At 46.3% G+C, this 57671-nt stretch carries 41 protein-coding genes (2 of these 41 running past the window's edge); 20 read left to right on the top strand and 21 right to left on the bottom strand.

Annotated elements, in window-relative coordinates; genetic code table 11:
• On the top strand, positions 1 to 1862 hold the 3' portion of the coding sequence (locus D1Z90_RS07420) for a 3-hydroxyacyl-CoA dehydrogenase NAD-binding domain-containing protein (protein ID WP_119910121.1). 319 nt of this gene lie to the left of the window's left edge; only the last 1862 of its 2181 coding nucleotides appear in the window; the start codon falls outside the window, past its left edge; it ends in the stop codon at positions 1860 to 1862.
• A 113-nt stretch (positions 1863 to 1975) separates the two neighbouring features.
• Positions 1976 to 2122 carry a TIGR02808 family protein gene (locus tag D1Z90_RS07425; RefSeq protein ID WP_119910122.1) on the top strand — a complete coding sequence of 49 codons (147 nt, stop codon included), beginning with the start codon at positions 1976 to 1978 and terminating at the stop codon, positions 2120 to 2122.
• Between the two features lie 115 nt (positions 2123 to 2237).
• Here D1Z90_RS07425 and D1Z90_RS07430 read toward each other — a convergent pair whose 3' ends face one another.
• The gene (locus tag D1Z90_RS07430) at positions 2238 to 2528 is read right to left on the bottom strand and encodes a putative quinol monooxygenase (RefSeq protein WP_119910123.1); all 291 of its coding nucleotides are present in this window, start codon (positions 2526 to 2528) and stop codon (positions 2238 to 2240) included.
• A gap of 88 nt (positions 2529 to 2616) precedes the next feature.
• Between D1Z90_RS07430 and D1Z90_RS21270 the strand changes: the two genes are divergently transcribed.
• The gene (locus D1Z90_RS21270; RefSeq protein WP_158587075.1) at positions 2617 to 2760 is read left to right on the top strand and encodes a hypothetical protein; all 144 of its coding nucleotides are present in this window, start codon (positions 2617 to 2619) and stop codon (positions 2758 to 2760) included.
• Between the two features lie 71 nt (positions 2761 to 2831).
• On the top strand, positions 2832 to 3485 hold the full coding sequence (locus tag D1Z90_RS07435) for an SDR family NAD(P)-dependent oxidoreductase (protein WP_119910124.1): 654 nt from the start codon (positions 2832 to 2834) through the stop codon (positions 3483 to 3485).
• On the opposite strand, the gene D1Z90_RS07440 is transcribed toward D1Z90_RS07435, so the two are convergent.
• Positions 3482 to 6253 carry an insulinase family protein gene (locus tag D1Z90_RS07440; protein ID WP_119910125.1) on the bottom strand — a complete coding sequence of 924 codons (2772 nt, stop codon included), beginning with the start codon at positions 6251 to 6253 and terminating at the stop codon, positions 3482 to 3484. The two genes, D1Z90_RS07435 and D1Z90_RS07440, sit on opposite strands and share 4 nt — an antisense overlap.
• Positions 6254 to 6454: 201 nt before the next feature.
• On the opposite strand from D1Z90_RS07440, the gene sixA reads away from it, so the two are divergent.
• From sixA to D1Z90_RS07460, 4 genes are all read left to right on the top strand, one after another.
• The gene (gene sixA / locus D1Z90_RS07445) at positions 6455 to 6922 is read left to right on the top strand and encodes a phosphohistidine phosphatase SixA (RefSeq protein WP_119910126.1); all 468 of its coding nucleotides are present in this window, start codon (positions 6455 to 6457) and stop codon (positions 6920 to 6922) included.
• Positions 6923 to 7144: 222 nt separating this feature from the next.
• Entirely contained in the window at positions 7145 to 7555 is a 411-nt protein-coding gene (locus D1Z90_RS07450) for a hypothetical protein (RefSeq protein WP_119910127.1), read from the top strand.
• Between the two features lie 543 nt (positions 7556 to 8098).
• Complete coding sequence (locus D1Z90_RS07455) at positions 8099 to 8824, top strand: hypothetical protein (protein WP_119910128.1); 726 nt, start codon at positions 8099 to 8101, stop codon at positions 8822 to 8824.
• Between the two features lie 115 nt (positions 8825 to 8939).
• Complete coding sequence (locus D1Z90_RS07460) at positions 8940 to 9149, top strand: DUF1107 family protein (protein ID WP_119910129.1); 210 nt, start codon at positions 8940 to 8942, stop codon at positions 9147 to 9149.
• Positions 9150 to 9179: 30 nt separating this feature from the next.
• Here D1Z90_RS07460 and smrB read toward each other — a convergent pair whose 3' ends face one another.
• The gene (smrB, locus tag D1Z90_RS07465) at positions 9180 to 9713 is read right to left on the bottom strand and encodes an endonuclease SmrB (protein ID WP_119910187.1); all 534 of its coding nucleotides are present in this window, start codon (positions 9711 to 9713) and stop codon (positions 9180 to 9182) included.
• Between the two features lie 63 nt (positions 9714 to 9776).
• Here smrB and prmB point away from each other — a divergent pair, with 63 nt between their 5' ends.
• The 4 genes from prmB (at position 9777) to D1Z90_RS07485 (ending at position 15581) form a co-directional block, all read left to right on the top strand.
• Positions 9777 to 10700, top strand: a complete 924-nt coding sequence (prmB, locus tag D1Z90_RS07470; RefSeq protein WP_438941741.1) for a 50S ribosomal protein L3 N(5)-glutamine methyltransferase — start codon at positions 9777 to 9779, stop codon at positions 10698 to 10700.
• Positions 10701 to 10718: 18 nt separating this feature from the next.
• Positions 10719 to 11804 (top strand): chorismate synthase, encoded by a 1086-nt coding sequence (gene aroC, locus D1Z90_RS07475; RefSeq protein ID WP_119910131.1) that lies wholly within the window; start codon positions 10719 to 10721, stop codon positions 11802 to 11804.
• Positions 11805 to 11963: 159 nt separating this feature from the next.
• On the top strand, positions 11964 to 15014 hold the full coding sequence (gene ydiJ / locus D1Z90_RS07480; RefSeq protein WP_119910132.1) for a D-2-hydroxyglutarate dehydrogenase YdiJ: 3051 nt from the start codon (positions 11964 to 11966) through the stop codon (positions 15012 to 15014).
• A 150-nt stretch (positions 15015 to 15164) separates the two neighbouring features.
• Positions 15165 to 15581, top strand: coding sequence for a hotdog fold thioesterase (locus tag D1Z90_RS07485; RefSeq protein WP_119910133.1), 417 nt, complete (start codon positions 15165 to 15167; stop codon positions 15579 to 15581).
• A gap of 19 nt (positions 15582 to 15600) precedes the next feature.
• Here the strand turns inward: D1Z90_RS07485 and D1Z90_RS07490 are convergent, their stop codons facing one another.
• Both D1Z90_RS07490 and D1Z90_RS07495 read right to left on the bottom strand, forming a co-directional pair.
• Positions 15601 to 16389: a hypothetical protein gene (locus D1Z90_RS07490; RefSeq protein ID WP_198419071.1), complete on the bottom strand. Its 789-nt coding sequence runs from the start codon at positions 16387 to 16389 to the stop codon at positions 15601 to 15603.
• A gap of 137 nt (positions 16390 to 16526) precedes the next feature.
• A complete protein-coding gene (locus tag D1Z90_RS07495) occupies positions 16527 to 16694 on the bottom strand; it encodes a YqaE/Pmp3 family membrane protein (RefSeq protein WP_119910134.1) in 168 nt (55 codons plus the stop codon).
• Positions 16695 to 16871: 177 nt separating this feature from the next.
• Between D1Z90_RS07495 and D1Z90_RS07500 the strand changes: the two genes are divergently transcribed.
• Positions 16872 to 17255 carry a tautomerase family protein gene (locus D1Z90_RS07500; RefSeq protein WP_119910135.1) on the top strand — a complete coding sequence of 128 codons (384 nt, stop codon included), beginning with the start codon at positions 16872 to 16874 and terminating at the stop codon, positions 17253 to 17255.
• Between the two features lie 69 nt (positions 17256 to 17324).
• On the opposite strand, the gene D1Z90_RS07505 is transcribed toward D1Z90_RS07500, so the two are convergent.
• On the bottom strand, positions 17325 to 18245 hold the full coding sequence (locus D1Z90_RS07505) for a manganese-dependent inorganic pyrophosphatase (RefSeq protein ID WP_119910136.1): 921 nt from the start codon (positions 18243 to 18245) through the stop codon (positions 17325 to 17327).
• 149 nt (positions 18246 to 18394) lie between these two features.
• On the opposite strand from D1Z90_RS07505, the gene D1Z90_RS07510 reads away from it, so the two are divergent.
• The 5 genes from D1Z90_RS07510 to D1Z90_RS07530 all read left to right on the top strand — a co-directional run bounded on the left by D1Z90_RS07510 (position 18395) and on the right by D1Z90_RS07530 (position 23116).
• A complete protein-coding gene (locus D1Z90_RS07510) occupies positions 18395 to 18775 on the top strand; it encodes an STAS/SEC14 domain-containing protein (protein ID WP_147378740.1) in 381 nt (126 codons plus the stop codon).
• 147 nt (positions 18776 to 18922) lie between these two features.
• Positions 18923 to 21829: an FAD-binding and (Fe-S)-binding domain-containing protein gene (locus D1Z90_RS07515; RefSeq protein ID WP_232525217.1), complete on the top strand. Its 2907-nt coding sequence runs from the start codon at positions 18923 to 18925 to the stop codon at positions 21827 to 21829.
• Entirely contained in the window at positions 21807 to 22163 is a 357-nt protein-coding gene (locus D1Z90_RS07520; RefSeq protein WP_119910138.1) for a DUF2956 domain-containing protein, read from the top strand. Before D1Z90_RS07515 ends, D1Z90_RS07520 begins: the two co-directional genes overlap by 23 nt.
• 57 nt (positions 22164 to 22220) lie before the next feature.
• A complete protein-coding gene (locus D1Z90_RS21500) occupies positions 22221 to 22613 on the top strand; it encodes a putative hemolysin (RefSeq protein WP_198419072.1) in 393 nt (130 codons plus the stop codon).
• Positions 22614 to 22708: 95 nt separating this feature from the next.
• Positions 22709 to 23116 carry a putative hemolysin gene (locus tag D1Z90_RS07530; RefSeq protein ID WP_119910140.1) on the top strand — a complete coding sequence of 136 codons (408 nt, stop codon included), beginning with the start codon at positions 22709 to 22711 and terminating at the stop codon, positions 23114 to 23116.
• Positions 23117 to 23190: 74 nt separating this feature from the next.
• Here D1Z90_RS07530 and D1Z90_RS07535 read toward each other — a convergent pair whose 3' ends face one another.
• On the bottom strand, positions 23191 to 23451 hold the full coding sequence (locus D1Z90_RS07535; protein ID WP_119910141.1) for a DUF5062 family protein: 261 nt from the start codon (positions 23449 to 23451) through the stop codon (positions 23191 to 23193).
• 282 nt (positions 23452 to 23733) lie between these two features.
• On the opposite strand from D1Z90_RS07535, the gene D1Z90_RS07540 reads away from it, so the two are divergent.
• Positions 23734 to 24012 carry a hypothetical protein gene (locus tag D1Z90_RS07540; protein ID WP_119910142.1) on the top strand — a complete coding sequence of 93 codons (279 nt, stop codon included), beginning with the start codon at positions 23734 to 23736 and terminating at the stop codon, positions 24010 to 24012.
• Between the two features lie 62 nt (positions 24013 to 24074).
• On the opposite strand, the gene D1Z90_RS07545 is transcribed toward D1Z90_RS07540, so the two are convergent.
• Positions 24075 to 25757, bottom strand: coding sequence for an NAD-dependent malic enzyme (locus D1Z90_RS07545; RefSeq protein WP_119910143.1), 1683 nt, complete (start codon positions 25755 to 25757; stop codon positions 24075 to 24077).
• A 311-nt stretch (positions 25758 to 26068) separates the two neighbouring features.
• Between D1Z90_RS07545 and D1Z90_RS07550 the strand changes: the two genes are divergently transcribed.
• On the top strand, positions 26069 to 27229 hold the full coding sequence (locus D1Z90_RS07550; protein ID WP_119910144.1) for a DUF3179 domain-containing (seleno)protein: 1161 nt from the start codon (positions 26069 to 26071) through the stop codon (positions 27227 to 27229).
• 61 nt (positions 27230 to 27290) lie between these two features.
• Here D1Z90_RS07550 and D1Z90_RS07555 read toward each other — a convergent pair whose 3' ends face one another.
• From D1Z90_RS07555 to cspD, 13 genes are all read right to left on the bottom strand, one after another.
• Positions 27291 to 28229 carry a LysR family transcriptional regulator gene (locus tag D1Z90_RS07555; protein ID WP_119910145.1) on the bottom strand — a complete coding sequence of 313 codons (939 nt, stop codon included), beginning with the start codon at positions 28227 to 28229 and terminating at the stop codon, positions 27291 to 27293.
• Between the two features lie 48 nt (positions 28230 to 28277).
• A complete protein-coding gene (locus D1Z90_RS07560) occupies positions 28278 to 29045 on the bottom strand; it encodes a thioesterase II family protein (RefSeq protein ID WP_119910146.1) in 768 nt (255 codons plus the stop codon).
• 30 nt (positions 29046 to 29075) lie between these two features.
• Positions 29076 to 30395: an MFS transporter gene (locus D1Z90_RS07565; protein WP_119910147.1), complete on the bottom strand. Its 1320-nt coding sequence runs from the start codon at positions 30393 to 30395 to the stop codon at positions 29076 to 29078.
• A 43-nt stretch (positions 30396 to 30438) separates the two neighbouring features.
• Positions 30439 to 32103, bottom strand: a complete 1665-nt coding sequence (locus tag D1Z90_RS07570) for a carbohydrate-binding protein (RefSeq protein WP_158587076.1) — start codon at positions 32101 to 32103, stop codon at positions 30439 to 30441.
• Between the two features lie 140 nt (positions 32104 to 32243).
• Complete coding sequence (locus tag D1Z90_RS07575; RefSeq protein WP_119910149.1) at positions 32244 to 41369, bottom strand: non-ribosomal peptide synthetase; 9126 nt, start codon at positions 41367 to 41369, stop codon at positions 32244 to 32246.
• A 114-nt stretch (positions 41370 to 41483) separates the two neighbouring features.
• A complete protein-coding gene (locus tag D1Z90_RS07580) occupies positions 41484 to 51074 on the bottom strand; it encodes a non-ribosomal peptide synthetase/type I polyketide synthase (RefSeq protein WP_119910150.1) in 9591 nt (3196 codons plus the stop codon).
• 785 nt (positions 51075 to 51859) lie between these two features.
• A complete protein-coding gene (locus D1Z90_RS07585; RefSeq protein WP_158587077.1) occupies positions 51860 to 52984 on the bottom strand; it encodes a cupin domain-containing protein in 1125 nt (374 codons plus the stop codon).
• 82 nt (positions 52985 to 53066) lie between these two features.
• On the bottom strand, positions 53067 to 54434 hold the full coding sequence (purB, locus tag D1Z90_RS07590) for an adenylosuccinate lyase (protein WP_119910152.1): 1368 nt from the start codon (positions 54432 to 54434) through the stop codon (positions 53067 to 53069).
• 63 nt (positions 54435 to 54497) lie between these two features.
• Entirely contained in the window at positions 54498 to 55121 is a 624-nt protein-coding gene (hflD, locus tag D1Z90_RS07595) for a high frequency lysogenization protein HflD (protein ID WP_119910153.1), read from the bottom strand.
• 3 nt (positions 55122 to 55124) lie between these two features.
• Positions 55125 to 56234: a tRNA 2-thiouridine(34) synthase MnmA gene (mnmA, locus tag D1Z90_RS07600; RefSeq protein ID WP_119910154.1), complete on the bottom strand. Its 1110-nt coding sequence runs from the start codon at positions 56232 to 56234 to the stop codon at positions 55125 to 55127.
• A 103-nt stretch (positions 56235 to 56337) separates the two neighbouring features.
• Positions 56338 to 56796, bottom strand: coding sequence for an NUDIX hydrolase (locus D1Z90_RS07605; protein ID WP_119910155.1), 459 nt, complete (start codon positions 56794 to 56796; stop codon positions 56338 to 56340).
• A gap of 1 nt (position 56797) precedes the next feature.
• Positions 56798 to 57412, bottom strand: coding sequence for a pseudouridine synthase (locus tag D1Z90_RS07610; protein ID WP_119910156.1), 615 nt, complete (start codon positions 57410 to 57412; stop codon positions 56798 to 56800).
• Between the two features lie 196 nt (positions 57413 to 57608).
• On the bottom strand, positions 57609 to 57671 hold the final stretch of the coding sequence (gene cspD, locus D1Z90_RS07615) for a cold shock domain-containing protein CspD (protein ID WP_119910157.1). It continues 150 nt past the right edge of the window; only the last 63 of its 213 coding nucleotides appear in the window; the start codon falls outside the window, past its right edge; the stop codon is at positions 57609 to 57611.

The following is a 57671-nucleotide window of genomic DNA, read 5'->3' on the forward strand; positions in this document are numbered from 1 at the left end:
AACAAGCCTTTGAGTTAGCGCGCCAAGGACAACACTTGTTTGAGCGCTTGAGCAAACTGCGATTTCCGGTTGTCGCCGCCATTGATGGTGTGTGCTTGGGCGGAGGTTACGAGTTGGCTTTGGCGTGCACTGCGCGCGTGACCAGTGACAGTAGTCACACTAAGATAGGCCTACCTGAAGTACAGCTTGGCTTACTGCCTGGCAGTGGTGGTACGCAAAGGCTGCCACGACTTATTGGCTGCGCCCAGGCGTTGCAAGTTATTATGACGGGAAAGCAATATCGCCCCGCGCAAGCCCTGCGCCTGGGCATGGTGGACAAAGTTGTTCCCGCGGAGGCGCTTCTCAAGGCTGCCATGACAATGGTGAATCAAAAACTGACGCGGTCAGCGCCATCGTTTATTCAAAATAATGCCCTCGCCAGATCATTTATCTTTCGTCAAGCGAACGCGCAAGGGATGAAACAGAGTCAGGGCCATTACCCGGCCGTGCCAGCCATTATTGCAGCTTGTCGCAGCGCTTATCTACGCCGTTCAAAAGCGGTGCCATCGCCTGGAGAGATAATAGAGGCAGAACATTTTGCGCAGTTAGTCATGAGCCCCGAGTCGCAAGCTCTTAGGCGGCTTTTTTTGGCTCAAACTGCCATCAAACAAGGGGGCAAACCGGCCGCCAGCAAGGTAGACCAAGTGCTCGTATTAGGAGCGGGGTTAATGGGGGCGGGAATCGCGTTAGTGAGCGCAAATCAAGGCCGCTGGGACGTTAATATTAACGACTTGTCTGAGGCTGCGATAGCGCAAGCTATGGCATATAGTTACCGTTATTTTGAGCAAAAACAGCGCCGAGGTTATATTTCTCAAGGAGAGCTTAATCAGTCCATGGCACGCTTTAGCGGCGCCTTGAGCCTGACTCATTTAGGCAAAGTGGACGTGGTGTTTGAAGCCATTTATGAGGATCTAGCGGCCAAACAACAGGCTCTCAAGCAAGTTGAACATTTATTAGTGAAAGGGGCGGTTTTTGCCAGTAATACGTCCTCGATCCCTATTGCTGAAATTGCCAAAGGCAGTCAGTATCCGGCGCAAGTCATAGGGCTGCATTATTTCAGCCCAGTAGAAAAAATGCCTTTGGTAGAAGTGATACCTCATCAAGGAACGAGCAAAGCCACTTTACAACAGACACTAACATTGGCGCATCAACAGGGTAAAACGGCCATAGTCGTCAAAGACAGTGCGGGCTTTTACGTGAACCGAATTCTAGCCCCTTACATTAATGAAGCCATGAAGTTATTGATGTCTGGTGAATCAGTGCAAAAGGTTGACCAAGCATTAACGCAGTTTGGTTTCCCGGTCGGGCCGTTCAAGTTATTGGATGAAGTTGGGCTGGATATTGCGGCCCATATCGCCCCGATTTTACAGCAGCACTTAGGCTCACGCTTTACGCCAGCTAACGGCTTTGACATTTTACTCGAACAGGGGCGCCTCGGTAAAAAAGTGCAGCGTGGCTTTTACATGTATCAGGGCAGAAACAAGGACCGGCATACCGATGCCAGAGTCATGGCAGAACTGAAAGTGAAATACGCCAACCTTGTCAGTGAGTCAGACATTGTTTGGCGTTGCGTCATTCTGATGTTGTTGGAGGTCTTAAGGTGTCTCGATGAAGCCGTTGTTGAGTCAGACCAAGCTGCCGATATAGGCGCGGTTTTTGGCATCGGATTTCCGCCATATTGGGGCGGCCCTATTCAAATGGCTCGGACATTAGGGGCTAAACAGATCGAGCAAAAATGCCGCGATTTAAGCCAGCGTTTTGGCGAGCGATTCACGTTAGAGGAACGCTTACAAGACGTATTGCACAGCGTTATAGAGGCATAAATGCAGCGAAGCTTTAATCGTGCTACCTCTAAATAGGTGTTTTGCGACAATGTTGATAAATAGCAATTTTTGCCAAAAGGTTAGGGCTATAATGGCTAAAAAAGGAGTCTTTTATGAGTACGTTAGAATCAGTTATTTGGCACGTTTTGGGCTATTCAGCGATGCCTTTTATTTTTTTGATGGGCTTTTTAGGGGTATGTGTTGCCTCGATTTATATCCTCAAGGTTTGCGGTGCTAAGCCTGTTGAAGCGCAAAAATAATCGTTAGAAGGCAGCATGCCTCGCATGCTGCCTTTTCTATCTTGCCTGTTTAGCCTACTACTATGCTTTTACTGTTCAACCTTCAGTTTTAGCTAACAAGCTTGTCGTTGATTCCTTACGCAATGTTTGACATTTCATGGACGGTAAAGGCCGCCACCTTGCCTTCTGTTTCACTCATGTAGTCTTTTAAGTGTTGATTCTCCATATGGTCGCGCCACAGTTCACGGCTTTGCCAATTTTCATAAAACACAAAATGGGCTGGGTTTTCGTTGTCTTGATGTAAGTCGTAGTTAACACAGCCCACCTCTGAGCGGGTGATATCAATTAGTTTAATTAAAGCGGCTTTGACTGTGTCAATATGATCTTGGTGTGCATGGATATGGGCAATTATGGTCAGAGTGGGCATCAATTCTCCAGATAATATAATTAATCGCAGGTTAGTCATTATAGTCAACTGAAAGCCCGGTCAGCATTTATATATGTAGGGGAATGCCATGATATTTACTATCCCACCCTCTGCTTATACTAATCTAGATTTTGCCTTTACCAATGCAGATGATGGGTTTGCGATTGACGCGACTGAAGACGTCATAAACCGAGGCAGGGGACAAGGGTATAACCTAGCCGTAATGCAGTAGAATTACTGAATATTTTCACTGCCCTTAAGGTTATGCTAGCTATGTTCAAGCATTTTTTAGTACTTAATTAAATGAATAATATAAAGCATAAAACCGTACTGGTGGTCGGCGGCGCAAATGGAGGTGGCCGTTCGTTCGTAGAATTTGCCGCTGCGCAAGGCGCAAAACACATTGTTATTTGGGACTTGGACGAAACCGGTATGCAGCATTTGGTGCAGCAAACCGCTCGGACTGACTGCCAATTGCATACGTTTCGTGTGGACGTTAATAATCCACATTTTGTCGAGGCTGCCCTAGAGTACGTGTTCGGTAAAGTCGGAGGGGTTGATGTTTTGGTCAACAACGTTAGACCCAGCACCGAGTTCTTAAACTGTAAAGGGCTAGGTAAAAAAATGTCTAGTGCATTGGTTGCGCCAATGAATATTACGCGTGCTGTGATCGATAATATGGCGCATTTGCAGCAAGCTTCCATTATCAACATTGTGTCGGGACGAAATACGTCTTGCCCCCATGCTGATGATAATTATTGTCACAGCTTATGCCCTTTGCAATTGTGGTCACAAGAATTAAGCGCTGAGATGCAGCAATCATTACCACATATTAAAGTACAGACCTTGTTGAAGTTTCATTTTGATGCGAGCTTGGAAAAATCAGCTATACGTACTTTTTGGCATCAGTTGTCGGCTCAAATTAAAGCTGTGTCGGTAAACCCTGCGCGGGTTTAGTTAATAAACTTCTTGGCGCTGCTTCTAAAACTGTCCGCTTCTTCGATGGCTTTACCTATGGTCAAGGGTGCATGGCTCTCGTGTGCCTGACCTTGGCTGCAGACAATGAGACGATCAGAAAAACGCGACTTTAGGCTCACAACAAAGCGTATTAGATCTGCTCGAGACAGCTTATCTATTGCGTCGGCAACTTGTTCACGCTGGCTAAACTGCCAATCTTTATTGCCTATGCTCACCCAATAACGTTGGCTTCGCGCTTTAAGATTAGTGTCAGGCTCGCGCATTTTAGCGATCAAACCTTGTCGGCTCATGTCCCATTGCGCTTGCGATAATTCCATTAATACTAAGTGAAAGCTATCAATGAATTCATTGATGCAATTTAGCAAATGTTCGGGGCTTGCGACTGGGCTTTGTACGTAGAAAATGATCCCCGGATGGCGGTTTAATGGCAGGTTACCACTGCCAACAACATACCCTAATTGTTGTTGGGTTCTGAGTTCATGGAAAAACCCAGAAGACATAATATGATTGGCTAACGTATACAATGCGATGGACAATGAAGCGGTGTCGCTAGACTGGTAATACACTATCATGGCGGAATCGTTATGGTCGCAGTGCACTTGCCTTACCAGGCTGCCTTGACCAGATATATCGACCAGGCGGCGCTGGGTTTCAGCGCCGGGAGCGGCGTTTGGCGCCAGCTCTTTTTGCAAATAAGTTGATAACTCTTCCACTTCACCTTGCAACCAATCTCCGTGTGCCAGGACTTCAACGTGCACCTGTTGATAAAGCGCTTCAATAAAGCCTGGCATTTCATCCAGGGATACGTCTTCTAGTGCGGCCGCTAGATCCACTGCTGGTGGGTTAGCCGGTTGCAGCAAAGAGGTCAATTGGCTGAACAGTTGAGAAATGGGTTTACCTTTCTTTTGATTATGCCAATTGCGAATCAACTGCTGTTTGATAATCGCGAAGCGTTGAGGGTCGACTTTACCAAATTTTCGGGCACTGAGAATCAGCTGTAAAAGCAGTGGTAGTTTAGCCGTAAAACCGCTCAAATGAAGAGTAAATCCGCCTTGATGGGCGTATATACGATAGCCTAAGCCTGCAATTTCAGCGGGGTAAGTTAATTCAGATAAATGGTCTAAAAACAGCTCTACGGCAATACGGGTGAGGGCGATATTTCGCACATTTTTCACTGCATGCTCACAATCCACCGCGATGTATAAGCTGCCTTTAGGCACGTTGAACTGTTCATCTTTTTTGTACCATACCCGATATCCTGGCTTGTCAGTTAACAAGGTCGGAATATTGGGGCCTGGCGCTTGCGGGCGCGGCGCAATATTGTGGGCAATAAAGGGGTTGGCAGGGGGCAAGGCGAGGGCAAGCGGCGTTTGCGCTTTTTGCCAGCGACTTAACCGAGTGGTATCAATCACTTCAACCCGGTAAGGCGTGTGATACCAACGCGCTGTGCGATCCGTGTCTTGGCCTTGGGCGCTGATCAGCATTCTTAGGTTGTCAGGCCTAAAGTAGTCCAGCATATTCCGGATCAACGTTTCGTCGTAATTGGCCATCACGTAATCGCCGTAAATGACGTCTTGGGCTGGATAATGATGCATGTTAATGGCCAGGTGCGAAACGAGATCAATGGCGCGGCCAACTTCCTGAAATTGAAAGGCTTGCTCGACAATGGCATGTTTTTCTTGGTAGCGCCAACGGTCAATACCTTGTCCTTTAATCAGCGCGATATAGCCAAAAAGGGCTTCGATAATGTCATCAACATGGCTTAAGCCTTCGTCCGTCAGGCTAAATGACACGCTGAAATCTTTGAAGTTAGAACCGCTGATCCCGCCCCCTGCGCTCAGAGTGTTGATCCAACCTTGTTGTTTGAGCACGGAAAATAAGCTCTTCGGGTATTCATTGCCCAGTAGGTGACTGAGGTAAGTCAGTGGCTTGGTTTGGTAATACTGCGAGATATCCGGTAACGCAAAAGACACAAACAGTTTTTTGGTGTCTTTAACAGGGTTAACTTTGATTTCTAACGTGAGCTCTTTGGGGGTGTACAGAGGGGCTTTGATCTTCCACTTTGGCAATTGGCGATCTATCACGGCACCGAACATTGCTCGGCACAATTGTTCCAGTTGGTCTAATGAAGTGGGAGCAAGTAACACTAAACTCATGCGAGAGCTGCAGTATTCTTGCTCATAAAATGCCAGTAGTTCATCACGGGCCTTACGGCCATCAAAGTCAGCAAGGGTTTGCAAATTACCGACCGAAAATTTGGCAAATGGGTGCGCTGGGTTAGTGGTTTCTTTATTTACTTGATATTGACGACGCACATCGTCTTTGAGTTTAAGCTGGTATTCTGACTCGATGGCTTGACGCTCTTTATCCACCTGTTCTTCGGTAAATAAAGGCGCAATAAAAAACTGCGCAAAGCGATCCAGTGCTGGTTCAAAATATTCCGCTTCAATATCGAAAAAGAAATTGGTGAACTCGGTGCCTGTCCAAGCATTGTGATGACCGCCATGGCGACTTATAAAGTCTTGGTAATCGCCACTTTGAGGATATTTTTCGGTGCCCAGAAACAGCATATGTTCCAGGAAATGAGACATGCCTTCACGATCGTCCGGATCGTGAAAGTGGCCGACATTGACGGCCATCGCAGCTGCCGCAGTGGCCGCTGCACTGTCGTGAACTAGTAACACCTTGAGACCATTCGCTAAGGTGAGGTGACGATATGCTTTGCTATCATTCGGGCTTTTATGCACGGCGTACTCCGGGGGTAGTATCGGGCAGGCGAGGTCAAGCCTGAATGCACCCAAAAGTGTAATTTTGTGTGAGACAACAATCCATTATTAACAGGATATCAGAGAGTTGCAAATGATTATGATAAATTTGAACGCTGCCACTTTTAACTCAAAGCCATCACACGTAAACTACCTACTTTAGTATTTGTTTAGGCTATGCTCATGCAAGTGTATATTATGCGCCACGGTCAAGCTGAAATGTTAGCCAAAACTGACGCTCAACGCCCGTTAACTGCAACCGGCAAACATGAATCTGAAGCCATGGCCCACTGGCTTGCGCCGCAACTCAGTCACCTGGAAGTAATAGGACACAGTCCGTACTTAAGAGCCGAGCAGACCTTTGCGGCTATTTCTCCTTTGTTACCCACAGCAGATAAAACCGTTGAGCTGCAACACTTGATCCCCTCAGGTAACGTACACAAAGTGACCAATTTTATCTATGAGATGCAACAGCAAGGTGTCAAAAGCCTAATGTTGGTTTCACATTTACCCTTGGTCGGTTATTTGGTTGCCGAGTTATGTCCCAGCGCGGGCGCCCCTATTTTTGCCACCTCTGGTATAGCATGCGTCAATATTGATGATGATTTACAAGGTGAACTGCAGTTTTTATCGGCCCCACACGACTTGTAATTGCTCCATCGATTTCTCAGGGATCCTGATGAGTAAGGTAACACCTTGAAGTTATTGACTATCCCGTGTTGCCTTCATGACATTTTCTGTAATTGTCAGGCGTCAACTTTCAGAGTCAGTGATGGATCTAGATCAAAAGTATCTCAATAAATGCGTTCAAAAGCTTTGTACATCAACTAATGTAAGCGCTTGTTATTGAAATATTACATTAAAAGGTTATTCATGAAGTTTCATCCCATCGCTATTCTTTGTGTAGCTTTGTCTTCGGCCACTATGGCCAATCCTGCCCAAGACACGTTTTTTAAAAAAGCAGAAAACGAAAGAAAATATCAAGCCGCTTTAACAGAAGGAAAGATTAGCACCTCTCGAGACAAGTTGGTTAAAGTGTGTCAAAGCGTTAAGCAAAATAAACAACCTGACCTTGACTGCAAATGTTATTCTGAGCAAGTTGCAAAGCTGTCTGACAGAGACATTTTTTACGAGTCCGTAGTGGCTTTTGAAGATTATATGAAAACGGTCGCGAAAATTAAACAAGCATTGAGCAAAGATGATACCGCGGAAATTGAAAGGCTTAAAAAAGCGCAGTCGGAAAAAGACACGCTAACGAAGCGCTTAAGTCAAGCCTGCGGGTAAATAGCCTCGAACCTAATACATCAATATTGGCAGCTTGATGGCAGTTGAATGCTGTCAAGCTAGTGCATTTATATGTTAAAGGTTTCGGCAAGTCATTCCTTGTTACTCCTTTATGGAAGGTTTTTATTTTGAAGCGATTATTACATTGCTGCCTTTTGTTAGCTTGACACTCTTTGGCGGTGTTGTCTTTACAAACACGCAGGCCTTACCTGCCTTCACAACACTTTAATGATGAGAGTCGCTAAGCTTTTTCATCAACAAGGTAAATCGACCCGCTTATTGGCGCAAGGCAAACGTTTGTAATGGCTTTGCTTCGCCACTTATACCACTTGTGCCTTAGCATTCTAAAGCCTCTGTCTCGACGAGATCGCTTAACTTAACAATGATATTTTTATCGTCCTCTTTGTCCGTATTTTTTACACTTAGTCAATGAAAATCTGTAACCTGAAAAAAAATAATAGACTTTTCATGCACATAAAATTCCGGCTTAGAACTTGCTTTGTTTTCTTTGTTATTTTTAACATGGAAATCAAGGGGGTATCGATGCGTTTGCTTCAATCCTTGGCGTTGTTAGCTTGTTATCTTTTCGTTGCACCGATTAATGCTGCTGTGGTTGTTTTTGATGATGAACTGGCGTGGAAAAATGCCCTTAGTCCCGGTTTTGAATTTATCACTGAGGACTTTAAAAGTAGCATAGAAGAAACTGATGACACTATTTCTATGGCCCATTTTGATTTAGTGTACTCCCCTGCTAGTACAAGTATTAACCCTGCTAGTACAAGTATTAACCCTGCTAGAACAAGTATTAACCCTGCTAGAACAAGTAAGAATAAAGTTGCGTCAGAGGTGTTACTGATGGACTTCAGTTATGACGGTGTGGCGTATATTGAGGTGTTGTTTGATCAGTGGGTAAATGGTTTTATCGCGTACTTCACCGGAGCGACCAATGGTGACCAAATTACGGTGGAAGTCAATAGCATGACGTTGAGCCTTGCCGACACTCTTGGGGGCGGTCCGTCGAGTATCGGCGGCACCGGCTTTTATGGCGTGCTAGATACCGATCAGCGCTTTAATTCTATTCGATTCTCGACGCTGCAGACAACCGAGTTTGGCGAGTTCGCGAATCTTGACGACTTTACTATGGCTGTTGCCAGTTCTGGTGGAGTAGTCAGTATTGATGAGCCAGCCAGCTGGCCGTTATTTCTGAGTGTGATTGTACTGTTGGCTTTTTGGAGACAAGGGGACTTGGTCGACAGGCGCAAGCTTTGAGTACTAAGGCCAAGCAAGCTTAACCCTGATTTAATGTTATTGACTGCTTAGTTAAATAAAAATGTCATAAAGCGTCTTTATGCTGCCTGTGTTGATTTTAGCCAGGTAGGCCAGTATGCGAACATTTAAAGATTACAACGCCGTTAAAATTGCTAAATACGTCAAGTCATATTTTACTGGGCAGCTGTTTATTCAAGGGGAAGGGCGATTTGAATTCGCCCAAGGAAAGGTTATTTTTTCAGCTACCGCCCCGCATCATTATAAGCGCGTTGCGTCGCAAGTGAACCGAGAAATAAAAGCATTAAAAAGCCTCGCGGTGGCGTAAAATGACCAGAGATTCTTCGCGCTAGTCAGCTTAGCGACGTAAATGTTGCTCATCAATCTCGATTAATACTAAGAGTGCACCTTGGCCACCGTATTCGAGTGGCGCCTGATGGAAAGCGACCACGTCTGGGTGCTGTGCCAGCCACATAGGCGTCTTCTTTTTCAAAATATGCTTACCGATACCGTGCATTACGCAGCAAGTCTGGTAGTGGCGCTTTTTACACTCGTGGATTAATCCCGCTAACTCGCGCTTGGCTTGTTGTTGGGTAAGCCCATGCAGATCCAGAAAAATTTCGGGAGGGTAATCACCACGGCGTAGCTTCTTCAACTCAAACTTATCGGCGCCTTCGGCGATAAATCGCATCGGGCCATGTTCATCAAAGTGAGGCTCAAACTCGTCAGAAAAATACTCTTGTTCGAGTTCATGCTGTTTTATTTCCTGACGCTCAATTTTTTCCTTGATCCTAGGTTTGTCTGGTCTTATGGTATCCTGTTTGATTTCACGGGCACCTGAAATGGCCTCTTTAAATAGAGAAAAGTCGTCAGTATCGTCTTTGTGAGCCATAATATCGCCCTTTTTCATCGAAGTTTCATGCAAACCGGGATTTTAACCGAGTTGAGGTATAATTTGGACAATAATTTACGCGCTGAGGCAGTCGCGGATTTAATCACTATCGGCGATCTGATTCGTTGGAGTGCAACGCAATTTAGCCAGCATGGCGTTTTTTTTGGTCATGGCACGGACAACCCTTGGGATGAAGCGGTGCAATTAATTTTGCCCAGTTTGCATTTACCGGTCGAAATGGGCGGTGACATTCGCCACAGTCGTTTGACCACAAGTGAGCGTCAACACTTGGTAGATTTAGTGGCAAGGCGAATCGATGAGCGGATCCCAACTCCTTACTTGACCCATAAAGCGTGGTTTGCAGGATTGGAGTTTTATGTTGATGAGCGCGTTTTAGTGCCGCGCTCACCTTACGCTGAATTGATCCAGCAAGGCTTTATGCCGTGGCTGACACAAGCGCCGCAAAGGGTGCTTGACCTGTGTACTGGCAGCGGTTGTATCGCCATAGCGTGTGCTTATGCTTTCCCAGAAGCGGAAGTAGACGCCGTTGATATCTCGACGGATGCGCTGGATGTAGCCCAAGTCAATATTCAGGATCATGGCCTTGAACAGCAAGTTTTCCCGATAGAGTCTGATTTATTCAGTGGGGTTAAAGGCCAAAAATATGATTTAATTGTGTCTAATCCACCTTACGTGGACCAAGAAGACATGGACAGTTTACCGGATGAGTTTCGTCACGAACCAGAGCTTGGTTTGGCTGCGGGCTTTGATGGCCTAGATTTAGTGCGCCAGATGTTGGCGCAAGCCGCTGATATGTTGACAGACAACGGCGTATTATTTGTTGAAGTGGGGAATTCCCAAGTACACCTTGAGCAAGCGTACCCAGAAGTACCTTTCACCTGGATTGAATTTGAACAGGGTGGTCATGGTGTATTTATGTTGAACCAAGCGCAGTTACAGCAATTTCAACACGTGTTTTCCTCTTAACGATAGGATAAAAGAAAAATGGCAGGGAACAGTTTCGGACAACTTTTTCGAATTTCGACGTTTGGTGAGAGCCACGGTGTCGCTTTAGGTTGTGTGGTGGACGGTGTACCACCTGGGTTAGAAATATCAGAAGCCGACTTACAAGCGGACCTAGACCGTCGTAAGCCGGGCACTTCGCGTTATACCACGCAGCGCCGTGAACCCGATCAAGTACGCATTTTGTCAGGCGTATTTGAAGGTAAAACGACAGGTTGTAGCATAGGTTTGTTAATTGAGAATACCGACCAACGCTCTAAAGATTATTCGGCAATCTCTAACTTGTTTCGCCCAGGTCATGCCGATTACACGTATCATCAAAAGTTTGGTCATCGTGATTACCGCGGCGGCGGTCGCTCTAGCGCCCGCGAGACAGCGATGCGTGTGGCTGCGGGCGCCATTGCTAAAAAGTACTTGGCAGAGAAATTTGGCATCAAAGTACGAGCTTACATGAGCCAATTGGCTGACATTAAAGCGGAAACCATTGATTGGGAACAAGTTGAGCAAAACCCGTTCTTTTTCCCTGATGCGTCTAAACTTGATGCCCTTGACCAGTACATGCGTGACCTGAAAAAGCAAGGTGACTCAATCGGTGCCAAAATTACCGTAGTGGCAGAGCAAGTGCCTGTGGGTCTAGGCGAGCCGGTGTTTGACCGTATTGATGCTGACATTGCGCATGCGCTGATGAGCATTAACGCCGTGAAAGGCGTTGAAATTGGTGATGGTTTTGATGTGGTCAATCAAAAAGGCACAGAGCATCGCGATGAACTGACTCCTGACGGTTTTACTTCAAATCATGCGGGCGGTGTATTAGGCGGTATTTCTACCGGTCAAGACATCATTGCCCATATTGCGCTTAAGCCAACGTCGAGTATTACCATCCCGGGTAAAACCATTACTGTTGACGGCGAGGCCACTGAGATGATCACTAAAGGTCGCCACGATCCTTGTGTGGGCATTCGTGCGGTACCGATTGCGGAAGCCATGATGGCGATTACTATCATGGATCACTTATTACGTCATCGCGCACAAAATATCGATGTAGTGACGCAAACGCCAAAAATTTAAGCTTGGCGTCAAAGTCCCGTGTTTACAAGCCACCAATAAGGTGGCTTTTTTTGTTTTAGTGCAACTAAATTTGATTTTATAGGGCGGTATTTATGCAGCAATGTTTGATATAATCGCGCCATTATAATTTAAAGCGTTCTACAGGGACTTGTGAGCAATATGATCCCCAATCTTAGTATTCAAGAAAATATTCATCCTGACGTTGTTGCGTATTTAAAAGAGCTTGGCAACAGTACTTACAGCGGTGACATTGAAACCACCTATGCCAGTAGACTTGCGGTGGCGACAGATAACTCTGTGTATCAAAGTTTGCCACAAGCCGTATTACTGCCAAAGACGCAGCAAGACTTAATCACTTTGTGCCGTTTTGCCAGTAAACCAAAATATCAAAGCGTTAAATTTTCCCCACGGGGCGGCGGCACGGGTACCAATGGCCAGTCATTAACCCAGCATGTGGTGGTCGACTTATCACGCCACATGAACAAAATTTTGGAAGTGAACGCCAAAGAAGGTTGGGTTAGGGTGCAAACCGGCGTGGTCAAAGACCAGCTCAATGATGCCCTTCGTCCTCATGGTTTTTTCTTTTCACCTGATTTGTCGACCAGTAACCGCGCCACTGTCGGTGGTATGATTAATACCGACGCATCAGGCCAGGGCTCGTTAAAATACGGCAAAACCAGTGATCATGTATTGGCTTTGACCTCGGTATTAGTGAACGGCGATCTACTAAAAACTAAGCCCGTAAGTCTAGCCAAAGCGTTGCAGTTTGCAGAAGAAGAAACCGCTACCGGCCAGATCTATCGCCAAGTGTTAGGCACATGCCAACAAATGGAACAGGAAATCGAACAGCGTTTTCCTAAGTTAAACCGCTTTTTAACCGGTTATGACTTAAAACACGTGTTTGATAAGCAACAGGAAAAAGTCGATGTAAGTCGTATCTTGTGTGGCTCTGAGGGGTCATTGGCTTTTATCACTGAAGCTAAACTTAATATTACCCCGATCCCGACATACCGTGCCTTAATCAACGTGAAATACGACAGCTTTGAGTCTGCCTTGCGTAACGCGCCATTTCTTGTTGAAGCGCAAGCGCTTAGCGTTGAAACGGTTGACTCTCGGGTGCTCAATTTAGCCAAACAAGACATTGTTTGGCATAGCGTGTCAGATTTAATCAAAGACGTGCCTGACAAAGTAATGGACGGCCTCAATATTGTTGAATACGCCGAGCAAGACGAAACCAAACAAAATGAGAAAATAGCCCGCTTAACTCAGTTATTAGACGCCAAGATAGCCCAAGGCGAAAGCGGCTTAATTGGCTATCAAATTACCACTGACTTAGCGGCGATTAACCGCATTTATGGCATGCGTAAAAAAGCGGTTGGACTATTGGGCGCCGCGAAAGGCCGGGCTAAGCCGGTAGCGTTTGCTGAAGACACGTGTGTGCCACCAGAGAATCTGGCTGATTTCATCATCGAATTTCGCGCCCTGTTAGATAATAAAGGCCTGAACTACGGTATGTTTGGCCATGTTGACGCAGGGGTCTTACACGTGCGTCCTGCTTTGGATATGTGTGACCCAGAGCAAGAAGTCTTAATGCGTGAAATTTCAGACAAGGTCGTTGCCTTAACCGCCAAATACAAAGGCTTAATGTGGGGGGAACACGGTAAAGGTTTCCGCTCGGAGTATGGCCCAGAGTTCTTTGGCAAAACCCTGTTCAATGAACTACGTAAAATCAAAGGTGTATTTGATCCTTTAAATCGAGTCAATCCGGGGAAAATTTGTACCCCGTTTGACTCCCAAGATAGCTTGGTTAGCGTTGATGCCACCAAACGCGGTTTTTACGACCGTCAGATTCCGGTGCAAGTTCGCGACAGTTTTACTGAGGCGGTAGATTGTAACGGTAATGGCCTGTGTTTTAACTATGACACTACGTCTCCTATGTGTCCTTCAAGTAAGATCACCAAAGACCGTCGTCATTCGCCGAAAGGCCGAGCTGGTTTGATGCGGGAATGGTTGAGGCAGTTAGTTAATAACGACGTTGACATTATTGCCCTTGAAAAAGACCTCATGGCGGGCAAGAACGACATTAGCTTAGTGAAACGTTTTGCTAACAGTTGGTCTAAAAAGCGGGGCGAGTACGACTTTTCGGCCGAAGTGATGGAAGCCATGGAAGGCTGTTTAGCCTGTAAAGCGTGTAGCAGCCAGTGTCCGATTAAAGTGGATGTACCGACTTTCCGTTCGCGTTTTATGTTTTTGTATTACAGTCGCTACCAACGTGCGGTGAAAGATTACATGGTGGGATATTCAGAGAGTTACACCCCACTGATGGCGAAAGCGCCAGGCATGTTTAATGTATTTTTGAAACAAGATTGGGTGCAAAAGTTAACCACTAAAGCCATTGGCATGGTTGATATACCGGTATTAAGCCAGCCAACATTAGCCCGTTCGTTAAAAGGCCACACTGCGACCAAATTTAACATGCAGGCCTTGGCTGAATTGCCAAAAGCAGAGCGTGATAAACATGTCCTAATCGTGCAAGACCCATTTACCAGTTATTACGATGCGGACGTGGTTCGCGATCTTGTGTTATTGATTGAGCGAATGGGTTTCCATCCTGTATTGTTGCCGTTTAAGCCAAACGGCAAGCCGCAACACATCAAAGGTTTTTTGCGTCAATTTGCAAAAACGGCGCAGACGGCGTCTGATTTCTTGAACCAAGTGGCGCAGTTAAAGATCCCTATGATAGGCACAGATCCTGCGTTGGTATTGTGTTACCGCGACGAGTACAAGAAAGTACTGGGAGACAAGCGTGGTCAGTTTGAAGTGAAGCTGTTTCAAGAGTGGCTTACCCCCAGACTGCACCAGGTACACATCAAAGCGACCACGAACAAAGATTTCTATTTATTTGGCCATTGTACGGAAAAAACCAATGTGCCTAGTTCAAGCAACGACTGGAAAGAAATCTTTAATGCCTTTGGTTGTACCTTGTCTGAGGTGAGCGTTGGCTGTTGTGGTATGGCAGGTACTTATGGCCACGACGCGAAACAATTAGATAACTCTAAAGGTATTTATGGTTTAAGTTGGCAGCAAGCCATTGCCAAACATGACAAGTCTCAATGTTTGGCAACGGGTTACTCTTGTCGTAGCCAGGTTAAGCGCTTTGAAGGTGAGAAACTCATGCACCCGGTGCAAGCGTTGCTAACCCTTAAGTAATCCCATTTAGTGCCATTCAAGGCCATTGCTTACCAAGGTAGGCAATGGCCTTTTTTTTTGTTAGCGTAGTGCTAATCAAGGCTTATTTATTTGGCTGACCCCGCTGGTGACTGAATGCGCCATTAGCTTTTAACAGGAGTCTTCAAGGTTATGTGGCAAACACCGCCTAATTTGGCTGAGTTAAACCAAGTGTGTGATAACACCTTGGTATCCCACTTGGGGATTTGCTTTACCGCATTTACTCAAGACTCATTGACTGCAACCATGCCTGTTGCAGCTATCACCTCGCAACCTTTTGGCTTGCTCCATGGCGGAGCCTCTGCAGTACTTGCAGAAACCTTAGGTAGCGTAGCTGGCAACCTGATGGTGCCAGAAGGACGTATTTGCGTGGGCCAAGACATCCATGCTAGCCATTTACGCAGTGTCTCAAAAGGCGAAGTGACAGGGGTGGCCAGTGCTATTCATATTGGTGGCCGCAGTCATGTTTGGGCTATTGATATTTATAATGAGCAGCAGCAATTGATTTGCAGTTCGCGGCTAACTTTAGCGGTGATCAAGCGGTCTTAAGTATTTGAAAACAAGCATTTTAGAAATCTCGCCAATTTAAGTAATAGCTGTATTCAATTCGCTGCTGAGTATCCAGGGTATGGTTGAATACGCTGCTTGGTTTAGCTTGACACTGGCTCTCGATGAACTCAGGCTCGGTCCAGCCTGTCATTCCTCCCAGATATTCGCGCACGTAGCCCCAATTGCCGCAAGACAAAATACTGTCAAACTGTTGCTCGCGCTGACACACTACGCAGGTTTCGAACATGACAATCATGTCCTCTCCCTCAGTGCCGTAAAAATCAGAGACGTAAGGGGTGTCATAGATTGCTACGGTTGATGCGCGCTTGACCGGTTTTGACCAAGGCTTGTCGCGGCTGTCTTTGGGGGTGAAGTGGTCGCCATAGCCGTGCTCAAGGGGCGCATTATCGTAAAAGGGTTCGTGAAAGTCGGGAGGCACGTCTACCTGCACTGCTTGCTCATTAGCAAGGTGGCGAATGTTAGTGCTTCTGATTTGTAAAATACGGTATTTATCACAACGAGCGAGGTTTTGCTGTTGCACACTGCCTTTTTGATTACTAAAAAAATGAATTTCTAAGCCTACACCGGTGGCGTTATCTTTCGGTATGTATGAGGCATTTTCTCGCCCTGAATGGTACCAAGGTTTAGAGAAGTCGAGCCTGCCAATGTCATGGCCTTGAAAAGTGACAGGGCAAGAGCGCGCTACAATGAGCGGGTTTGACCTTACATCGATAGTCACCAGCAATAAGCCGCCGTAACAAAGGGAAAGTACCCATAGTTTGCCAAGGTTTTGCACATTTGCCAGCATGAAACCACTCCACCAAGCGTGAATAACCTCAGTATAGTCAATAATGTGTCATCAATTTTTCATGTCAAAGTGGTAGGGAGGCGGGGAGCGGAGAAGATTGCTTATGAGCAGGCTCATAAGCAATGCAAATAGGTGATTTAGCCGTCTTTAAAACACACCCAAAGAGAGTGAACGATGGCTGGAAAAAACATTAAGAAACAAAGAATAATATTGATAATGAGGTGCTTGCCAGCGCCCGCTTTAAAGAAAACTGCAAGAGGTGGCAGAAGTAGTGACAAAATGATTAAAACAATTTTGTTGTCCATGATAGTCCTTTAAAAGATGATGAATAATCAAAGCTAGGTTAGCTGAAACTCTTTGCTCAGTCTGTAGTCATGGCGTTTTAATATGAATTATGAGAGTTAGCTTGAGAAAAATAACTCCAGCTTGTGTTTTGTTGTTATTGTTGCTGTTCTATTGACCGAAAACGGATAAGGAATTCTATGGTAATTATTTATGGCCAACGGCATGCTTTAACCCCCATTAAAGGCCTACTCTCAGATACTATTCATCATGTGATGCAGCAGGTTTTAGGGCTACCAGAGGGTAAACGCGCGCACCGGTTTATTAGCCTTGATAGCGATGATTTCTATTACCCCAGTGATCGCTCTGAGCGTTACACCGTGATTGAAGTTAATATGATGCAAGGGCGCTCTGTGGCAACAAAAAAGCGATTGATTAAGACTTTGTTTGAGTTAATAGAGCAAGAGGTGGGAATTGCGCCGATCGATGTTGAAATCACGCTACAAGAGCAACCAGAGCATTGCTGGGGCTTTCGCGGTATGACGGGCGATGAGGCTAAGTTAAACTACAGCATTAAGGTGTAGCAGGTCGGGTATCTATGAAAAAAGCCGAATCAGAATTCGGCTTTTATCATCATTGTTGCGTGTTAAAGCTTACGCAAATGCGTCTTGCAGTGGCGGTACGACTTGTTTTTTACGACTTAGCACGCCGTCTAACCATACCTTGCCGTCCGTTGGCGCTTTACCGTAAGCGCGCTCAATCAGGGTATCATCTTCACTGATTACCAAGACTTCTGAACCTTCTTTCATGATGTCAGTCAACAATAACATCATGGTGTGGCGCTCGCCTTCGTTTTTCATTGCTGCAATATCTGCGGCAAGCTCGGCCTTTATGTCATCAAATACAGCAAGGTCAATGACTTCTAGTTGGCCAATGCCGACTTTATTTCCGTTCATGTTAAAGTCTTTAAAGTCGCGCATCACAAGGTCACGAACAGGTGTGCCTTCTACAGCTGACTTCACTTTAAACATTTCCATGCCAAGGGCTTTGTAGTCTTCAATACCGGCAATTTCAGCCAGCGCTTCCACACATTTGATGTCGGCAGTAGTGCATGTTGGTGACTTAAAAATGACCGTATCACTTAAAATTGCACACATCATAATGCCGGCGATGTCTTTTGGAATTTCTACGTTATGGAAATCGTACATCATTTTGATGATGGTATTGCTACAGCCGACCGGCCTGATCCAACATTCTAGTGGTGTAGATGTCGTGAGATCACCCAGTTTGTGGTGGTCCACTATGCCCACTATGGTTGCTTGAGCAATATCATCAGGTGCTTGAGTGAGCTCTGAATGGTCCACAATGTATACATTTTCACCGGCGTAGCTTTCTTTAAATTCTGGTGCTTCGAAACCAAACTTGTCTAAGATAAAAGCGGTTTCTGGTGAAAGCTCTCCTAAACGGGAGGCAATTGCTGGCTCATCGATTTGGTTTTTTAAATAAGCTAGGGCAATTGCACCACAAATTGAATCAGAATCTGGGATCTTATGGCCCACCACATACATTGTCATTTTTGCTTCTCTCCTATAATTTTGCATAATTTTAACAAAGTTTAGCGCCAGAGGTGAAGCCTAATTTGGGCTCCAGGCAAGGGTTAAGGCTGATTAAGTTAGCGCTTTACTGTGGCAATGACGTGAAATCAGAGATAAGGCAGTGGCTTTTGACGATAGTTATCAGCGAGATTCAGCAACAGCAGCTCACTTTCCTCCATATTAAGGTTGAGGGTTGGTTGCGCGCTCGTGATTATGTGGCCGTAGGCGACTTACTTAATCATTGGCCGTATCGGTGCAATCAGCCTGCGCTAGCGATCGTTGATTGCCGTGGATTGACGGGGTGGCATTGGCGAGCGCTTTACTACGACTTGATCTTTTCTCTGCGTTATCGCCATTGTTTTGCGGGTTTTGTCGTACTGGGCAATCGGCGCTGGCAGCATTGGGGTTGTGGTGTATCGGCCATGATAATGGGCATGCCTATTCACTATTGTAATAGTGCTGCAAAGGCTTATCGTTTGATACACAGTTTAGCAAGTGGCCGAGATTGATCGACATAGCTGTTGTTGATGAAAAACTGCAACGACTAAAACTCAGATTTACCACACGGTATTTTTTATTTAAAGCCTTAACATTCTGTTATCCGCCTGATTTTGTGGTTCACGGCGACTTTTCAATTCCAGCAAAAGGACACTCCCGTGCCAGCACCTAAGTATCTTGATTTTATTGCCAAGTGCCTGCAGTTTTTACCTGCCGAGCGCGTTATTACCGAAGCAATGCACCGTTTCGCAGCCGGAACCGACGCCAGTTGCTATCGCTTAGTTCCTGAAGTCGTGTTGATCCTAGATAAAGAGGACGAATTACAGCAGGTATTGGCCCTTTGTCGAGACGCTAAGTTAGCCGTGACGTTTCGGGCCGCGGGCACCAGCTTATCAGGGCAAGCAATCAGTAACTCGGTACTGATTAAGTTAAGTTCTGCGTGGCGAGGTCATGAAATACTGGCAAATGGCGACAAGATTCGTTGTCAACCCGGCCTTATAGGCGCTCAAGTCAACCGAATTTTAGCCCCATATCAACGTAAAATAGGCCCAGATCCGGCGTCGATAAATACTTGTAAGATTGGCGGCATCGCTGCCAATAACTCCAGTGGCATGTGTTGTGGAACGGCGCAAAACTCTTACGCAACAGTGGCGGATATGCGCCTAGTACTGGCAGATGGCAGTGTGCTGGATACGGCATCACAAGACAGCATTGCTTGGTTTAAGTCTCATCACCGGCGATTACTCGACCAATTGGAAAGTCTAGCGTGCTCTACTCAGCAAGACAAAGACTTACGTGAGTTAATTAAGCATAAATACCGGCTCAAAAACACCACAGGATATAGCTTGAATGCGCTGACAGATTATCAAGACGGCATCGATATTCTTAAGCATCTAATGATAGGCTCGGAAGGGACCTTAGGTTTTATTTCTGACATTACCTATCACACGATAGCGCAAGCGCCTTTTAAAGCGAGCAGTTTGGTGGTGTTTGCAGATATTCGAACTAGCTGCCAAGCTGTGGCGCGCCTAGCCAATACTGAAGTAGCTGCCGTAGAGTTGATGGACTTCGCGAGTCTTCGCTCGGTTGCTTCGCAACCTGTGATAGCCAAGCACCTTGCTGCTATGCCAGAAGGGGCGGCGGCTTTGCTGCTCGAAGTTCATGGTGAAACTGAAGCGCAATTGAAGCAAGAGATGGCTTATATTAATGAGCAATTAGCGCCGTTTTCATTGGTTTGTGATATGGGGTTTAGCCAGGATGAGCGCCATTGTCAGCAGCTGTGGGATATTCGAAAAGGCTTATTCCCTGCAGTGGGTGCAGTGCGAGAAAAGGGAACCACGGTTATCATCGAAGACATTGCGGTAGCGGTTGAAAACCTGGCCGAGGCAACTTTATCGTTGCAGCAACTTTTGGCGCAATACGGTTACCAAGAAGCAATTATTTTTGGCCACGCTTTGGACGGTAACTTACATTTTGTATTTACCCAAGACTTTGGATCCCCGACGCAATTGCAGCGATATCAACTGCTAATGACTGACGTGGTGAAACTGGTGACAGTTGAACATCAAGGGTCGTTAAAAGCAGAGCATGGCACCGGTCGCAACATGGCACCGTTTGTAGAGCAGGAGTGGGGCCAACAAGCGCTTGCAATCATGTGGCAAATTAAACATTGGCTGGATCCTTTGGGTATCTTGAACCCGGATGTGGTATTGAGCCAGGACCCTAATATCCACTTGAAAAACCTAAAACTGATGCCCGCTGCGGCGGCGGAGGTAGACACTTGTATCGAGTGTGGTTTCTGTGAGCCGGCCTGTCCGTCCAAAGATTACAGTTTAACACCAAGGCAGCGGATCAGCGTTTATCGCCATGGCCAAACGTTAGCCGCAAGGGACGCAGAGCCTCAGCAGTTAGCTCAATGGCAACAAGCGTTCCAACACAGCGGAATTGACTCTTGCGCAGCGACAGGCATGTGCGCGCAGCAATGTCCTGTCGGCATTAATACCGGTGAACTTATACTTTCGCTGCGCCGGGCGCAGCTTAAACCGTGGCAACAAAAGTTGGCCTTGTGGAGCAGTGAACATATGGCAGGCATCACTGCATTGGCGCGCTCAAGCCTTGCCAGTCATGATAAAATGAAGCAATGGCTAGGCGCTAAAAATATCGCCCGGCTCAACCAAACTGGCCATCACCTTGCGCCTCAATTGATCCCAATTTTGCCTGCCACCTTACCAAAATCGCAACTTACGAAGCCCCAGTCACTGCTCAGCAAAGCAGTCAACGAGCCCCAACCTGAGCCTGCTTTCGTGTATTTGCCAAGCTGCCTCAATCGAACGTGCGCAGCAAATGGCAGTGGTGACAGTAGCCAACATACAGACACACACGATGGGCAAGACTTGATGTCTACGTTAACTGCTTTAATGACTAAGGCCGGTTTTAGGATTGTCATACCTGGGCAGGTAAATAGCCTGTGCTGTGGCCTCGCTTTTCACAGTAAAGGCGCGCAGCAAGCCCATCAAGTGAGCTTAGAGCAAACGACGACCGCTTTATTGCAAGCCAGTGAACAAGGGAAATGGCCGATTGTGATGGATGCTAGCCCTTGTGCTCAGCATCTTACAAAGTACCAACAAGCAGGCCTCACCATATTGGATGCAGCTGCATTTTGTGAACTCTACTTACCACAGCGGCTTGACTTTCATCCAATACCTGAACCCGTGATGTTGCACGTCACTTGCAGCAGCCAAAATATGGGCCAAGCGAACTTGCTACGCCAGTTATTGGCCCGCTGCGCGGAAGAAGTGATTGAGCCTGCGCAAATCAGTTGTTGCGGCTTCGCGGGCGATCGTGGCATTTGCGTGCCGGGTTTGAACCAAGCTGCCTTGGCTGATTTAGCTCAGCAAGTACCTAAGGGGTGCCAACGAGGCTACAGTAATAGTCGCAGCTGCGAGATAGGCCTGTCGTTACACAGTGGCATTGAGTATCAATCTGTGGTTTATTTGGTGAATCAAGTTACTACAGTAAAAAATACAAGAGCAGAACGCATTTATGGCCAAAAAACACCCGAATAAAAAGCAAAAAGTGTCTGATGAAGTGGTTACCGAGGCGATGCAAGTAGCAAAAGCAACTCAAAAACCTGGGCAGACCAAAGAGCAAACCAAGCTGATAGCGCAAGGGATCCAAAAAGGCATTGAAGAATATAAAAAGCGCCACAAAGAAAAAGCCAGGGAGTTAGACAAACAAAAGCGTAAATTACAGCAACAAAACACGGCATCAAAAGCTGCGGCGCCTGTGGCCAATGCAAAGCCAGAAACAGTGGCGAAGCCTAGTGCAAGCGCGGCTTTACCTTGGGCGTTATTAGGATTGAGTTGGACCGGTTTTTTACTATATATATTAATGATGTAAAGCAAGCTGTTTAAACTTGTCTATAGTCATATGAGGCATCTAAACAGGAGTGATTCCATGAAACAGCTTTTATCATTAAGCGCCGCAACGCTGCTTATCATAACCGTTAGCGCATGTTCTTCAGACACGCCAACTGAAACCGTTGGCATGAGTAATCCAGCCGCGCAATTTTGTGTTGACCAAGGTGGTAATATTGAGTACGAGCAGTCTGAAACAGGCGAAATGGGTATTTGTCATACTGTTAACGGTGAAGAGATAGAGCAGTGGGCGTATTATCGTCAAGCCAATCACCCCGTTGGTATGGCGAATCCTGCAGCAGTGTTTTGCATAGAGCAAGGTGGAGAATTGGTGAATGAGGACGATGGTACCGGTGTAGTCAACTTTTGCCAATTGCCGGATGGCAGTAAGCAAGAGCAGTGGGATTATTACCGCGCACAACACGCAATGTAATACATGGGTATCCGACTAAGGTATTAATAATATTGTTTTTTACAGATTGAAAAAGCGTCTATAGTTAATTTGACCATTTAATAAGGAGAACCTGAATGGCTAATAAACTACTTAAATCTGTTGCATTTTGTGCGTTATCTACATTGAGTTTTGGGGCCCTTGCGGGCATGGGCGATCCGGCTTCTAAGTTTTGTGAAGCACAAGGCGGAAAAATAGAGCACAAGCAATCTGAAACCGGTGATATGGGCATTTGTCATACTTCAGATGGACAACAAATAGAGGCTTGGACCTACTATCGCCATAACCACGTTGATTCAGCAAAGGCAGATAAGAAAGACGCAAAGAAAGCGAAGACAGGTATGAGTAATCCTGCGGCCTCTTTCTGTGAAGAGAAAGGCGGAAAAGTGGAGCACAAACAATCCCAGTCTGGTGACATGGGCATTTGTCATACTTCAACAGGCGAGCAAGTTGAAGTATGGACTTACTACCGTCATCATCACTAGGCGACGAGTCTTGATGTCTTAGAGCTTAGTTTAAGTGGCGTAGTAAGTGGTCACGCCACCTTTTACCTTCCATTTTATTGTAATAACTCGTGGTCGTCAGGCAACATTTTAGTGATCCACAAAATGAGCTTGTGTTTCATGTTTGGGCCATCTTCATGATGCGTCGCTAACGGCGTGATTTGTTTGTCTTGCACCAGTAGACGATAGACAACTTCCACTTTATCTTTTGATGAGGTTCCTTGATCTAGGCTCGAATAGCCTCTTTGTTTAGCATATTTTAAGCCTATCTCTAACGCTTTTTTTAATAACTGCGACTCGTTTTTCATTTTCTTCATGGCGCGGCTTACCTCTTATCTTATTGTTTTATCTCGTTATCAATAAGACTACAGGGAAAACAGGTGTTTTGCTTGTTTTGCTTGAATTTACCTTGGCGTGTTATCAAATTGTGACGGATATGAGGTGTTAATATTGCGCTGATTTGTTTTTTTTGTAGCGGTTTAAGCTAAAAAATAAATAAAACATCACTTTTAATGTGATTTGTGTCATATTTTTAGGGGGTGTTATACAATGCCGCGAATTTTGATTACGCCTATGTTGTTAGAAGGATGCTACTTATTATGAATCGCGTATTACTCAGTATGTTACTTTTGTTGCCGGCAACGGCTTGGTCTTCAGAAGTCAGTGATGAGCTGCTTAAACAACTCGATTGTTATGCACTGTCCGAAAGCAGCAGTAAAAAGAGTTTATATAAAAGCCAAGCGCGTCGCGTAGCCCGTGATTTAGCCATCGATAAAGAGCATTTAAAAGCGTTAATCAGCAACGCCGAAGAAAACATGGCCGGCATGAGCCGAGCAGACCGTCAATCGGTCTACAGTTACCGGTGTGAAGCCAGGTAAGCATTTTCTTAATACAAAAAAGCCCGCATTGTTGCGGGCTTTTTTGTGTCATGGCGGTTCGATCAAAATGACGTGCGTCGATAGGTACGATATTTAGGCGTCCAGAAGTTATCTTGCAGCGCTTTATCGATTACTTCATCAGCGATAGGTAATGCAACTTCATCAGCAATTGCTTGTTTTGCCACGGCTTTGGCGATAGCTTTACTGATAGCTTTGATTTGGCCTAACGGTGGCAACAGCGCTCCTAACGGTTTGTTATAGCCCATGGATGCATCAGCCAGTGCTTGACTGGCAGCCATGAGCATATTATCGGTAATATACTTCGCAGATACGGCTAATACTCCTAGGCCAATGCCAGGGAAGATATAACTATTGTTACACTGAGATATTTCGAAGTTGCGGGTTTGGTAGTGCACGTTGGCAAAAGGTGAGCCGGTGGCGACAATGGCTTTTCCTTGGCTCCAGTGAATTATGTCATGGGGCGTTGCTTCCACCCGAGAGGTTGGATTGGATAGCGGCAATACAATGGGTTGCGCGGTATTCTTACACATGGCTTCCACTACTTGTTGCGTGAACAAGCCAGGTTGACCGCTGACGCCAATTAGCACCGTAATTTTACCATGCTCAACCACGTCTTCCAGGCCATAATGATTTGCCTCTGGCCAGCTTTCCAGTTGCTTCGATGCTTGAACTAGGGGTTGTTGGAAGCTCTGTAAATTAGGCATCTGGTCCGTTAATAGTCCATACCTGTCAACCATAAATACGCGTTCTCGGGCTGCTTGCTCCGTTAAGCCTTCGCGTTGCATCTGCTTAATAATATGCTCGGCAATGCCGCAGCCGGCAGAGCCTGCGCCTAAAAATGCGATGCGTTGCTGACTTAACTTTTCTCCTTTATTTTGGCTGGCTGCGATCAAGGTGCCAACAGAGACTGCGGCTGTGCCTTGGATATCATCGTTAAAGCAGCACAACTGTTGACGGTATTGTTGCAATAGCGGAGTAGCATTAGTTTGAGCAAAGTCTTCAAATTGCAACAAGACTTCTGGCCAACGGCGTTTTACCGCCTGCATAAATTGATCAACAAATTCGTTATATTGCTCACCAGTAATGCGTGGATGACGCCAGCCCATGTACATAGGATCTGCCAATAACTGGCTATTATTGGTGCCTGCGTCTAACAGTATTGGCAGGGTATACGCGGGGCTAATACCACCACACGCGGTATAAAGAGACAGCTTACCAATAGGAATACCCATGCCACCGATACCTTGGTCACCTAAGCCAAGAATGCGCTCTCCGTCGGTGACCACTATCACTTTTACATTTTGTTTGGTTGCATTTTCGAGCATGTCATCAATCTTATCCCGTTCAGGGTATGAGATGAATAGGCCCCGTTTACGGCGATAAATTTTAGAAAATTGTTCACACGCTGCGCCCACTGTTGGGGTGTAAATAAGCGGCATGATTTCTTCTAAGTGATTGTCGATTAAACGATGAAACAAGGTTTCATTCGTATCTTGAATATTTCTTAAATAGATGTGTTTATCTAAGTCAGATTGAAACGATGACAACTGTTGGTATGCACGTTTCGCTTGTTCTTCGATCGTCTCGATATTATGGGGCAGCAAACCGGTTAAATTAAAACTGTCACGCTCTTGTTGGGAAAAGGCGCTGCCTTTATTTAGTAATGGGGTTTCAAGTAACGCCGGGCCGGCGAATGGAATATACAAGGGTCGTTGAAACGGCATAAGTTCTCTTTGGTGATTACGATAACAAAAGGGCTGGGCCCTATGATTAATGTCTCAGCTTATTGTGACTGCTTTGTGACCAAATAAAAATCAGTGAGATCATGATTTTGGTTTTATTTCTGCAGATCTTAACCTGTTATGGCCTACTTTAGCACGGTCAGATAAATGCAAGCTGAACAAGCGGAGCAAGAAGCCTATGTTTAAGTGTCAACGATATATCATCTTGGTTATATCTGCTACTCGGTTTGCTTAATTGCTCAGCGGGTAGGCTTTGTTAGGATAAAGCCATCTTAACGACGCGGAGAAAAACGATGAACGGTATAACTCAACAACAATCTAGGTGGTTTTTATTGGTCGCTTTTGTTACCGCTGCATTCTCAATATTTAGCGCGGTACTGATGACCGAGCCGGGTCAAAGTCTTAACTTACCAAGGCAGTGGGTCGTAGCATACTACCAATACCGATGGTTATTCATTGGCGTCAATTTAGCGCTTTTGGGATACCTGTGGTACTTACACCAACAGTTTGGGATTTGGAGCAAAGTAAGAATGCTCCTAGCTTCCACGGGAGTAGTGACATGTATTATCGCGGCTAACTTTTTATTGGCACTCTTTTTCCCTTCTTATCAGTACGACGCTAATTATGTATCAGTGAGTCAAGCGGATAAGGTTTTGCAGCACGATGACACCATTTATGCCGTGGAGATTAATGGTGAGGTAAGGGGATACCCAAGAGAGCACCTTGAAATCCCGCACATTGCAGGCGACACCATAGGTGGAACAGACGTAGTGATGACTTTTTGTGCCCTGAGCAACCTGCCGGTGGTGATTGAGCAAGACATAGGCCACGGTCAATCTGATTTGGGTATCTTGATTCAAACCCATAACAACTTGGTGATGGTAGACAGGCGCTCTGGTGAATTGGTTCAGCAAATTAATATGCAATCTGAGTTTGATGAGACGCATATTAAGGTGCACCCAAACACCATGATGACATGGGAAAACTTTAAAGATATCTACCCTGAAGGTGAAGTATTTATTTATGAGTTTGAACGCAAGGTTGACACCCTGCTACTGGCTATTTTTGATAAGCCAATGCAACGTCAATTTAGCGAAGAGCACGGCCCTATTTTTCCTACTTTAGATATGCAAGACGATAGAGTCGGTTTTAAGGAGCAAGTATGGGGATTGGAGCTGGGCCAGGAGCAAATCGCTTTTACTCGTGAGTTTGCACAACAAAACCCACGTTATGAATTTGAAATGAACCAGCAGCCTATGATGATGGTGTACGATGAGCAACGAGATATTTTAAACGTGTTTTCATTGCTTAAAGGTGGCGAAACGGTTTCAGTCGAAAGTGTTGATGTTCAAGGCTACTCAGATCAAGGAAGGTTAGAGCAAGTGCCGATGCACAATGGCGTATTCTGGATGATATGGTCGCACTGGTACCCAGACACTGAGCTGATGGGATAATCAACAAAGCATAATCAAAAAGCGCAGCTTATGCTGCGCTTTTTTCGTTGGTCTTTAGCCGTTACGGTTTTGCTCTTTGCGTGTTACCCAGTTGTTTAAACACTTGCTTGATTTCTCGCTCGAGCCAGAGGAATTTCGCTGATTTAAAGTAGTTATTATTAAAGTTGAGTGAATACTCTATGGTCATCGGCTGTTGCTTGTGCTCAAATCGAACAAATTTAAATGCGCTTTGATCTAGGCCGACAAAGGCGCTTTCTGGCGCAATGCAAATAGTATCGGGTTGCTCATTCAGGTATTGCAAAATGGTACTTAACTGCTGGCTTCTGAATTTAGGATTGAGTTGAATATTATTTTCAAAAAGATTCTGCATTTTCATATATTGGGCGTTATATTCTGGCACAATCAGGCCAGCCAAAGGATAATTCAGCAATTCATTGACACTGATGCTACCTAACTCGCCAAGCGGGTGGCAGTGATGATAAATGCCACCTATGTGGCTGGTGGCTATGTGCACTTGGCGTAATTCTTTCGATACTTCAATAGGGTAAAAGCTGATTCCAGCGTCGACTTCACCGGTTAATAACTGACCATCAGTTGCTGGGCTATAACTATGAAGCTCAAGGGCTAACTCGGGGGCTTTGGCCATGATCGCCGCGCAAATGGCATAGCCGTGGCTATCTAATAAGTAGCCGTTAATGGCTAAGCGAAATTTTCCCGTTAGCTGGTCAGGGCAAAAGTGCTCGCCTTGTAGAGTGGTCTCAAGTAAGGCCAAGATTTTAGGTAGCTGCTGAGCCAAGGTTTGGGCTTTGTCAGTCAGTTTTAAGCCGCGAGCTTGGCGCACAAATAAAGGATCATCAAAGCTTTCGCGAATTTTCGCCAAGGAGCGACTGACTGCGGGCTGACTCACGCCAAGGCGCTCAGCAGCCTTGGCAGTGTTTTTCTCTTGCAACAAGACGCGCAAAGTTTTTAACAGATTTAAATCAAATTCGTTTAGATTCATACAAGGTAACCTTAGCTAACGTCCTGTTTAATCTTAAACATTTTTAATTTAACTCGCCAATGAATTACTTAGCTGAGGGTATGCTTGCAATAGATCGTTGAGATATTGCGCGACCAGGTGTCTGTGGCTGTCAATGAAAAAATGTCCGCCACTAAATTGATAGAGTTGCATCGGCGCTTTGAAATGGGCTTGCCACTGAGTCAGTTGATCATAGGGTACGCTCGCATCGCCTTCCCCCCCAAGTACGACTAATGCAGCAGTAAATGATTCTAATTGCTGGGCTTGATGATTTTCAACCATGGTAAAGTCGGCTCTTAGCATCGGAGTGAAAAGTGCCATCAGCTCGTTATCTTGGGCGACTTCTGGCGGGGTGCCACCGATGCGTTTAATTTTTTCAATGAACTCAGTTTCTGGCAATAGGTGGATGGGATTGTGGGTATTTTTAAGGTGTGGCCCACGACTGCCTGATGCGATAAATAGCTCGGGAGTAGGGTAACCGTGTTGTTGCAGTAAGCGGTAAAGTTCGAACGCTACTCGGCTGCCAAAACTGTGGCCAAAAAATGCGAATGGCTTATCCAATAATGGCTTTATGTCGCGGGCTAAATCTTTGACCAATTTGGTCATATTTGTATAACTAGGCTCATGGTGCCTGATGCCGCGACCCGGCAGTTGTAACGCCACCATTTCAATGTGTTCTGGTAGTTGACTGGCCAGCTTGGTGAAAGTGGCCGTACTGCCCCCGGCATAGGGAAAACAAATGAGTCGCATCTCTGCGTGGGGTCTGCGTTGTGGAAATGTAAACCAAGCTTTGTTCATGCTTCGCTCCTTGAAAATAGTGTTGTGTGATTAAGGTTGTTTAACGCCGTGCGGTTCGGCGTTAGAAAGTAACTTTAATGAGACGACAGATTGCGCTGTTAGCGGCGAAATACTGCCCATATTTCGAGTCATAGGCAGCAATAGCCCCAGCACGGCAGCCAAAGCAATGACAACGCCGGCGCCATGGAGTACGGTGTAAGTATCCATGTGTGAAACTAACCAGCCCGCCAGTGTGCCGGATACGGGGATGAGCCCTAGAATACAAAACATGAGTAAAGCCATTACGCGGCCCATAAAGTCAGCCTGAGTACGCTGTTGAAACCAGGTCGTGCCGGCCACCATGATAAAGCCTGCGCAAAGGCCCATCGTCAGCAGGCAAGTCACAACTGCCCCAAGCAGGTGACTCGTTTGCGCTAAAGTAATAAGCATGAGACCTGACACACCATCGCATATTAATACCCACCAGCCGAGTCGGTGCGGGGAAGGCTTGGTAAACACTGCAATACCCGCGCCTAACAGCGTGCCTAAACCTGTCATCGCATACAAGGTGCCGTAGCCTGCTTCCGACAGCCCTAGATGTACTTTGCTGATGATAGGTAAGGTGGCTAAAATGGCGCCGTGCATAAAAAAAGAAATTAACATTAAGTAGCCAAGTACGAGACGAATGCCCTTGTCATACCAGCAATATTGAATTCCTTTCACGACTAAATTTGTCACGCTACCGTTGGCTTTAGGCTGCTCTCGCGTTTGAATGTTGAGTAATAAGATTAAAGATAAACTGACCAACAACGCATCAATGATAAAAGCGATAGCCAGGCTTTGCTGTTCGTTTATCGCGGAGCTAAAAAGCCATGCGCGAACTGCCCAAATAATCCAGCCTGCCATCAGCGGCCCTAACATCATAGCAACTTGGTTGGTTGCCATTAATATGCCATTGCCAGCGGCTAACTCTTTGGGTTTACACAGCGCGGGTAATAAAGCTTGTGATGCGGGTATGCCAAACGCGCTTAAGGTACCAAGAGCGATGCCAAACCCGCATAGCAAGCCAATGGCTGTGAATTGCAAATAGACACACGCTGCCAGCATGAACATCACAATGACAAAACAGGCTCGGGAAAAAAATAGTAGCTTTAATGGGGAGCTGCGATCAGCTAAAGCGCCACCAAATAAAATGAGCAAGCTGTGCGGTAAACTGAAACTAGCCATCACGAGTGACATTTGAAAAGCATCATTATTGGTTTGCTGCAACACTAGCCAAGGTAAAGCCAGTAGGGTGAAAAAACCCCCGAGCTGAGCACAACTGCTTCCGAGCCAGTGCAGAACAAAGTTTTGATTAGAAAATATAGCCATATATTACTCAGTGAAAACGCGGGCCTAAGCCCGCTGATATTAATTAAAGGGAAGCGTCACACGAGCCGATGGCTTGCCAGACGTCCCATTGACCTGAGTGTGCCGGCCACTCTGCATAGGTCCACCACTTCGCTTGATATTGCACGCCGTTTAGCTGCACCAAGTCACCTTGTTGGTAGGATTGTTTGCTTTGCCATTGCGGCAAGCTGTGACAGGGCTGTTTGATTGCGCCATACCAAGTTGTCGAAACGAGAGGCCAATTTTCTATCGTTAAAATATCATCGATATGAGGGATCACTGTTGCTTTGTCTTCATCGCTCCAGTGACGTTCTTGGGCTTGGTGGCAGGTTTGACAGGTACTGGTCTTGCCTCCCCATTTTTTCGTTTTAACAAAGAAAAAGTTAGGGTCGTCACTTGGATCGTCGTTGTGATATAACGCGGCAATGGCGTCTAGGTTATCTACCCGGTGTTGCCAAGCTTCTTGACCCAGAGTCCAGTTATTAAATTCCAGTTGTGGGGCGTATTGCCATTGCAATAAGTTACGCGCATCTTCTAAAGCACCGAGCTTAGTCAGGTAATCGACATAACCGACTATCATGCCAAGGATGTTAAAAGAAAATCGCGGCCTATCCATGCACGTTCTGATTTCAGGACAGTTTGTTGAAAGAGCCGTGCCCCATGCAAAAAAGCCTTCCATAAATTTGTCATTTGCTTCGAAGAAATCTAACCCCACGGTAAATGCATGAAATAAAGGATGAATTTCTCGCCATAAACGGTGCTCGTCGGTCAGAGCGGAAATGGCGTCTTGATCTTGGTGAACTCGTGCTAACCAGCCTCGGTCCAATACAGATAAGCCGCCAAGAATAGGGGCTAAACGAAAGCGATCATTTGCGGGGTCTTGAAGCCAGTTTTGCTCCATTTGTTGGGCGCGGTCTATTGTGTGCTTGGAGAAGTAACTCGCGATGACAAAGTTATGCAAGATACTTGGGTCATCAAAGTCTGTTTCACCTCCGATCCAAGTATTACTGGCTTTGATCAAAAAGCCGGTGAAGACGTTTGTCGGATCATTAACAAAATCATCCAGTAACGCAGCAGCCACTTGAAAGCGTTCACCTTCTTGATAATTGAATGTGTTGTAGAAATCTAGATGCGCTTGATGGTCTTCGTTGTAGGTGATGGCCTTTTCTAAATTGAAATAACGATTAAGCTTTTTTTCGTTGCGGTTTTTTAAGCGTTCTGTCCAAGGTTCAGTGGCGTACAGATCATCGACTCGGTTTAAAAAATAGTCAGCTAGAATACTGTTTTTTAATTGCGTACCAGAAACATTTCGACGCTTTAATAATGAATCTTGTAAATAATAAAAGGCGAGAAACTGAGCCAAAACTTTATCATCAGGCTTGTCCAGGTAGGCGGTGAGAACTCGAAATTCGAACTCACTGAGGACGAATTGAGTACTTCTTGGAATCGCTGTTTGGTAGCTTGAAAGGTGATCAAGTTGTGCTTGTAACGAGTTTGGAGAAGGTATCTCACCTGTGATCGCGGGGTGTGCGGCAAAGCGAGCAAGCACTTTATCACTGACGGAGATGTGACTGTCAGCTAAGAAATGTTTGCCGTTATCAGTCAGTGGCATAGGCTCGTTTTGTGCGTAAGCTTGAGCACCTGCTCCCAGTAGCGCAGCACAGACTGCAGCTTTAATTATATTTTTCACAATCATCCTTAATTAATATCAAGTGAAGTAGTAGGAGTGTTAATGCACTCCTACGTGATGTTGGGCAACATTGCCCAATGACGGTAACTGCAGATATAACAGTCTGTTATGTCATCCCCGTCGTTAACAAACTGGCGAGATTAATCCAGCAAGTTTGAAAAAGTATCGAGCACATCGAGGTAAGTGTTGATAACGTCTTGTATCGTAGACTCTTGGTAGTGGCTGCCTTCGTATTCCACTGCTAAGACTAAGTGCTCGCCATGCTCTATGATTCGAAACCAATTCCAGCGGCTCAGCTGTTTACCTTGAGCGCGAGCATATCGCCATTGTTGACTGGTGACCGCATCGTGCCACTCGGGTGGGATTTTGGCATGAGTATCAACGGCAAAAGCAAAAGACGTCGCCCGATTGATAGCACTTTCCCCCTGTATTAATTCCCCGGATGAGACTCCTGAAGGTACAAATTCACGATAATCCAGGCTTTGATGTTTACTTATATTTAGACTGTCGATAGCGACATCTTTTGCGGTGTCTAATAAGTTCTGTTCGGTATTTGTCGCTAAGAGAACAAGGTCAGCAAATGCGCCAACTAGATGCTCTGTTCCTGCAACGTGCCTACCCGATAAAATCATGCCGATACTCGGATTGGATTGGCGCAGTATTTTGCTAACCATGTGGGCCAAAGCACTGAACAGCAGGTGATTCAGTGTGATGGAGTGTTGGCTGGCCAGTTGCCTGATGTTAACAGAACGACTCGCGCCTAAACCAAGGTAAATACTGTGCCTTTCTGACGCGGTATTTTCTGCTGCAGCTTTGTCATGGGGTAAGCGAGCGGGGTGGTATTTGTGCGCGTAATCTTGCCAGAAATCGCGTGCTTTTTGATATTCCTGAGTGCCAGGGTATTGTTCAATTAACCAAGTTTGGTAATCAGCATAATTAAATGCTAAAGGTGTGAGACTGATTGTTTGTTGTTGATACAAGCTTTGATATATCGCATTGAAATCGCGATTTAAAATAACAGTCGACAAGCCATCAGCAAAGGCATGCTCTTGAGTAATCAGTAGCGCAAATTGATTATTTTCATCTAGCAGCACCTCCGTCAAGGTAGGGGATTGTGAGAATTGGTGCAGCTTTTGACCTGTAGCAAATACCTTGTCGGCGCGACTCTCGTTAATCAGGGCTTCATAGCTATAATGCTCAAGAGCGCCCTTGATTGGACGGGTTTGGAATTCCGGTTGCAAAAAGCTTGGCAAATGCAGCATCAGTTTCCCTTGCTGAAGTTCAACTTTTGCAGACAAGGCACAATGGCGTTGCCATAATAGTTTTAATGCTGCAGACATATGCCCTAAGTCAAAAGGTAAGTCACTTGGAATAAGTGCTTGCACCATTGATAAATGTTGCCCCATATCTATGTCGTGCCAATGAAACTTAATGAGCGATGGTGCATGAAGGATGTCTTTGCTTGAATGTGTTATCTGATATTGTTGCTGGGCAATTTGAACTTGGGGTTGAGTTTCGATGGTTTGCGCCTGTTGCGACAGGCGTTGCACGTTTAAGAAAGTACTCGCTTCTAGTTCACAATTAAATACCTCGCGAACTTGGTGCATTAACTTTATGAGCGCCAAAGAGTCACCTCCAAGCAAGAAGAACTCATCATCTCGGCTTACAGCGTTGTTCTCTATCTCAAGTATTTCAGCCCATATTTGACTTAGCTTGGTTTCTACTTCTCCACGAGGTGAAGAAAATACGGCTGTTTTTGCAATTTGAATTGGCCTTTCAATCAGCGCTTTTCGATCAATTTTGCCATTGGCTGTTAATGGCATTGCTTCTAATGCTTGAAACGCTGAGGGTATCATATGGCGAGGCAAGCTATTGGCCAGATACTGGCTTAGCGCAGTGGCAGCAAGGTTTGGCTGATTGTGATGCTGAGGGAGATAATAACAAACCAATTTGTTAGGCTCGCCCACCGCAACAACAATCGCTTCTTTAACCCCTGAGTGTCGACACAATTGTGATTCGATCTCGCCAAGTTCAATGCGAAAGCCGCGGATCTTGATTTGTTGATCTATACGGCCTTGCAAAATTAGCTCACCTCGCTCATTCCAGCTCGCGAGATCACCCGTAGCGTAGAGTTTTTCGCTTAGGCCATCCGTAAATGGATTCAGGACATATTTATTTTGGGTGAGTTCGGCTCTATTGTAGTATTCAGTCGCCAGTCCGTGCCCCCCAATGTAGAGCTCACCAAGTACGCCAATCGGGAGCTTTTTCATCTTACTATCTAGGATATAAAAGCTAGTATTTGCGATGGGCCCGCCAACCGAGGTGGGGGAGTTAAGGTTGAGCCGTGAAACAGAAGACCAAACCGTTGTTTCGGTCGGTCCATACATATTCCATAACGCCAATGAGTGTTGTGCTAACAGTGCTTGTTTTAGGCTATCTGGCATAGGCTCGCCACCACACATGGCTTTAAAGGGGCGATTTATTTGCCAATTAGCATCAAGCAGCATTTTCCACGTGGCGGGAGTGGCTTGCATCATGGTGATGCCATGTTCAGTGATCATCTTTATCAAACGTTCAGGATGGAGGCTGTCGCTACGGCCCGCGATGACAATTTTCGCACCAACAATGAGGGGTAAAAATAACTCCAAGGTATGAATGTCAAAAGAAATAGAAGTGACCGCGAGCAATGAATCTTGAGCTGAAATACCGGGTTTTTGAGACATAGCAAATAAAAAGTTACACAAACCTTTATGCGATATCACTACGCCTTTGGGCTTCCCAGTGGAGCCGGACGTATAAATGATGTAGGCACTATCTTGTGCCGACACTTGCGCCTTGAATGAGTGTCCTTGAAAACGGGTCAAATCCAGCTTATCGATAGCAAGCGTGAGTTGCTGAGCTTGGCCAAAATTGAGGTTGAGATGCGAGTGGGTCAAAATGAGGTCTGACTCACTGTCTTGTACCATGTATTTCAGGCGTTCAATCGGATAGGCGGGATCCAGTGGAACATAAGCCGCGCCAGCTTTCATTATTGCAATCAAAGCGATCAGCATGTCAGGGCTTCGCTCTAATGCCACGGCAATGCGTTGACCTTTTCCAAAACCATGATGGTTAAAATAGCTTGCTAATGCATCGCTGCGACGATTAAGTTCATCATAACGGATGTTTTCTTGCTCACCGATTACGGCATTATCGTGTGGCCGAATACTGACTTGTTTTGAGAAGGCCGATAACCAGTTAGTGCTAGGCCAAGATTGCTGAGTCTTATTCCAATTTTGTAGCTTTTGATGCTCTTCCATGCTGATGACTGAAATATCACCGAGTGTTTGAGTAGGCTCGGAGATGATTTGCGTAAGCACATGTGTGAGCTGAGAGAGTAATTGTTGTCCTTTAGAGTAACTAAAGAGTGAGCTAGAAAAATTGAGCTTTAACTTTAAATCTTGGCCAGGGTTTATCGTTAAGGTTAAATCGAAATTAGTTTGCTCATCGGCGTTAATGTTGCTTAATTCAAATGCTTGCCCTTGACTGTTTAATTCGACAAATGCATCACTGAGCGGGTAATTTTCATAAATGAGTAAAGACTGAAGGCTCAACTCTGGCCCATGGACGTTGGTCTTTAAAATGTCTTTTAAGGGCAAGAAACTGTGCTGGTGACGCTGCTGGGCCTGTTGATGATGTTGCTGTAACCAATCGGTTAAACACCAATCCTCTTGATAGTTTAATACCACAGGCAGGCTATTAATAAATAGCCCAACCATTTGCTCAACGTGTTCAAGCTCAGGAGGTCTGCCCGCGACGGTTTCTGCGAAAACTAGCGTGTCAACTTGGCTATGCTGCTGCAATAAAAGGGCCCAAGCGCCTTGCAAAACCGTGTTGACCGTCACGTTCGATTGTTGAGCATATTGCGATAACTTCGCCAAATCTGTGAATTGAGTCTCCACAACATGTTGTTGATTTATGGTGGCTAAATCAGAGCTTTTTGGGCATGAAGGAAAATGACTGTTATGACGCCACTGCTCAAGCTCTTGATTCCAAAAGTGGCGGGCCTTGGCGTAATCTTGTTGTGCCAACCAAGTAATATAGCCTTTGTAAGGCGCGAGTTGACTTGAGAAAGCGCTGCTTTGCAACTTGGCTTTGTATCCTTGCATGACGGCGCCAAAGACCAAAGGCATCGACCAGCCATCAAGTAAAGCGTGATGATTGGTCCAAAGTAGGCGATAACTGTGATGCGCTAACTTGGCCACGGTCAAACGCATAAGTGGCGCTTCGTCAGGACGAAAACCTCGAGCTTTATCTTGCTGTCGATATTGCTCAAATGCTTGGGTTTGCTCAGAGGCGTTTAAATTTGAGAAATCCACTTCAGACCATGGCAGAGCCACATCACTGAGTACCATTTGCAGTTGATTATCAGCCACAAATTGGGTCCTGAAAATGGCTTGCTCGGCAAAAACTTCGCGCCATGCATCCGCAAAGACTGCGCAATCAAATTGACCCGTTAAATCCAAATAGATTTGGCTAACGTAGGCACTGGCATCTACGGCGCTATGAAATAACATGCCTTGCTGCATACCGGTCGCCGGATATACATCTTGCATATTGGGGTGTTGTTGGCTTAGCGCATCTAGTTTATCTTGGGTGAGTTGGCTTAGAGGAACGTCACTGGGTGTTAGGCTCTCTGTGTGCGTTTGCAGGCAGCAGTGGATAATATCTTGCAAACTTTGTTGAAAGTGACCAAGTAGCTGGTCGACCTCAGCAGTTGAAAAATGAGAGTCTGCGTAATCTAATCGAATCGAGAGCTGGCCATGGGCGACCAAACTATTTAGCCCCATCGCAAATGGTCGCGGTCTTTGGTCACCTTCTTGCGGCCCCAAATCCAATTGCTGAGGAATAAACGCTGATGTTTGATCAAAACTGCTATCAAACTGGCCTAGGTAGTTGAACACCAACGCCGGTTGTTGTGTGGTAGCCAGTTCGCCTGCTTGTTGCAGTAGTAAATAGCCTTGGCCTTGCTGCGGTACCTGACGTAATTGCTCTTTGACCGTTTTGATCAGCGAGGCTAATTGGCGAAAGCTCTGTTGGCTTGCTTGAATATTAAGCGGGTATAAACTGGTAAACCAACCCAAGGTTTCGCTAATGTCTAGTTTAGGGTTTTGATGTTCTCTACCATGACTCTCCAACGCCAATGGCAAAGATGTTAGGCCTTGCCAGCGATGCATGGCTAATAGCAAGGCGCTCAGCAATAAATCTGGCGTTTGTGTATTAAAGGTGTGATTGCTTTTTTCAATCAAGCTTTCCGTCAGGCTAGCGCTCAGCTGAGTCTGCGCTTGCTTCGTTTCACCGACACAGGCAGGGGCTAGTTCGCTAAATGGTTGTGGTAAGGGTACTTGTTGCTTTTGCCAAAACGGTATTTGCTGTTTTAACTCGGGTAAACCCTGTTGTAAATGTTGACTCCACTCTTGCAAAGACGATGTTTTAGGGCCCAAGGTAATGGTGTCATTCTGTTGCAATTGTTGCCAAGCCGTAGCGATGTCTTGAAATAATATGCGCCAAGAAACGCCGTCTATCACTAGGTGATGGATCACCAGTAACAAGTAAGAGTTTTGAGCGTTATCTCTGATCACGCTCGCCCGCACTAAGTCTCCTTTTGAAAGTGTAAGTTGGGTTTGACAAAGGCTGGCGTACTCTTGGATAGCCGCTGCGTCTGGTAAGTTGATTTGTGTGACTTGCGACTGAATATGACCTGTGTCAACTGACTGGTATTGGCCATACCATTGGCCTTGTTGAGGTTGAAATTGCAGCCTGAGCGCGTCGTGCTTTTGATACAAGGCGGTCATGATGGCGACTAATTTTGCTTGGTCTAACGTTGCGGGGCAGCGTAATAAAAAACTTTGATTATAGTGATTGACTTGGACCGCAGACTGATTGAAGAAATACTGCTGAATGGGCAGAAGAGGCTGTTCACCTTCACTGTCGTGCTGTGAAATTTGTACTTGCTGTTGTGTGCTAGCCGCTTCAGCAAGCCCACGAATAGTTTGTGTTTCAAACACCGTTTGGGTGGTAAAATGCAATCCCATTTTGGCGGCTTGAGCGACTAACTGTATCGCTAAAATGGAGTCTCCACCTAATTCAAAAAAGCTATCAGTGACACTGATTGGATCGCGTTTTAACAAGCGTTGCCACAGTAAGCAGAGAGAGTGCTCTTTGTCCGTGGCTGCGGGCTCAATGATGGCCTGCGTACAACCCTCGATGTCTGGCAATGCTTTACGATCGAGTTTGCCATTGGGAGTCAAAGGTAAGCGCTTCAGTTGAACCATGGCGCTAGGCACCATGTAGGCTGGTAAGTATTGGCTAAGTTGATGCTTGATAAAATTAACATCAAGGTCATCATGTATGCTGGACTGTTGTCCCACAAGGTACGCTAATAGTCGTTTAGGTTCGCCTTGCGCCAGTACCGCCACTTCTTTAACGCCAGGCATGGCTAATAATTGGGTTTCTATTTCGCCGAGTTCAACCCGAAAACCCCGAATCTTTACTTGATGATCAATTCTGCCTGCAAACACCAAATCCCCTGCGGGGGTTTGATAAACCAAATCACCGGTTTTGTACAAGGTAGAGTCAGACACCGTGGCACAAGCTATAAAACGTTCAGCGGTCAATTCCGGTTGATGCAAATAACCGTCAGCTAAGCCCACTCCGCTGATATAAAGTTCGCCAGTGACGCCGATTGGAACAGGTTGCATAAATGGGTCGAGTACAAAAGTGCTTAAGTTAGCAATAGGTTTACCAATATGCAGTTCTGATTGGTCAGGCTGGAAAGTACCTATGGTGGTACAAACCGTGCTTTCACTGGGCCCATACGCATTATAAAAGCATCGTTGATGTGCCCACTTTTCTGCTTGAGCGCGAGAAACCGCTTCACCTGCAACAACCAAGTGTTGCACGCTATGCCATTGCTCGATAGGTAAGTGAGGCAATAATACCGGAGGCAATGTAGCGTGAGTGATTTGTTGCTCCGCCACTAAGGAAGACAATAACTCTGCAGATTTGACAACGCTTTCATCGCACATGTGCAAGCTCGCGCCATGGCTCAATGCCATGACCCATTCCCACGTAGCCGCGTCGAAGGCGATAGACGCAAATTGTAAAACGCGCGACTGAGGTGTGACTTGCAAGGCTTGTTGCTGCGCACTGGCTAAGTTGATTAAACCATTATGGGCCAATTTTACACCCTTGGGTTTACCCGTTGAACCTGAGGTGTAAATCACATAGGCACAATCCGTTGCCACAGTGTTGGCGGTAAAGTTGCAGCCAGCATTATCAGGCAGGTGTGCTAAGTGAGAGATTAGCTCGTGCCAGTCAATCACGGTTGTGGTTGCAGTTGGTGGCGTCGGCATCGCACTTTTTGTCGTCAGCATCAGCTTCGCTTGGCTGTGAGACAGTATGTACTGCACCCGCTCTTGCGGGTAATGAGGGTCGACTGGCAAGTAGGCTGCGCCCAGTTTGAGTGTTGCAAGAATGGCAATCAACAAGTTTGGGCCACGTTGCAAAGAGATGGCAACCAAATCGCCTTGGCCTACGCCTTGTTGACTCAGGTAAAAAGCGACTACGTTCGCTTGACGGTTGAGTTCGCCGTAGCTTAATTCGACGGTCGCTAGGGTATTATCGTGATGGACTAAAGCGCAGGCTGCCGGCGCTTGTTGGCTCCAACGTTCAAATAATCTGACGACGTTGTTGACGGCGATTACCGGAGCCTGGGTTTGATTCCACTGATCGAGATTAAAGGCGTCTTGAGGTAAAAGTATGTGATGTTGACTGAGCGGGGCTTGGGGCGCAGCAACTGCCGCGCGCACTAATTGCTCAAAAATCTGACTCCATCGTTCGATAGTATTGGCATTGAATAAGCCTGAGTTGTACTCCCATTGGCACATTAATCCGGCGTCTGTTGGCGTCAGGTTCAGCGTCAGGTCAAACTTGGAAAAAGCACAATCAATGGCCAAAGGTGAAGCGTGGATATCCCCAAGTTGCCATTCACTTTGCTGGGCATTTTGCAGCGACAACATCACTTGAAAGAGAGGGTTTATATTGTTTTCTCGCGGAAAATCGAGGGTCTCTAACAGTACGTCGTAGGGGGTTTGTTGATGGTTGTAGGCTGCCAGCAAGGTTTGTTTAGATTGTGCCAGTGACTGTTCGAGATTAAGCGTTAAGTCGACTTGGTTTCGTAACACTAAGTTGTTGATGAAAAAACCGACCAAGGGCGCTAATTGGCTTCGCTCACGGTTAGCAATAGGGGTTCCGATAACGATGTCTTGTTGCCCAGAGAGCCTAGCCAAAAGGCAACTAAACAAGGCATTAAGTGCCATGAATAAAGTGGCGCCTTGTTTTTGGCACACTTGTTCTAACAGTCTGACTAACGATTTTGGCAATAGGGTTTGGTGGGTGCAGCCGGTACCGTCATGGTTCTCCTTACGGGCAAAATCTAATGGTAAGTTATGACAAGGTGGTAGGTCAGCCAGTTGCGTTTGCCAATAGTTAAGGTGTTGCTGCGCGGCTTCTGTTTGATTGAAGTCGCGCTGCCACAGAGCATAATCGGCATATTCTATTTCGTGTTCGGGCAGGGCTTTAAGCGATAGCTTATCATTGCAGGCGGCTTGATAGTGCTGGCTCAGTTCATTGACCAATACCGATAAAGACCAGGCATCCGCGGCAATGTGGTGTAAAGTCAACAGCAACACACTTTGCTTGCTTTGTATGATCAATTGAGCCCGAAGCATGGCGTCACGGGCTAAGTCAAAGCGTTTAGCGGCTTCTTGCCGTGCTAGCTGTATCGTGTTGTGTTGTTGTTCTTGGTGAGATTGTGCCGTTAAGTCTATTTCTGCTAAATGGCACTCAATAGGCGCAGTGACCACTGCTTGGCCTCTTCCTTCGTTGTCTTTACGAAACACGGTGCGAAGCACCTGATGACGCGCAAGCATCGCTGTTAAACTCGCTTGTAATGCGTTCTTGTTGACGTCCCCTTGTAGCTGAAGGGCCAGAGGCATATTAAATTGGCCGTGATCTTGACCTAATTCGCTGGCCAGCCACAGGCGCTGCTGAGCAAAAGACATGGGGTAGCCAAGTTGGCCACAATGGTTGACTGTCAATGGCTGTTTACGGATATTCAATGCCATTTCGGTTTGTTGCTTTTGCTGTTGTTTTTGTTCAAGTAATTTTTTAAGTAAGGCGCGTTTTTTTGCCAGCGCGAGTTCACTGGTGCTTGGTTGACTCATGTTATGTTCCTACATTCTTGGCAGCTCACCCGCTGAGGTTGCACTCAGCGGGTATGTCATTTTTAATAGAGCTTGCCCGCCGCAAGTGAAACGCTGAGCGGGCAAGTTGTTTTATTAGTCAGACATTTCTTCGAGGTAGCGGTCTAAATCGGCTTCAGACAAGTCATCTAAGTGATGTAATAATTCACTGAACTCATGTTGCTGATCGATTTCGTGGGCAAAGGCGACCAAAGTCGGCGACTCAAATACTTGTTTAATCTCAAGCTCGATTTGCCAATTTTGGTTAACTTGAGCAATCAACCTTGTGGCCAATAAAGAGTGGCCACCAAGAGCAAAGAAGTCATCGTCCAAGCCGACTTGATCCAGCTCTAACAGCTGTGCCCATATTGCTGCTAATGCTTGTTGGGTAGGCGTGTTTGGCGCTTGATATTGATGTACACTTTGTTGAAGTTGTGGACTCGGTAAGGCGTTAACATCGAGTTTGCCGTTAAGGGTAAAAGGCAGTTCAGATAACACCACAAATGCGCTTGGCACCATGTAATCGGGCAGCTGTTGTGACAGGGCTTGCCGTGCTTGTTGACTCAGGGTATTTTGAGCGTCGGTTGGCGTTGGCACGATATAGGCGACCAATTTGCTTGGTGTGCCTTGGGCGATCACGGCGGCATCTTCAATGATGGGGAGTGCTTGCAAGCAGGCTTGCACTTCACCAGGCTCCACCCGAAAGCCGCGTATTTGAACTTGTTGGTCCGCGCGGCCAAGAAACTCCAGCTGACCATTGGCTAACCATCTCACCTTGTCACCGGTGCGATAAAGCCGCTGGTTTTGATGCTCCACAAAACGTTGCGCGGTCAGGCGAGGCTGTTGATGGTAGCCATGTGCCACGCCGGGCCCGCCAATGTAAAGCTCACCCACAGCGCCAATAGGTTGTGGCGTCATGGCGGCATTTAAAACCCATGCCTGATGATTGGCCAGAGGTCGGCCGATACTTGGCGTATTGCCGACGCGAAGACCGGTTAATTCCACCTCTGTGACCACGTGAGTTTCAGTAGGACCATAATGGTTATGGATCTTGACGCCTTGTTTCATTAGATCTGCCATAGCAGAGTTAATGCTGAAGGCTTCTCCGGCTAATACCACCTCGCGCAGTGCAGGCAGTTGCATTTGCTGCTGAGCCAAACTGTCCAACAGAAAACTGAACATTGCAGGCGCGCTGAATATGCGTTCAACTTGATGCGTTTGCAGGTAACTGATTAAGCCCTTGCCATCTAGCTTGAGGGGGTCAGGCAATAACACTAAGGGACTGCCGGTAAACCAACTGGTGGCAATTTCCTGAATTGACACGTCAAACGCAATGGACGCCAATTGCAACGTTGTTGCGGCCTGTTGCAAGCCTCGCTGATGCTGCACCAAGTGACTGATGGTTTGGTGGCTTTGAAGCACAGCTTTGGGTTTGCCTGTACTACCAGATGTGTAAATCAGGTAAGCCGGATCCGCCATGCTCAATGTATTTTGCTTCGGCGGGGCCTCGCTATATGTTGATAAATCTTGCCAGTCTTGAGAAGTAAGGTGCACGCCTGGAACCGTTAAGTGATCGAGGCTGTTGTCACTGAGCGTAATGATGGCCTCACAATCTGCCAACATTAACGCTAATCGTTGCTGCGGCGCACTGACATCTAATGGTACATAAGCGGAGCCAGTTTTTAAGCTGGCTAAAATCGCGATGATAAGATCAGGTGAACGCGCCATCGCAATCGCAATGCGTTGATTTTTACCGGCACCATGGCTGATCAGCTTGTGAGCTAAACGATTGGCTTGTTGATTCAATTGATGCCATGTGAAACGTTGTTCAGCAAAGATCAGTGCTGTTTCATTGGCTTGGTGTATTGCCTGATGCTCTGCCAGTTGATGGATCAGCAGTGCTTGAGTCGTGAGGGTTTCTCCCTGAGCCATTTGCCTTAATTGTTGCGGGTCTCCCAGTACAATGTTGGCCAAAGGTTGGCTCGGATCTTGGCAAACGGCAGTAACAAGTTGCTCAAAGTGACGGCTTAGTTGCGAAATACTACTGGCTTCAAACAAGTCTGTTGCGTATTCCCAATCAAGGCTTAAACCCTCTGCGGTTTCTACCATGTCTAGATTAAGGTCAAATTTTGCAAAAACGCTCTCATGAGGCAGTACCTCAATTTTAATTCCTGGCAAGCTAGGTTGACTGGCTTGGTTATTTTGCAACGCCATCATCACCTGAAATAACGGCGCATGGCTTAAGCTACGTTCTGGTTGTAACTGGTCAACCAAATATTCAAATGGCAATTGGTGGTGCTCTAAAGCGGCCAAATGGGTCGACTTTGCTCTGGCAACTAACTGTTCAAAGTTGGGTTGGCCAGAAAGGTCATTTTTTAATACCAAGGTATTCACAAAAAAACCGACCAATTCAGCGATTTCGTGGCGGTCTCGGTTGGCTACCGGGGTGCCGAGAACAATTTGCTCGGCGCCTGAGTATCGCTGTAGTAAGCTCGAAAAAGCGGCTTGCAGTACCACAAATAAGGTGGTGTCTAATTGCCTTGCTAATTGATTAAGCTGTTGTGTGAGATGAGCCGAGAAACGTTGCTTGATGCGTGCGCCGGTATAACTTGCGACGTTTGGCCTGCGTTTATCGGTTGGAATGCAATGCAAAGGTGCTAAATCGGCGAGCTCTTGTTGCCAAAAATCGAACAGTTTAGCCAGTGTTTGTTGATCAAGCTCTTGGCGCTGCCAGTGAGCATAATCGGCGTACTGTATCGCTAGTTCAGGTATTTCTGGGGCGTGTTGCTGCGAATGGCCTTGGTATAAGGCGAGAATTTCTTTCTCAATAAGACTGCGCGACCAGCCGTCTGCGGCAATATGATGCATGGTCATAACTAACACGTATTCATCTTTGCACAAGTGAATTAAGCAAGCTCTGAGCATTAGATCTTTGCTTAAATCGAACTCCGTTTGGCTCTCTTGGTCAATCTGTGCCTGTAAAGCTTGCGCTTGCGCTGCGGCGTCCAGCTGGGAAAGATCATGTTGTTGTAAAGCAAATGATTCCCCTTCTATAACTTGCTGGTTAACTTCACCATTAGCGTCAACCTGGTATACGGTTCGTAAAATATGATGGCGCAAAATAATGCCGCCAAGGGCTTGCTCTAGGGCCGCGACATTCAGGCTGCCTTGAAGTTTCAAAACAGAAGGTAGGTTATATTGCGCTTTAGCCGTTTCGATCTGATCAATCAGCCACAGTCGTTGCTGCGAGAAGGACAAAGGGGCTGGCAAGCTGTCGTTGTTACGACGGCTAATTGCAACAGAGCCAGTGCTGACGGTCTGTAGCTTTTCTTCAGCATTGTCAGCTTGGGCTCCGGTGGCCAGTGGACCGGCCAATAAAAAGGCCACAATCGCGTTCACGCTAGGATGTTTAAGCACTAAGGTTGCTGGCAGTTTTAAGCTCAACGCTGCTTGTAAGCGATTCTTAAAATCCATTGACATGAGAGAGTTCAGACCATACTCAAACACATTACGGCCATTATCCACTTGCTCAGCAGACGCTAGGCCGATGACCTCTGCCAGTAAGCCTGCTACGGTAGTTTGTAACAGGGCTTTTTGATCCGCTTGAGGCGTTTGTTGCCATACGCTGATAAAATCTTGCTGCTCGGACTCGCTTGCTTGGTAAAAACGCGCAAACAAGGTCTTACCGGCGGGGTTAGGGAATTGTTGTAAGATTTTTTGCCAATCAAGCTCAAACACGCCGCCCTGAGCCACACCGTGACTTAAGAGTTGATCCATCGCTGCTAAGCCTTGAGCATTGCTAAGCGCAGCCATCCCTGCATCACTCATACGTTGAATATCATTATCTGCTAGGTTTGCCGCCATGCCTGCGTCAGCCCATGGCCCCCAGTTAACACTTAAGGCTGCTAAGCCTAGGCTCTGACGATAATGACATAAGCTATCCATAAACGTATTCGCGGCGGCGTAGTTACTTTGACCTGCCCAGCCTACAACCGCGGCGATGGAAGAAAAGCACACAAACACATCAAGTTGAAGGGGGAGGCTGGCCTGATGTAAGTTCCAACTACCGGTTACTTTAGGCTGTAGTACTTTGTCAAATTGAGCCTTGTTTTGACTTGCGATGGTGCCGTCAGCCAATACTCCGGCGGAATGAATAATGCCTTTAAGTGGGCACGTTGAACGATTGAACTCCTTAATAACCGCTTCAATTTGTGGGTAGTCTGATACATCGGCTTGGCGCCAAGATACTTGGCAGCCCATTGCCTGCGCTTTTGCTATGGCGATTAACGCTTGCTCGCTTGGCGCTCGGCGGCCGATCAAAACAATGTGTCCGGCGCCTTGCTGCGCTAGCCAATCGAGAATGGTTAAACCCAGCCCGCCAAGCCCACCGGTTACCATATAACAGGCGTCACTGCGAATGTAATCGGGGTTGATACCGTGACAAACGGGAACTTGTAAAGTGCTGATGGGCAGTTGTAATAACTCCCCGGCGCCCTGTTGCCAATAACGGGAGAGTTGATTGACGGATTGGATAGACGCAGGTGCTATCAATGCATCATATTGCCCCGATTGGTGGCATAGCTGGATTAAGCCTTGCTCATTGATTGGCTGGTGTTGCCAGCTTGCGGGACTTAAATGACGTACTGTAATTTGTCGTTCGATAAGACCTTGCTGGGTTTTGGGCGCTAATACTAAGTCGCGATTGAGGTTTAAGAACGTTCCGAGTACGCCAAGCTGAGATAAGGCTTTGTCAATAAACTGGCCTGTTAAATCACTGACCAGTATTTGATATTCGGCATCGGTGACCGTGGCAAAGGCAAAGCTTTGTTGACTGAACACTTGAGCCACCCCGGCGGCTAACAGCTGACTTTGGTTGGCGGTATTTTGTACCGTGGCGACAACGGGGATCTTGCGGCTAAGGGCGACTTGAACAAAAGCCATGTTGGGTAAACAATCTGCATTTTGTACCAGAATAGGTTGCTGCTTATTTGCTTGTGACAAGGCTTCAGCGGCAAATGCAAGACTGGACAAATGCAGTTGGCGCAAAGCCTCAGTGTTAACGTTTTGCTGGCTTAGGTTGATGACATGCTGAGCGTCAACCAGGATTTCGCCGGCGATGCCTTGTTGCTGGATAAGTAACACTTCATCGCCAATATCAAAGCCTGTCACACTACTACCGGTCGCGCAAACTTCAGCCCAAACATCACAAAGGCCTTGTAATTGACTCGATGCGCCACCGGCTTGACTGAAACAGGTATTGATTTGCACCGCCTTTAGCTTCAGCTGGTTTGCCGTTGGCATAGGCAGGGTTTGTTGAACCGCGGTTACTTCGCCATTATGTGTTTTCAATGCAAAATGGTGTTGTGCTTGCTTTTCGGTTGGCTGGTGGGCTTGCTGGCTTAAGTGTTGTGAAGTGGCACTGACAAGCTGGTGGTAATAGCGTTGTGCTTTTTCTGAGTGATGACGCAGAGCCACTTCTTGCTGATAATCAGCGCGTAAGAGTTCCTCTATGACAGGGTCAGACGACAAGGTCAGCGCATGATCGATATCGATTAAGCGAGTCTGATATGCTGGGTATTCAGCAGCGAAGACGCGGCCAAAACCCCACAATGGTGTCTGCCACAATTGTAATGGTTCACTGTCTTGGTAGTGGTCCGCGCTCACTCGCTGGCTGGCTAAGGTGATAAAACAGACTTGATTTAGCTTCTGCCAGCCGACCTGTTCGATGGCTTGTGTCAGTGCCATTGGTAAAACCGCGCTTGAATGACATGCTTGCTGCATTTGTTCGCCGTTAAGCGATGTTATCCCATTGGCCAAGGTGTGTTGGGGTAAATAAATCAGTGAATCTGCGTCAGTAAAGGGCGCCAATGCTTGGCTCAAATCTGCCGCAGTGTAATCAGCACTATGGTCAATTGCCAGGTAATCACAAGTTTGGTTTGCGGCCAGTAGTGCTTGTTGAAGCTTAATGCCTTGCTGTTCAAGCCCGACAATTAGCCAGTGTTTCTTTTCACTGTTTGGTGCAAGCTCTGTGCTTGTTTTATCCTTTTGCCATTCAAACATGTATTCAATGGGTAATGCATTAGCGTGTTCAATCTGGGTTTTACTGGCAACGAGTTCAACGCCTAATACCTCCACTGTGACTTGGCCGTCAGGGTCGCAAATGATGATATCGCCACGAATATGCTCGTTGTCTTTGAACAGTGTATTGAGAAAAGCATACCCTTGCGCCTGCGGCTTTTTATGTAAAACCAATTGTTTAATAGCAACGGGTAAAAAGCCTGAATCGATAGTGGCAAAGAGACTTTGAAAAGCGGCGTCTAAAATACTGGGGTGCAAATGGTATTGGCTAAGATTTGCAGCCAACTTAGCCCCTAGCTGGTAAGCAATTAATGACTGCTGATCACTGTGCTGGGCCCACTGCACGCCTTGAAAGCTTTCTTGGTAGGTCAAGCCAAGTTGATGACAGTGTTGGTAAAACGCCGTTTGTTCAAGGCGTTTAGGAAGCCCTTGCTTTAAAGCAGAAATATCCAGTTGCGTTTTTTGTGGGGCGGGGGGCAGCTCACTAATAGTTCCTGCACTGTATCTTTGCCACTGTCCAGACTCGCTGTTGAGTGCTGTTACACTAAAATCCCCTGTTTGGCTGTCAAACTGGGTTTCTATGGTGTGGCTTTCTGCAATGAAAAAGGCACGTTCGAATCGAATGTTTTCCAAGCTAAGCTGAGAGTTTTCGCTGGTTTCACAGGCTAACGCCAGTGCCATCTCAATGTAAGCGGCCCCCGGATAAACGACTTCAGATTCAACTTGGTGGTCGCCAATATAAGTAAGGTCTTGCAATTCAAACTGTTTTTGCCAAATGGCTGACGTTGATTTTAAGCGACAACCAAGTAACGGGTGTTGTTCCTCTTCAAAGCCATTTTGACTTCGGATGTTTTTGATCCGCGTTTGCTGCACTTCCACTGACTCATGCCAGTAGCTTTGATGTTGCCATGGGTAATTCGGCAGGTCGATAAACTGTCCTTGTTGCGGATAAAGCTGCTGCCAATTAAGCGCTATCCCACCACAGTGCAACTGAGCCAGGCTTTGTTGTAGCATCAGGTTATCGTCTTGCTTTCGCTGCATGGTCGTCACTACAAGGCTGTCATCCAAATCCACAAGATTATTTTTAATCGAGCTGGCTAATGCTGCGTGTGGTGCGATTTCTAAAAATACTTGATAACCATCCGCTACCATACTTTCTATGGCGGCTTGAAAGTACACGGGCTCTCGCACATTATCTGGCCAATATTCGGCATTCCAAGCTTCAGTCGTGGCTTGTTTGCCTGTTACAGTGGAGTAAATAGGAATGCTTGGAGTGGCGACTTTTAGACCTGCCAGGTTGGCTATCAGCGGCGCTTTAAGTTTGTCCATCACTGGGCTGTGGTAGGGAACGGCCACTTTCAACATTCTGGCGAAAATACCTTGTTCGTCCAGTTGTTGCGCTATGTGAGTCAAAGCTTGCTCGTCACCTGACAGAGTTATGGCTTGTTCGCTATTGATGGCGCCAATTGACACCTTGTCTTCAATGCCTGCTAAGTAGGGGGCGAGAGCAGTTTTGCTCAGTGCTACAGCCAACATCTTACCTTCACCTTCGGTGGTGGCTTGCAGTTGACTACGTTGATAAATTACCCGAATGGCCGAGTCGAAATCCAGAGCGCCAGCGATATAACTGGCAGCCACTTCACCTGCACTGTGTCCAACAATGGCTGCGGGCTTGACATGCCAACTCTTTAATAACGCAGCAATAGCAACTTGTGTTGCGAAAATAGCCGGCTGGGCAATGTCGGTTTGATGGATTAAATGCTCGTCGTCACTGTGATAAATTTTGTCTGTTAAGGACCAACCAGTATAACGGGCTAAAGCCTGATCGCATTGGTCCATGGCTTCTCGAAATACCGGCTCTTGTTGATATAAGCTTTTTCCCATCGCCGGCCAAGTGGTGCCCATGCCTGAAAATACAAACGCAATTTTTTGATTGCTGTTAGACAGAGCTTTACCTTGGCATGTACTTGGGTGGTTATCGCCTTCGATAAATGCCTGTAGCCCTTGGCATAACTGCGCGATATTGTGTCCGGATACTGTCATCCGAAAGGCATGGTGGTCTCGTTTAGTGCTGGCGCTATAACATATATCGTGAAGGGGCTTGGCCGTACTCTCTGCGCTGTCATCGCTAAGGGCAGAAAGCATATCAAGGTATTTTTTTGCTAGTTGTTTAAGGGCGCTGGGTGACTTTGCACTCAGGGGTAAGAGCTTTAATAAGCTATTGATAACCGGTTGTTGATCTTTGGCCCGATTTTGCGCCTGCGGAGTGTGTTGCAGCACTACGTTGGCATTCGTACCACCAAAACCAAATGAGTTAACCACGGCATTTCTTGTGCCGCCATCTGTTTCAGGCCAAGGTTGCTCAGTGGCAGCTATTTCCAGATTCAGTTTTTCTAAATCTATTTTTGGGTTGGTGTTGTGATAGTGGATATTTTGTGGGATCACCCCATGCTGCATGGCTTTAACGGTTTTAATCAAGCCCGCCATACCGGCTGCTGCTTCGGTGTGGCCAATGTTACTTTTGACAGAGCCTATGACACATTTGGCCTGTTGCTCGGGTCTTGGACCAAAAAGCGCGCCCAAGGCATTTACTTCAATTGGATCGCCTACGGCAGTGCCGGTGCCATGGGCTTCTGCATATTGAACGTCTTGAGGTGAAATTTTCGCCTGTTGTAAGGTTTTTTCGAGCAGTTTCTTTTGCGAGTCGCCGTTTGGCACTGTGATCCCGACGGTTTGTCCATCTTGGTTGACACCAGTGGCTTTAATAACTGCAAGAATGTTATCGCCTGCGGCGACAGCATCGGATAATTTTTTGACCAGTACGAGGCCTGCTCCTTCACTGCGCACATAGCCATTCGCTGCCGCATCAAAGCTCTGGCATTTGGTATCGGGCGAGAGCATCGACGCTTTACAGATAGACATGGTCAGCTCAGGGCGTAATAGGATATTGACCCCGCCTGCGATAGCCATTTTACTGTCTCCGCTATGAATGGCTTTACAAGCCATATCAAGGGCAACTAATGAAGATGAACATGCGGTATCCAGAGTGACGCTGGGGCCAATTAAGTCGTAGCAATATGAGATCCGGTTAGCCGTTAATGTCATGGAAGGCCCCGTCGCCGAGTGGCTGCTCATCATTCCCTTTGCGCTTGAGTCGAGCTGAATTTGCTCATAGTCATGCATGAATTGGCCAATATACACAGCGGTATCTGAGCCCTTAAGCTGACTGCCTGCGATCCCTGCATTTTCAAATAGCTCTTCGGTGAGCTCTAGCAACCAGCGATGTTGGGGATCAATATGGGGCGCTTCTTTTGGCGTAATATTGAAAAATTGTGGATCAAACTTATCAATGTTTTGTAGGAAACCACCGCGGTTAACGTACATTTTGTTGGCTTTATCTTTGTCACTGTCGAACCAAGCCTGGGTGTCCCAACGATCATTTGGGACATCAATGATGCCGTCTCCCGCGTTTAAAAGAAATTGCCAAAAGGCTTGAGGGGAGTCGATATTGCCAGGGTAACGACAGGATAAACTTATAATGGCAATGTCGTTTTCTTTGTCCGTTGCGTAACTCGTTGGCGCAGTGTTTTGAATGTCTGAAACGTTCATGACTATTTCCGTAGTAATAAATACTTGATGGCTTACAACTGTTATTCGTTGTTTCAATCAACAAGTTTAAAAACTCATAAACTGGCTTAAACGGCCACGTTTAGAGCATGAATACTATTTGGAATAGGCGAATTAAAGGTGTTGAAAAAATACCGCAGCTTGCAAATCGCAAACTATTTTTAGACACATCGCTATCCTTAGCTTCTCATCTAAAATAACGCTGACGTACTACGTCATCTAATCAACATTATTATTAATTAATGGAGCTCAGCGATGTTAAAACAACAAAATGTCGCTTTCAATGTCACCTAGGTGACGATTTTTTGAACAAGGATTTACTTAGGTTTAAGAGGGTTTTAATGGGTTTAACTATAAGGCTGCATGTTATTAGTGGCTTTTTATGCTTATTTACGGGTCTATTGCAGGGCTATGTGTTTCAATGGTGTTTTTTACATTTTGTTTATATCGACAATAACAATATTATCGATATGGGGCACCCAACTGAACAAATAATAGATATATTAACAGGAGTTTATTGATGTTTGGCTTAAATGTTAGCGCTACCAATCGAAATGTGGCGATTTTAATCGCATATTATCCTTGCTGCTAGAAAGGTTATTGGGTGCTCGATAACTTGAAGAATTGCGGAAAGATGAATAAAACTCAGCATAAAAGTGGTGTAATTCATGATCGATCAAAAACTGTGCAAGGGCGAATGTGAACTTTATATTGTATTTTATGACTTAGTTCACTTTTCGCCGCCGTTATTAATCAGTTACGAGGCGTTAATCGAGAAAAAGGTAGCCTAAAGTAAACCAGGTAAGCAGGGTTTTAGCGTCATTGCTGGCTAAAATTTCATCAATATCAGCCTGTTGCACTTCGGGGTTGCATAAATTCCGATAGTACTGAGATTGATTATTGCTTACATCGTATTGCTCACCCGCGACAAAAATACTGTTAGGACGCTGTGCTAAATATATGAATTTTAAGCCTGGCACTTTACGTACAATGGCGCCTTCAAGTAAAGCCGAATGAAGGGTGTCTGCGGTCATCTCTTGCGTTAATGGCAATATATCCAGCTCGTGATTCGAACTTGAAAAGTGCTGTCCGAAGAAGGGCAGTATTACTTCAGGTTGGTTAATCAGGCTTTGTAATAATGTGCTGAGTTTATCGCTTTCATGGCGGCTTATTTCACCGTATAGATTGGCTTGCGTTAATTCCGGATCGCTATAGCGTTGCCAGCAAGCTTCTTGTTGCAGCAGGTGATCAGTAAAGTCATTGAGCAGTTCTTTTTGATCCGGGGCACGAAAGCCGACGGAATAGTTTAAGGCGGCTTCAACAGCATAACCTTCATGGGGACAACCCGGAGGGATATATAAGATATCACCCGGCTCCATCACCACATCAATACATGCTTCAAAAGGGCCACAGTGCTTCAATGCTTTGTCTGAGGTAAATTCTGCGAGGTCCTGCTTTTCTCCTACCCGCCAATGTCGTTTACCCTGTCCTTGAATGATAAATACGCAGTATTGATCAATATGAGGCCCAACGCCGCCTTTGGGGGTTGAATAGCTGATCATTAAATCGTCGAAGCGCCAATTAGGAATAAAATGAAAGAGTTTCACTAAACTTGCGGAAGGCTCATGCCAATGATTAACCGCTTGGTTGAGCAAGGTGGCACCGTCTTGAGCTAAGCGACTAAAGTCTTGAAATGGACCACATTCAGCTTGCCATTTACCGTCATTCAGCGAAACCAGCCGTGATTGCACTTCCGGCTCCATGGCTAAGCCGGCCATTTCTTCGGCCGAGATGGGGTCGACAAAATCAACGATGCCCTGTTTTACAAATAATGGCTTTTTCTGCCAGTACTGGCTGAGAAAGTGGTCGATATCAATATTTAACTTAGGCACTGTATTACCTTTTATACACAAACAAAAAATTTACCAACAAAAAAGCCGCACCAAAGTGCGGCTTATTCACTGCAGCTAGAGTTTATAGCTTGTCCGTAAGCTCAACCGCTTGACCGATGTAGTTAGCAGGTGTCATGAGTTTTAACTCATCTTTGACTGATTCCGGCAAGTCAAGTGTATCAATAAAGTCTTTCATGCCTTGGCCGTCTACGCGTTTACCACGAGTCAGCTCTTTTAGCTTCTCGTATGGCTTTTCGATGCCGTAGCGACGCATCACGGTTTGAATTGGCTCGGCCAATACTTCCCAGTTTGAATCTAAGTCATTGGCTAGGCTGTCCACATTTGCTTCTAGCTTGCTGATGCCTTTTAAGCTGGCTTCGTATGCGATAACAGAGTAACCGATGGCAACGCCCAGGTTACGCAATACGGTTGAATCCGTTAAATCACGTTGCCAGCGAGAAACCGGCAGTTTCGCAGCGAGATGATCAAAGATAGCGTTAGCAAGACCCAAGTTGCCTTCTGAGTTTTCAAAGTCAATTGGGTTAACTTTATGAGGCATAGTTGAAGAACCAATTTCACCGGCAACGGTTTTCTGTTTGAAGTGACCCAGGCAGATGTAGCCCCAAACGTCACGGTCAAAGTCCAGTAAGATGGTGTTGAAACGGGCGATAGCATCAAAGAACTCAGCGATGTAATCGTGTGGCTCAATTTGCGTGGTGTATGGGTTAAATTCGAGACCAAGGCCGGTTACAAATTCTTCGGCAAACTGTTGCCAGTTAACTTCAGGGTAAGCACTTAGGTGAGCATTATAGTTACCTACCGCGCCATTGGTTTTGCCCAAAAATTCAACCGCTTTAATTTGTTTAACTTGGCGCTCAAGGCGTGCAACCACGTTTGCCATCTCTTTACCTAAAGTAGTTGGAGACGCGGGTTGACCATGGGTGCGAGACAGCATAGGTGTGTCTCGGTACTCTTTCGCTAAACCACGGATTGCTTGGGTGATTTTTTCACAGTAAGGCAATACCACTTCGTTGCGAGCTTCAGTTAACATCAGACCATGAGAGGTGTTGTTAATATCTTCTGAAGTACAAGCAAAGTGAATGAACTCAGAAACAGCGTCAAGCTCTGCGTTGTCTGCCACTTTTTCTTTCAAAAAGTACTCAACCGCTTTAACGTCGTGGTTGGTGGTGGCTTCAATATCTTTCACTCGCTGTGCGTCGGCTTCAGAGAAGTTAGCAACAATGGCGTCAAGCAATGCGTTAGCTTGCGCGCTAAACGCTGGCACTTCCGCAACGCCTTCAGTGGCAGCTAATTTCTGTAACCAGCGCACCTCAACGGTGACACGGTATTTGATTAAACCAAACTCACTAAAGATTGAACGAAGTGCTGACGTTTTACTTCCGTAACGGCCATCAACTGGAGATACCGCCGTTAATGCAGAAAGTTCCATTGTTTGCTCCTGATTTGCTGGTGTCAGATGAAAAGACACTGTCTTGTTAATAAGGCTAGGGAGTTACACCCTGGCTAAATTTAGTTTTGCTTGTTGTACCATTTTCTTGCGCGAGAAAATGATATGGCGGCGTTTGCCACCTACTTGGCGCCACAACACACATGACCGAATGCCGGCCAGCAGTAGGGCGCGTATTTTATATTGCGCACTGGTTTGTTGCAAAATTTCTGGCTTGCCAGAAACTTGGATTCTTGGGCCGAGTGGGCTGATGATGTCGCTGTAGACACTCGCTAGGTTCGCTATCACTTGTTCATCTTCAATGTTGAAGTGGGCTAACTGTCGTTTGACTTGTGTGATGCGTTCAGCCAGTAGATTCATTTGGTCGCCGCGTTTGGCCAATTTTTTTTCAAGGGCTAATAAGCCAATGACGTAACGGGTGATCATAATATGGCGTTGGTTATTTTGGTTCTCTAATTGATCCACTAAGACTTCAAAGCCAAGCTTGAGGTCCGCCATCGAGCCATACACGGCTAACGTAGAGTTAGGGTCGGTTGCCATTAATGAGTTTAAGCAACTCTTCATGGCATCGGGTTTACATTGGCCCGTGCGTGCCACTTCTTCAACTAAAGCCGCTGCTTGCCAAATGCCAGCAAAGGCGAGGGTACGATCTTGCAAATCTTGACTCATAGTTTACCTCGCTTCGCGGTATTGTTGATCGATGACAGCGCCGCCTAAACAGACCTCATCTAAGTAAAATACAGCGGACTGACCAGGAGTGACGGCTTTTTCCGGCTCGGCAAAAGTCACTGATAAACTGTCTTCGCCCGAGGGTGTTACTGTACATGCAACATCTTTAGAGCGGTAACGTGTTTTCACGGTGCATTGCAAAGGCTCGGTCAAGGGCTCTCGGGACACCCAATGCACTTGGGTTGCGTCAAAGCCGTAGGAAAATAACGCGGGGTGATTCGCCCCTTGGCCAACAATTAATACGTTGCGTTTCAAATCTTTTTCAACCACATACCAAGGTTCGCCACTGCCATCTTGCATGCCACCAATGTGCAGGCCTTTACGCTGACCTAGGGTGTGATACATCAAGCCCTGGTGCTCGCCAATCACTTCACCTTCGGAAGTTTCAATACTGCCTGGCTGGGCAGGTAAGTACTGTTGTAAAAAGTCGGTAAATTTACGCTCACCGATAAAGCAAATGCCCGTACTGTCTTTTTTATTGGCGGTGACCAAGTCTTGTTGTTCAGCAATGGCACGCACTTGAGGTTTTTCAATACCGCCGACAGGAAACAAGGTTTTACCTACTTGCTCATGACTCAAGGTATACAAAAAATAGCTTTGGTCTTTGTTTTGATCCAATCCTCGAAGCATTTGCCATTTGCCGTCCACTTGGCGGTTTTGCACATAGTGGCCCATGGCAATGAAATCTGCGCCGAGCTCTTCAGCGGTAAAGTCTAAAAAAGCTTTAAACTTGATTTCTTTATTGCACAGAATGTCCGGGTTGGGCGTGCGGCCGGCTTTGTACTCTTCGAGAAAGTGCTCAAACACGTTATCCCAATATTCAGCGGCGAAGTTGATGGTATGCAAATGAATGCCAAGTTTGTCACAGACGTCTTGGGCATCTTTTAAATCTTCAGCGGCAGCGCAGTATTCGTCGTTGTCGTCTTCTTCCCAGTTTTTCATGAACAAGCCTTCAACTTGATAGCCTTGTTGCAATAATAAATATGCGGACACCGAGGAGTCGACGCCACCTGACATACCAACGATGACTTTAGTTTGACTGTTGTCTTTCATAGCAACCTATAAATCCTGGGAAAAAACGGCGTGATTCTAACAAATATTTAGCGCCTAAGACAGCTTTGTGATCCAGTCGAGGTTATTTAACGCCGGTGCACTTTTAAACATTGCCATCTGGGTAGTATTTAAGCATTTCCATTGGTGCACGCTTGCCTTGTTCAAAGTCTTCGATCACTTCCAATACTAGGGCACTGCGCAGCTGGGTATGGCGCTCTTTTAATTGCTCTAAAGACAACCAGTGGCAGTTAATAATATCGTGATCTTGGGGCTTACAAGGGGGAGGCGCCGAGGTGAACTCATAACAATAGCAAAAGCGTAAGTAGGTGATGTGATTGTGCGGGCTGGTGAAAAGATAACAGCCGACCAAACCTTGAGGTTCGAGGGCCAAGCCTGTTTCTTCTAACACTTCGCGGCTAACAGCCTGATTCAACGATTCATTTGCTTCTAAATGCCCGGCGGGCTGGTTCAACACCACTCGACCTGCGTCGTGCTCTTCGACAAATAAGTACTTCTGCTTATATTTGATGATACAAGCGACGGTAACGTGGGGGGCGAACATGTTAATTTATCTCCTGATAGTGACCATTTTCAATGCCGTCAATGGTCCAATTGCCAATGCGATAGCGAATTAGACGTAAGGTAGGAAACCCTATGTGAGCCGTCATGCGTCGAACTTGGCGGTTTCGTCCTTCGCGAATAGTGATACTCAGCCAAGTTGTCGGGATGGATTTTCGCTCGCGAATTGGCGGCACTCTCGGCCATACCGTTGGCGCATTCATCACCTCAACTTTGGCTGGTAGTGTTAGGCCATCTTTTAACTCAACGCCACGTCGTAGCGCGTCTAAATCAAGCTCACTGGGCGCGCCTTCCACTTGTACCCAATAGGTTTTGCTGGTTTTAGCACTGGGTTGAGTGATTTTTGCTTGCAGCTTACCGTCGTTGGTTAGCAGTAATAAGCCTTCTGAATCGCGGTCAAGTCGGCCGGCGGCATAAACCCCTGGCACTTTAATGTAGTCCTTTAAGGTCGCGCGGTTATTATCGTCGGTGAATTGGCTTAATACGTCAAAAGGTTTATTGAATAAGATGACTTTGCGCGCTGCTGGGACCGTTTTAGATCCAGTCGGTTTTCTGACTGGGCGCGATTTTTGGGGCCTAGGATGGTATGGCTTGGGCATGAAGCAAAGTATTGGTTTAAGTACAGTGGCACGAGTATATCAAAGGCAGCTTAAAATGACCGGATAAGTTTACATCGATAACCGTTTAACATTGCCGGGTAAGCGGGATAACAGCGGGGAAGAGAAAAACGCAGATTTTCAACGTCAGATTGGTTAAACTAAAAAGCAGGCTAAGCCTGCTTTTTTAGTTCTCAGGTTATTTTTGCTCTACTGGGCAAATTTCCGTTGCGTGAGAGCCTTTTGGTCCGGCGTGAGTTTC

This window comes from Motilimonas pumila, assembly GCF_003596335.1.
Taxonomy (GTDB): domain Bacteria; phylum Pseudomonadota; class Gammaproteobacteria; order Enterobacterales; family CBDFNC01; genus Motilimonas; species Motilimonas pumila.

Coding starts and splice junctions, on each gene's coding strand:
- D1Z90_RS07490 (WP_198419071.1), bottom strand. CDS start 16,389: ATGCTGGCAAATGTGCAAAACCTTGGCAAACTATGGGTACTTTCCCTT.
- D1Z90_RS21270 (WP_158587075.1), top strand. CDS start 2,617: ATGATATTTACTATCCCACCCTCTGCTTATACTAATCTAGATTTTGCC.
- D1Z90_RS07565 (WP_119910147.1), bottom strand. CDS start 30,395: ATGGCTATATTTTCTAATCAAAACTTTGTTCTGCACTGGCTCGGAAGC.
- mnmA (WP_119910154.1), bottom strand. CDS start 56,234: ATGAAAGACAACAGTCAAACTAAAGTCATCGTTGGTATGTCAGGTGGC.
- D1Z90_RS07560 (WP_119910146.1), bottom strand. CDS start 29,045: ATGAACAAAGCTTGGTTTACATTTCCACAACGCAGACCCCACGCAGAG.
- D1Z90_RS07455 (WP_119910128.1), top strand. CDS start 8,099: ATGCGTTTGCTTCAATCCTTGGCGTTGTTAGCTTGTTATCTTTTCGTT.
- D1Z90_RS21500 (WP_198419072.1), top strand. CDS start 22,221: ATGAAACAGCTTTTATCATTAAGCGCCGCAACGCTGCTTATCATAACC.
- D1Z90_RS07610 (WP_119910156.1), bottom strand. CDS start 57,412: ATGCCCAAGCCATACCATCCTAGGCCCCAAAAATCGCGCCCAGTCAGA.
- ydiJ (WP_119910132.1), top strand. CDS start 11,964: ATGATCCCCAATCTTAGTATTCAAGAAAATATTCATCCTGACGTTGTT.
- D1Z90_RS07540 (WP_119910142.1), top strand. CDS start 23,734: ATGAATCGCGTATTACTCAGTATGTTACTTTTGTTGCCGGCAACGGCT.
- D1Z90_RS07555 (WP_119910145.1), bottom strand. CDS start 28,229: ATGAATCTAAACGAATTTGATTTAAATCTGTTAAAAACTTTGCGCGTC.
- D1Z90_RS07530 (WP_119910140.1), top strand. CDS start 22,709: ATGGCTAATAAACTACTTAAATCTGTTGCATTTTGTGCGTTATCTACA.
- D1Z90_RS07460 (WP_119910129.1), top strand. CDS start 8,940: ATGCGAACATTTAAAGATTACAACGCCGTTAAAATTGCTAAATACGTC.
- hflD (WP_119910153.1), bottom strand. CDS start 55,121: ATGAGTCAAGATTTGCAAGATCGTACCCTCGCCTTTGCTGGCATTTGG.
- D1Z90_RS07435 (WP_119910124.1), top strand. CDS start 2,832: ATGAATAATATAAAGCATAAAACCGTACTGGTGGTCGGCGGCGCAAAT.
- D1Z90_RS07545 (WP_119910143.1), bottom strand. CDS start 25,757: ATGCCGTTTCAACGACCCTTGTATATTCCATTCGCCGGCCCGGCGTTA.
- aroC (WP_119910131.1), top strand. CDS start 10,719: ATGGCAGGGAACAGTTTCGGACAACTTTTTCGAATTTCGACGTTTGGT.
- D1Z90_RS07430 (WP_119910123.1), bottom strand. CDS start 2,528: ATGCCCACTCTGACCATAATTGCCCATATCCATGCACACCAAGATCAT.
- D1Z90_RS07550 (WP_119910144.1), top strand. CDS start 26,069: ATGAACGGTATAACTCAACAACAATCTAGGTGGTTTTTATTGGTCGCT.
- D1Z90_RS07605 (WP_119910155.1), bottom strand. CDS start 56,796: ATGTTCGCCCCCCACGTTACCGTCGCTTGTATCATCAAATATAAGCAG.
- D1Z90_RS07425 (WP_119910122.1), top strand. CDS start 1,976: ATGAGTACGTTAGAATCAGTTATTTGGCACGTTTTGGGCTATTCAGCG.
- D1Z90_RS07500 (WP_119910135.1), top strand. CDS start 16,872: ATGGTAATTATTTATGGCCAACGGCATGCTTTAACCCCCATTAAAGGC.
- D1Z90_RS07580 (WP_119910150.1), bottom strand. CDS start 51,074: ATGAACGTTTCAGACATTCAAAACACTGCGCCAACGAGTTACGCAACG.
- D1Z90_RS07575 (WP_119910149.1), bottom strand. CDS start 41,369: ATGAGTCAACCAAGCACCAGTGAACTCGCGCTGGCAAAAAAACGCGCC.
- smrB (WP_119910187.1), bottom strand. CDS start 9,713: ATGGCTCACAAAGACGATACTGACGACTTTTCTCTATTTAAAGAGGCC.
- purB (WP_119910152.1), bottom strand. CDS start 54,434: ATGGAACTTTCTGCATTAACGGCGGTATCTCCAGTTGATGGCCGTTAC.
- sixA (WP_119910126.1), top strand. CDS start 6,455: ATGCAAGTGTATATTATGCGCCACGGTCAAGCTGAAATGTTAGCCAAA.
- D1Z90_RS07520 (WP_119910138.1), top strand. CDS start 21,807: ATGGCCAAAAAACACCCGAATAAAAAGCAAAAAGTGTCTGATGAAGTG.
- D1Z90_RS07505 (WP_119910136.1), bottom strand. CDS start 18,245: ATGACAATGTATGTGGTGGGCCATAAGATCCCAGATTCTGATTCAATT.
- D1Z90_RS07495 (WP_119910134.1), bottom strand. CDS start 16,694: ATGGACAACAAAATTGTTTTAATCATTTTGTCACTACTTCTGCCACCT.
- D1Z90_RS07535 (WP_119910141.1), bottom strand. CDS start 23,451: ATGAAGAAAATGAAAAACGAGTCGCAGTTATTAAAAAAAGCGTTAGAG.
- D1Z90_RS07485 (WP_119910133.1), top strand. CDS start 15,165: ATGTGGCAAACACCGCCTAATTTGGCTGAGTTAAACCAAGTGTGTGAT.
- D1Z90_RS07450 (WP_119910127.1), top strand. CDS start 7,145: ATGAAGTTTCATCCCATCGCTATTCTTTGTGTAGCTTTGTCTTCGGCC.